Annotated in this window: 53 protein-coding genes, 3 tRNA genes and 1 pseudogene (2 of these 57 cut by a window edge); 25 read left to right on the top strand and 32 right to left on the bottom strand. The window is 67.4% G+C overall.

Annotated elements, in window-relative coordinates; genetic code table 11:
• The 4 genes in view from narH to K4G53_RS14710 are tightly spaced (at most 55 nt apart) and all read left to right on the top strand, a layout consistent with a single transcriptional unit that may run on beyond the window.
• Window positions 1–1,213 carry the 3' portion of a nitrate reductase subunit beta gene (gene narH, locus K4G53_RS14725; protein WP_221386417.1) on the top strand. Its footprint begins 482 nt before the window's first position, so the window shows 1,213 of its 1,695 coding nt (coding positions 483–1,695); its start codon lies beyond the left edge, outside the window; its stop codon occupies window positions 1,211–1,213.
• Window positions 1,210–1,830: a nitrate reductase molybdenum cofactor assembly chaperone gene (narJ, locus tag K4G53_RS14720; protein ID WP_221386416.1), complete on the top strand. Its 621-nt coding sequence runs from the start codon at window positions 1,210–1,212 to the stop codon at window positions 1,828–1,830. The genes narH and narJ overlap by 4 nt, the downstream gene beginning before the upstream one ends.
• A gap of 2 nt (window positions 1,831–1,832) precedes the next feature.
• Window positions 1,833–2,702 (top strand): respiratory nitrate reductase subunit gamma, encoded by an 870-nt coding sequence (gene narI, locus K4G53_RS14715; protein ID WP_221386415.1) that lies wholly within the window; start codon window positions 1,833–1,835, stop codon window positions 2,700–2,702.
• Between the two features lie 55 nt (window positions 2,703–2,757).
• Complete coding sequence (locus K4G53_RS14710; RefSeq protein ID WP_221386414.1) at window positions 2,758–3,978, top strand: nitrate/nitrite transporter; 1,221 nt, start codon at window positions 2,758–2,760, stop codon at window positions 3,976–3,978.
• On the opposite strand, the gene K4G53_RS14705 is transcribed toward K4G53_RS14710, so the two are convergent.
• The 6 genes from K4G53_RS14705 to K4G53_RS14680 all read right to left on the bottom strand — a co-directional run bounded on the left by K4G53_RS14705 (window position 3,963) and on the right by K4G53_RS14680 (window position 9,127).
• Window positions 3,963–4,520 (bottom strand): dihydrofolate reductase family protein, encoded by a 558-nt coding sequence (locus K4G53_RS14705; RefSeq protein ID WP_221386413.1) that lies wholly within the window; start codon window positions 4,518–4,520, stop codon window positions 3,963–3,965. The two genes, K4G53_RS14710 and K4G53_RS14705, sit on opposite strands and share 16 nt — an antisense overlap.
• Before the next feature lie 142 nt (window positions 4,521–4,662).
• Window positions 4,663–5,451: a membrane protein insertase YidC gene (yidC, locus tag K4G53_RS14700; RefSeq protein WP_221386412.1), complete on the bottom strand. Its 789-nt coding sequence runs from the start codon at window positions 5,449–5,451 to the stop codon at window positions 4,663–4,665.
• A gap of 93 nt (window positions 5,452–5,544) precedes the next feature.
• Window positions 5,545–5,618 (bottom strand) — tRNA-Met (locus K4G53_RS14695).
• 61 nt (window positions 5,619–5,679) lie between these two features.
• Window positions 5,680–5,751: transfer RNA gene (locus K4G53_RS14690), tRNA-Thr, on the bottom strand.
• A gap of 301 nt (window positions 5,752–6,052) precedes the next feature.
• A complete protein-coding gene (locus tag K4G53_RS14685; RefSeq protein WP_260323615.1) occupies window positions 6,053–8,065 on the bottom strand; it encodes a DEAD/DEAH box helicase in 2,013 nt (670 codons plus the stop codon).
• A gap of 405 nt (window positions 8,066–8,470) precedes the next feature.
• The gene (locus tag K4G53_RS14680) at window positions 8,471–9,127 is read right to left on the bottom strand and encodes an MOSC domain-containing protein (protein ID WP_221386411.1); all 657 of its coding nucleotides are present in this window, start codon (window positions 9,125–9,127) and stop codon (window positions 8,471–8,473) included.
• A gap of 178 nt (window positions 9,128–9,305) precedes the next feature.
• Here K4G53_RS14680 and K4G53_RS14675 point away from each other — a divergent pair, with 178 nt between their 5' ends.
• Genes K4G53_RS14675 through K4G53_RS14660 form a run of 4 tightly spaced genes read left to right on the top strand, consistent with a single transcriptional unit; the run spans window position 9,306 to window position 13,843 of the window.
• Complete coding sequence (locus tag K4G53_RS14675) at window positions 9,306–9,899, top strand: Tat pathway signal protein (RefSeq protein ID WP_308287914.1); 594 nt, start codon at window positions 9,306–9,308, stop codon at window positions 9,897–9,899.
• 3 nt (window positions 9,900–9,902) lie between these two features.
• Complete coding sequence (locus tag K4G53_RS14670) at window positions 9,903–11,114, top strand: glutathionylspermidine synthase family protein (protein WP_221386410.1); 1,212 nt, start codon at window positions 9,903–9,905, stop codon at window positions 11,112–11,114.
• Window positions 11,111–12,604: an APC family permease gene (locus tag K4G53_RS14665; RefSeq protein ID WP_221386409.1), complete on the top strand. Its 1,494-nt coding sequence runs from the start codon at window positions 11,111–11,113 to the stop codon at window positions 12,602–12,604. Before K4G53_RS14670 ends, K4G53_RS14665 begins: the two co-directional genes overlap by 4 nt.
• A 36-nt stretch (window positions 12,605–12,640) precedes the next feature.
• The gene (locus K4G53_RS14660; RefSeq protein WP_221386936.1) at window positions 12,641–13,843 is read left to right on the top strand and encodes an acyl-CoA dehydrogenase family protein; all 1,203 of its coding nucleotides are present in this window, start codon (window positions 12,641–12,643) and stop codon (window positions 13,841–13,843) included.
• Between the two features lie 78 nt (window positions 13,844–13,921).
• On the opposite strand, the gene K4G53_RS14655 is transcribed toward K4G53_RS14660, so the two are convergent.
• The 5 genes from K4G53_RS14655 to K4G53_RS14635 are packed head-to-tail and all read right to left on the bottom strand — an operon-like array spanning window position 13,922 to window position 19,225.
• Window positions 13,922–14,692 (bottom strand): SDR family oxidoreductase, encoded by a 771-nt coding sequence (locus K4G53_RS14655; RefSeq protein ID WP_221386408.1) that lies wholly within the window; start codon window positions 14,690–14,692, stop codon window positions 13,922–13,924.
• Between the two features lie 37 nt (window positions 14,693–14,729).
• Entirely contained in the window at window positions 14,730–16,097 is a 1,368-nt protein-coding gene (locus K4G53_RS14650; protein WP_221386407.1) for an MFS transporter, read from the bottom strand.
• Window positions 16,094–16,600 (bottom strand): helix-turn-helix domain-containing protein, encoded by a 507-nt coding sequence (locus K4G53_RS14645; protein ID WP_221386406.1) that lies wholly within the window; start codon window positions 16,598–16,600, stop codon window positions 16,094–16,096. The genes K4G53_RS14650 and K4G53_RS14645 overlap by 4 nt, the downstream gene beginning before the upstream one ends.
• 49 nt (window positions 16,601–16,649) lie before the next feature.
• Window positions 16,650–17,813: a cystathionine gamma-synthase gene (locus K4G53_RS14640; protein ID WP_221386405.1), complete on the bottom strand. Its 1,164-nt coding sequence runs from the start codon at window positions 17,811–17,813 to the stop codon at window positions 16,650–16,652.
• A gap of 26 nt (window positions 17,814–17,839) precedes the next feature.
• Window positions 17,840–19,225, bottom strand: a complete 1,386-nt coding sequence (locus tag K4G53_RS14635; protein WP_221386404.1) for a cystathionine beta-synthase — start codon at window positions 19,223–19,225, stop codon at window positions 17,840–17,842.
• A gap of 59 nt (window positions 19,226–19,284) precedes the next feature.
• On the opposite strand from K4G53_RS14635, the gene K4G53_RS14630 reads away from it, so the two are divergent.
• Entirely contained in the window at window positions 19,285–20,472 is a 1,188-nt protein-coding gene (locus tag K4G53_RS14630) for an SLC13 family permease (RefSeq protein ID WP_221386403.1), read from the top strand.
• Window positions 20,473–20,485: 13 nt separating this feature from the next.
• Here the strand turns inward: K4G53_RS14630 and K4G53_RS14625 are convergent, their stop codons facing one another.
• Both K4G53_RS14625 and K4G53_RS14620 read right to left on the bottom strand, forming a co-directional pair.
• The gene (locus K4G53_RS14625) at window positions 20,486–20,863 is read right to left on the bottom strand and encodes a DUF1304 family protein (RefSeq protein WP_221386402.1); all 378 of its coding nucleotides are present in this window, start codon (window positions 20,861–20,863) and stop codon (window positions 20,486–20,488) included.
• A 33-nt stretch (window positions 20,864–20,896) separates the two neighbouring features.
• Entirely contained in the window at window positions 20,897–21,292 is a 396-nt protein-coding gene (locus K4G53_RS14620) for a VOC family protein (protein ID WP_221386401.1), read from the bottom strand.
• Between the two features lie 132 nt (window positions 21,293–21,424).
• Between K4G53_RS14620 and K4G53_RS14615 the strand changes: the two genes are divergently transcribed.
• Complete coding sequence (locus K4G53_RS14615; protein WP_221386400.1) at window positions 21,425–22,411, top strand: DNA-3-methyladenine glycosylase; 987 nt, start codon at window positions 21,425–21,427, stop codon at window positions 22,409–22,411.
• A 9-nt stretch (window positions 22,412–22,420) separates the two neighbouring features.
• Here K4G53_RS14615 and K4G53_RS14610 read toward each other — a convergent pair whose 3' ends face one another.
• Window positions 22,421–23,131 carry a response regulator transcription factor gene (locus tag K4G53_RS14610; protein WP_260323613.1) on the bottom strand — a complete coding sequence of 237 codons (711 nt, stop codon included), beginning with the start codon at window positions 23,129–23,131 and terminating at the stop codon, window positions 22,421–22,423.
• Window positions 23,124–25,175 (bottom strand): sensor histidine kinase, encoded by a 2,052-nt coding sequence (locus K4G53_RS14605; protein WP_221386398.1) that lies wholly within the window; start codon window positions 25,173–25,175, stop codon window positions 23,124–23,126. Before K4G53_RS14605 ends, K4G53_RS14610 begins: the two co-directional genes overlap by 8 nt.
• A gap of 174 nt (window positions 25,176–25,349) precedes the next feature.
• Here K4G53_RS14605 and K4G53_RS14600 point away from each other — a divergent pair, with 174 nt between their 5' ends.
• From K4G53_RS14600 to K4G53_RS14580, 5 genes are all read left to right on the top strand, one after another.
• The gene (locus tag K4G53_RS14600) at window positions 25,350–25,835 is read left to right on the top strand and encodes a hypothetical protein (RefSeq protein ID WP_221386397.1); all 486 of its coding nucleotides are present in this window, start codon (window positions 25,350–25,352) and stop codon (window positions 25,833–25,835) included.
• Window positions 25,819–27,306 (top strand): multicopper oxidase family protein, encoded by a 1,488-nt coding sequence (locus K4G53_RS14595; protein ID WP_221386396.1) that lies wholly within the window; start codon window positions 25,819–25,821, stop codon window positions 27,304–27,306. Before K4G53_RS14600 ends, K4G53_RS14595 begins: the two co-directional genes overlap by 17 nt.
• A gap of 137 nt (window positions 27,307–27,443) precedes the next feature.
• Window positions 27,444–28,031 (top strand): hypothetical protein, encoded by a 588-nt coding sequence (locus K4G53_RS14590; protein WP_221386395.1) that lies wholly within the window; start codon window positions 27,444–27,446, stop codon window positions 28,029–28,031.
• 75 nt (window positions 28,032–28,106) lie between these two features.
• Entirely contained in the window at window positions 28,107–29,600 is a 1,494-nt protein-coding gene (locus K4G53_RS14585; protein WP_221386394.1) for a C2 family cysteine protease, read from the top strand.
• Window positions 29,601–29,719: 119 nt separating this feature from the next.
• Window positions 29,720–30,028, top strand: coding sequence for a hypothetical protein (locus K4G53_RS14580; RefSeq protein WP_221386393.1), 309 nt, complete (start codon window positions 29,720–29,722; stop codon window positions 30,026–30,028).
• Here the strand turns inward: K4G53_RS14580 and K4G53_RS14575 are convergent, their stop codons facing one another.
• Window positions 30,029–31,705, bottom strand: a complete 1,677-nt coding sequence (locus K4G53_RS14575) for an AMP-binding protein (RefSeq protein ID WP_221386392.1) — start codon at window positions 31,703–31,705, stop codon at window positions 30,029–30,031. It abuts the gene before it with no gap.
• Between the two features lie 92 nt (window positions 31,706–31,797).
• Between K4G53_RS14575 and K4G53_RS14570 the strand changes: the two genes are divergently transcribed.
• Window positions 31,798–32,076, top strand: a complete 279-nt coding sequence (locus K4G53_RS14570; protein ID WP_221386391.1) for a putative quinol monooxygenase — start codon at window positions 31,798–31,800, stop codon at window positions 32,074–32,076.
• 62 nt (window positions 32,077–32,138) lie between these two features.
• Here K4G53_RS14570 and K4G53_RS14565 read toward each other — a convergent pair whose 3' ends face one another.
• Window positions 32,139–32,576, bottom strand: a complete 438-nt coding sequence (locus K4G53_RS14565) for a co-chaperone YbbN (protein WP_221386390.1) — start codon at window positions 32,574–32,576, stop codon at window positions 32,139–32,141.
• Window positions 32,577–32,659: 83 nt separating this feature from the next.
• Window positions 32,660–33,214 carry a thioesterase family protein gene (locus K4G53_RS14560; RefSeq protein ID WP_221386389.1) on the bottom strand — a complete coding sequence of 185 codons (555 nt, stop codon included), beginning with the start codon at window positions 33,212–33,214 and terminating at the stop codon, window positions 32,660–32,662.
• Between the two features lie 70 nt (window positions 33,215–33,284).
• Between K4G53_RS14560 and K4G53_RS14555 the strand changes: the two genes are divergently transcribed.
• On the top strand, window positions 33,285–34,019 hold the full coding sequence (locus K4G53_RS14555; protein ID WP_221386388.1) for a potassium channel family protein: 735 nt from the start codon (window positions 33,285–33,287) through the stop codon (window positions 34,017–34,019).
• 375 nt (window positions 34,020–34,394) lie between these two features.
• Window positions 34,395–35,378: a LysM domain-containing protein gene (locus K4G53_RS14550; protein ID WP_221386387.1), complete on the top strand. Its 984-nt coding sequence runs from the start codon at window positions 34,395–34,397 to the stop codon at window positions 35,376–35,378.
• An 84-nt stretch (window positions 35,379–35,462) separates the two neighbouring features.
• Here K4G53_RS14550 and K4G53_RS14545 read toward each other — a convergent pair whose 3' ends face one another.
• From K4G53_RS14545 to K4G53_RS14535, 3 genes are all read right to left on the bottom strand, one after another.
• Window positions 35,463–35,888, bottom strand: a complete 426-nt coding sequence (locus tag K4G53_RS14545) for a CBS domain-containing protein (protein ID WP_221386386.1) — start codon at window positions 35,886–35,888, stop codon at window positions 35,463–35,465.
• A 321-nt stretch (window positions 35,889–36,209) separates the two neighbouring features.
• Window positions 36,210–36,291: transfer RNA gene (locus K4G53_RS14540), tRNA-Tyr, on the bottom strand.
• Between the two features lie 163 nt (window positions 36,292–36,454).
• On the bottom strand, window positions 36,455–36,688 hold the full coding sequence (locus K4G53_RS14535; protein ID WP_221386935.1) for a hypothetical protein: 234 nt from the start codon (window positions 36,686–36,688) through the stop codon (window positions 36,455–36,457).
• A gap of 186 nt (window positions 36,689–36,874) precedes the next feature.
• Here K4G53_RS14535 and K4G53_RS14530 point away from each other — a divergent pair, with 186 nt between their 5' ends.
• From K4G53_RS14530 to efeB, 4 genes are all read left to right on the top strand, one after another.
• On the top strand, window positions 36,875–37,366 hold the full coding sequence (locus K4G53_RS14530) for a YajQ family cyclic di-GMP-binding protein (protein WP_018769043.1): 492 nt from the start codon (window positions 36,875–36,877) through the stop codon (window positions 37,364–37,366).
• A gap of 267 nt (window positions 37,367–37,633) precedes the next feature.
• Entirely contained in the window at window positions 37,634–38,494 is an 861-nt protein-coding gene (gene efeU / locus K4G53_RS14525) for an iron uptake transporter permease EfeU (protein WP_221386385.1), read from the top strand.
• Window positions 38,495–38,523: 29 nt separating this feature from the next.
• A complete protein-coding gene (efeO, locus tag K4G53_RS14520; protein ID WP_221386384.1) occupies window positions 38,524–39,720 on the top strand; it encodes an iron uptake system protein EfeO in 1,197 nt (398 codons plus the stop codon).
• Window positions 39,717–41,090: an iron uptake transporter deferrochelatase/peroxidase subunit gene (efeB, locus tag K4G53_RS14515; protein ID WP_221386383.1), complete on the top strand. Its 1,374-nt coding sequence runs from the start codon at window positions 39,717–39,719 to the stop codon at window positions 41,088–41,090. Before efeO ends, efeB begins: the two co-directional genes overlap by 4 nt.
• Before the next feature lie 43 nt (window positions 41,091–41,133).
• Here the strand turns inward: efeB and htpX are convergent, their stop codons facing one another.
• Window positions 41,134–42,000, bottom strand: a complete 867-nt coding sequence (htpX, locus tag K4G53_RS14510) for a zinc metalloprotease HtpX (RefSeq protein ID WP_221386382.1) — start codon at window positions 41,998–42,000, stop codon at window positions 41,134–41,136.
• Window positions 42,001–42,028: 28 nt separating this feature from the next.
• Window positions 42,029–43,300: an MFS transporter gene (locus tag K4G53_RS14505; RefSeq protein ID WP_221386381.1), complete on the bottom strand. Its 1,272-nt coding sequence runs from the start codon at window positions 43,298–43,300 to the stop codon at window positions 42,029–42,031.
• A gap of 80 nt (window positions 43,301–43,380) precedes the next feature.
• On the opposite strand from K4G53_RS14505, the gene K4G53_RS14500 reads away from it, so the two are divergent.
• From K4G53_RS14500 to K4G53_RS14490, 3 genes are all read left to right on the top strand, one after another.
• Window positions 43,381–43,878 carry a Fur family transcriptional regulator gene (locus tag K4G53_RS14500; RefSeq protein WP_221386380.1) on the top strand — a complete coding sequence of 166 codons (498 nt, stop codon included), beginning with the start codon at window positions 43,381–43,383 and terminating at the stop codon, window positions 43,876–43,878.
• Window positions 43,875–45,356, top strand: coding sequence for a catalase (locus tag K4G53_RS14495; RefSeq protein WP_221386379.1), 1,482 nt, complete (start codon window positions 43,875–43,877; stop codon window positions 45,354–45,356). The genes K4G53_RS14500 and K4G53_RS14495 overlap by 4 nt, the downstream gene beginning before the upstream one ends.
• A 176-nt stretch (window positions 45,357–45,532) precedes the next feature.
• On the top strand, window positions 45,533–46,168 hold the full coding sequence (locus tag K4G53_RS14490; protein WP_221386378.1) for a DUF2461 domain-containing protein: 636 nt from the start codon (window positions 45,533–45,535) through the stop codon (window positions 46,166–46,168).
• A gap of 20 nt (window positions 46,169–46,188) precedes the next feature.
• Here the strand turns inward: K4G53_RS14490 and K4G53_RS14485 are convergent, their stop codons facing one another.
• The 9 genes and pseudogenes from K4G53_RS14485 to K4G53_RS14445 form a co-directional block, all read right to left on the bottom strand.
• Complete coding sequence (locus tag K4G53_RS14485) at window positions 46,189–46,794, bottom strand: TetR/AcrR family transcriptional regulator (protein WP_221386377.1); 606 nt, start codon at window positions 46,792–46,794, stop codon at window positions 46,189–46,191.
• Window positions 46,795–46,908: 114 nt separating this feature from the next.
• The gene (locus K4G53_RS14480) at window positions 46,909–48,471 is read right to left on the bottom strand and encodes an amino acid permease (protein ID WP_221386376.1); all 1,563 of its coding nucleotides are present in this window, start codon (window positions 48,469–48,471) and stop codon (window positions 46,909–46,911) included.
• 176 nt (window positions 48,472–48,647) lie between these two features.
• Window positions 48,648–49,053 (bottom strand): annotated as a pseudogene (locus tag K4G53_RS14475) (DUF779 domain-containing protein).
• The gene (gene adhP, locus K4G53_RS14470) at window positions 49,053–50,075 is read right to left on the bottom strand and encodes an alcohol dehydrogenase AdhP (RefSeq protein WP_221386375.1); all 1,023 of its coding nucleotides are present in this window, start codon (window positions 50,073–50,075) and stop codon (window positions 49,053–49,055) included. The pseudogene K4G53_RS14475 and the gene adhP overlap by 1 nt, the downstream one beginning before the upstream one ends.
• A gap of 45 nt (window positions 50,076–50,120) precedes the next feature.
• A complete protein-coding gene (locus tag K4G53_RS14465; protein ID WP_221386374.1) occupies window positions 50,121–51,644 on the bottom strand; it encodes an aldehyde dehydrogenase family protein in 1,524 nt (507 codons plus the stop codon).
• Window positions 51,645–51,784: 140 nt separating this feature from the next.
• Window positions 51,785–53,125, bottom strand: coding sequence for a GAF domain-containing protein (locus K4G53_RS14460; protein WP_221386373.1), 1,341 nt, complete (start codon window positions 53,123–53,125; stop codon window positions 51,785–51,787).
• Between the two features lie 134 nt (window positions 53,126–53,259).
• Window positions 53,260–54,534 carry a glycosyltransferase gene (locus K4G53_RS14455; RefSeq protein ID WP_221386372.1) on the bottom strand — a complete coding sequence of 425 codons (1,275 nt, stop codon included), beginning with the start codon at window positions 54,532–54,534 and terminating at the stop codon, window positions 53,260–53,262.
• Window positions 54,534–55,145, bottom strand: a complete 612-nt coding sequence (locus K4G53_RS14450) for a TetR/AcrR family transcriptional regulator (protein WP_221386371.1) — start codon at window positions 55,143–55,145, stop codon at window positions 54,534–54,536. Before K4G53_RS14450 ends, K4G53_RS14455 begins: the two co-directional genes overlap by 1 nt.
• 62 nt (window positions 55,146–55,207) lie before the next feature.
• Window positions 55,208–55,891, bottom strand: partial view of an FAD-dependent oxidoreductase gene (locus tag K4G53_RS14445; RefSeq protein ID WP_221386370.1) — the 3' portion only. The gene runs 747 nt beyond the window's last position; the window shows 684 of its 1,431 coding nt (coding positions 748–1,431); its start codon lies beyond the right edge, outside the window — the gene reads right to left on this strand; it ends in the stop codon at window positions 55,208–55,210.

Genomic DNA, 55,891 nt, shown 5'->3' with positions numbered 1-55,891 from the left:
GGTCCGGCGCGAGTCCGAGGACAAGATCAGGTTCGCCTACGAGCAGACCTTCATGTTCTACCTGCCCCGGATCTGCGAGCACTGCCTGAACCCGTCCTGCATGGCCTCCTGCCCCTCCGGGGCGATCTACAAGCGGGTGGAGGACGGGATTGTCCTGGTGGACCAGGACCGGTGCCGCGGCTGGCGCCAGTGCGTCACCGGCTGCCCCTACAAGAAGATCTACTTCAACCACAAGACCGGCAAGGCAGAGAAGTGCACGTTCTGCTACCCCCGCGTGGAGGTGGGCCTGCCCACCGTCTGTTCCGAGACCTGCGTGGGCCGGCTGCGCTACCTCGGGTTGTTTTTGTACGACGCCGATGCCGTCACCGCGGCTGCGTCCGTCACCGACCCGCAGGACCTCTACGACGCCCAGATGAACGTCCTCCTGGATCCCCACGACCCCGCCGTCCAGGCCGAGGCGCGGGCGCAGGGCATCCCCGAGGACTGGATCGACGCAGCCCGCCGCTCCCCCGTCTATGCGCTGGCCAAGGTCTACAAAGTGGCCCTGCCGCTGCACCCGGAGTACCGGACGATGCCGATGGTCTGGTACGTGCCGCCACTGTCGCCCGTGGTCGACCTGCTGCGCGACCAGGGCCACGACGGCGAGGACGCCGGCAACCTGTTCGGCGCCATTGACGCGCTCCGGATTCCGGTGGAGTACCTCGCCGAGCTCTTCACGGCCGGGGACACGGAACGGGTCACCGCCGTGCTCCGGAGGCTGGCGGCGATGCGTTCCTTCATGCGCGGCATCAGCCTGGGCGAAGACCCGGACGAGTCGATCGCCGGGTCGGTGGGCATGGACGGGCAGTCCATGTATGAGATGTACCGGCTGATGGCCATCGCCAAGTACAGCGAGCGCTACGTCATCCCCAAGGCCCATGTGGAGCAGGCCCACGACCTGGAGGAGCTGGGCTGTTCCCTGGATTTCGACGGCGGACCGGGCATGCAGGATTCCTCACCGCTCGGCGAGGCAAGCGGCAGGCCCGTCCCGGTAGCCGTGGACACGTTCCATGCGCTGCGGGAGCGGCAAACCACCGACGAGATCGCGTCGGGACCGGGCCTGCGCGGCAGGGTGAACCTGCTGAACTGGGACGGCCGGGGAGCGCCGCCAGGCCTGTTCCCGGACACTCCCACGGCGCCCGGCGCCGGGTCCGGTCCAGGAGAGCGCCCGTGAGCCGCCGGGACCGGGTGGTTTACCTGGCCGCCGCCTGGTGCCTGTCCTACCCCGACCCGGAGCTGGTGGCCCGGGTGCCGCTGATGCGGGCAGCCCTGAACGAGTTCGACGGCGCCCTGCCGGACTTCGCACCGGTGCTGGACCTGCTGGAGCGCACGCCCGCCATGGACCTGCAGGCGCAGTACGTCAGCGAGTTCGACCTCGGCCGGCGCCACGCGCTGCACCTGAGCTATTGGACGGACGGGGACACCCGCCGTCGCGGCGAGGTGCTGGCCGCGTTCAAGGAGGCGTACCGGCGCAGCGACGTCCTCGTGGACCTGGACGGCGAACTGCCGGACTACCTGCCCATGGTGCTCGAATATGCGGCCAGGGTGGATTTCGCCGCGGGCCACGAACTGCTGGCGAGTTACCGCCCCAGCCTGGAGATGCTCCGCCTAGGGCTGCTCCGGGACGGGCTGCCGCAGGCCCGGATCCTCGCCGCAGTCTGCGCCACGCTCCCCGGGAAATCGCCCCAGGACGAGCAGGCCGTGATGCGCATGGCCGGACTCGGGCCCCCAACCGAAGCCGTGGGGCTGGACCCCTATGATCCCCGGCTGCTGCCCGTAAGGAGGACCTGACCATGCCCGCACTCGAAGTGGCGTCGGAGGCGGGGCCCGGAACCGCCGTCGTCACCACCACGTGGGACACCGTGCTGTGGGGCGTCCTGCCGTACGTCATGGTGGTGGTGCTGGTGGGCGGGCTGGTGTGGCGCTACCGGTACGACCAGTTCGGGTGGACCACCAGGTCCTCCCAGCTGTACGAATCGCGGCTGCTCCGGATCGCCTCGCCCCTCTTCCACTTCGGCCTGCTGGCGGTGATCGCCGGGCACTTCTTCGGCCTGGTGATCCCCATGGCGTGGACCCAGGCGGTTGGGATGAGCCAGGAGTTCTACCATTTCAACGCGCTGCTGGTGGGCGGCATCGCCGGCGTGGCCACCCTCGGCGGGATTGCCCTGCTGATTTACCGCCGCCGGACCAGCGGACCTGTGTTCATGGCCACCACCAGGAACGACAAGACCATGTACGTGGTGCTCACGGCGGCCATTGTGTTCGGTCTCTGGACCACCCTGGCGAGCGTTTTCGAAGGCGAGCACGGGCACAACTACCGCGAGACGGTGGCGCCGTGGTTCCGTTCGCTGTTCATCTTCCAGCCGGATGTGGCAGCGATGGCAGCCGCTCCCTTCTCGTTCCACCTGCACACCCTGGTGGGGATGGCGCTGTTCGTCATCTGGCCGTTCACGCGGCTGGTGCACGCCTTCACGGCTCCCCTGCATTACCTGTTCCGCCCGTACATCGTCTACCGCTCCCGGGACACGGCAAATGGCCGGCGTACTACGGGGCCCGGCGGACGCAGCCGGGACCGCACAGCAGCAGGCACCCGGTCGCAGGTTGCGCCCCGGCGCGGCTGGTCGCCGGTGGGAACACCGGACCGGGACACCCATAACCGCTAGCCCCGACCGGGCGGGCCGGTCCCGGCCCAGCCAAAGGTCCCCAAAGGAGTCAACAGTGTCCGGAACAACAACCCCCGCGGCCACGGGGCGCGGCCTGAACCTGGCACTTGCCACGGCAGCGTCGGTGGCATGCTTTTGGGCCTGGAACTCGGTGGCAACCTTGGGCGCCTTCTACACCCAGAACCTGGAACTGACGCCCGCCACGACCGGGATCCTGGTGGCCATGCCGGTGTTCGTGGGCGCGCTGGGGCGGATCGTGGTGGGGACCCTGACTGACAAGTATGGGGGCAGGGCGATGTTCACCTTCGTCCTGCTCGCCGCCATCCTCCCGATCCTCCTGGTGGCCGTCGGTGGCCTCATCAGTTCCTTCGCGCTGGTGCTCGGGGCAGGGCTGTTGCTCGGCGTGGCCGGGACGGTCTTCGCGGTCGGGATCCCCTTCGTCAGCGCCTGGTACGAACCTGCCCGCCGGGGCTTCGCCACCGGTGTGTTCGGGGCAGGGATGGGCGGGACGGCGCTGGCGGCGTTCCTGAACCCGCGGCTCGTGGCCGGGATCGGCTATTTCCCGACCCACCTGCTGATCGCCGGCGTCCTGGCCGTGATGGCGGCGCTGGTGTGGTTCTTCATGAAGGAATCCCCCGGCTGGACGCCCAACCACGCCCCCGTGATGCCAAAGCTCCTCGATGCGGCCCGGACCGCGGTCACGTGGAAGATGTGTTTCCTCTACGCCGTAGTCTTCGGCGGCTTCGTGTCCTTCGCCACGTACCTGCCCACCTACCTGCGGGATGTCTACAGCTTCGATCCCGCCGGGGCCGGAGCCCGTACCGCCGGATTTGCCCTGGCGGCGGTCCTGGCCCGCCCCGTGGGCGGCGTCCTGGCGGACAAGCTGGGCCCCAAGCCGGTGGTGCTCGTCTCGCTGGCCGCCGTCGCCGTCCTGGGCTGGGTGGTGAACCTGCGGCCCGACGGCGAGGTCCCGGCTGGTGCCACGTTCGTCGCCATGGCCGCGGCGCTGGGCCTGGGAACGGGCGGCGTCTTCGCCTGGGTGGGAGTCCTGTCGCCGGCCGGCAAGATGGGCAGCATCAGCGGCATCGTCAGCGCGGCCGGCGGCCTGGGCGGCTACTTCCCGCCGCTGGTCATGGGCGCAACGTACGACGCCGTGACGCGCAGCTATTCGATCGGCTTGCTCCTCCTGGTGGGAACAGCCCTGGCGGCCCTGCTGTTCACCCTCTTCGCGGTGCAGGCCCGGTCCGGCGCGCCCGCGGTTCAGCGGGCGCCGTAGCGCAGGTACACCACGCCGCTTTCCGGGAACCGCCGCTCATCCAGGAGTTCGAACCGGGCGTCGAAGCCGTCCGGAAACAACCGCAGGCCCCCGCCCACCACGGCAGGAGTCACGAAAACCTGGCACTCATCCACCAGCCCCGCCCTCAGGGCATGGGCGGCCAGGGTGGGGCCGCCGATGCTGATGCTTCCTTCCGTGGCCGCCACCAGGTCCCGCACGGCGTCCGGCAGGAACTGCCTCTCCAGGCGGGTCCGGTCAGTGGAGACGCTGCCCAGGGAGCTTGAGTAGACCACCTTGTCCGCGCTGCGCCAGATCCGTGCATAGTCCTGGATCACGGGCGGGTCCTCGGCCGTGCCCATGGTCTCCCAGACCTTCATCACCTCATACATGCGCCTGCCATACAGGGAGGTGCCCACATCGCGCTCCAGGTCGTTGATGAAGGCGTGGACTTCCTCGTCCGGGGCAGCCCAGTCAAAGTTCCCGGCCTTGTCCGCGGTGTAGCCGTCAATGGAGGCGAGTCCGGAGTAGATCAGTTTGCCCATGGGGACCATTCTGCCGCCGGGACCCCCGGGCCGAACAGGGCTGAGAGGGGCTGGGCCGGCCGGGGCGCCGGTTCGTCCTGGGCTTGTCCGCGGATCCGGCCCCTTCAGGCCGTGGTTTTGCGAACAAGCCCAGGACCGGCCCTCAAGGCTTCCGGGACACCACGAACTGTTGCCCCAGGGTCCAGAGGTTGGAGACCGTCCAGTAGACCAGGACCCCGATCGGGAAGAAGACCCCGCCGGCGGCGAAGACAACCGGCAGGACGTACAGGAGGACCTTCTGCTGGCGCACCAGGGGGCTGTCAGCGTCCTGCCCGTCCAGGGTCCGGGCGGTCACGAGTTTCTGCGTGAAGAACTGGCAGGCGGTCATCACCAGGATCATGGCGACGGCGAGCACGGCAAGGGCTGTGGGATTGCCGCTGCCGTGAAGCAGCGAAGCGGACAGCGGCACGCCGGCGATACTCGCCGAGTCGAACTGAGCCACCTGGTCCGGGCCCATCGCTCCGATGCCTTCACCCCGCGCCGCGGCATTAGAAATCCCGGACAGCACCTGGAAGAGCCCCAGGAAGAACGGCCCCTGGATCAGCAGGGGCAGGCAGGCCGAGAACGGGTTGGTGCCGTGCTTCCTGTACAAGGCCATCTGTTCCTGGGCCATGGCCTGCCGGGACAGCTGGTCCGTCTTACCGCGATACTTTTCCTGCAGCGCCAGCAAATCAGGCTGCAGCAGCCGCATCCGGCGCTGGGCCTTGACCTGCGCCAGGAACACGGGAACCAGTGCGGCGCGGATCACCAGCACCAGCCCGATGATGGACAGCGTCCACGTCCAGCCGTCGGACGGCGGCATGCCCAGGCCCGTCAAGCCGTCGTGGAAAGCGACCATGATGACCGAAACCAGCCACCGGAACGGTTCCATGACCGCTGCGAAAAAATCCACCGAATCCCCTGTCCGCCAGTTGCTGCCAAGCTACTGCGGATCGGGGAAACAGGAAAGCCCCCGGAATCTCGGATATTCCGGGGGCTTGGCCTGTAGCGGTGGGGAGGCTCGATCTCCCGACCTCACGATTATGAGTCGTGCGCTCTAACCAACTGAGCTACACCGCCACGAATGAGAAAAACCTGCGCCAAGCCGGTCAAAACCGCCTTGACGCAGGCCCTCATTCAGAGCCCCCCACCGGAATCGATCCGGTGACCTCGTTCTTACCAAGAACGCGCTCTACCACTGAGCTAGGGGGGCAACGAGTAAATACTCTACCGGAAGATTTCCGCACCAACAAATCGGCGTCCGGGGTGGCTCCGGGGCACCGCAACAGTTGCATTCCGGCCGGGCCGAAGCTCCATTTTCCCCGGAATTCCGGGGCTTTGGGGGTGCAGGCAAGCAGGGCGGACGACGGCGGAAAGCACCTTTCGGAGGCCCTCCGCCTCCATTCCGCTACGGGAATGTGTCCAGCCCCACATGTGACCGGGCGTTAAACGCCGATGGGCCGGCTCGAAAGCCGGCCCATCGCCGTCGTCAATTACTCAAACCCGCGGAAGGTCTACCACTTGCCCTTGCGGTTGAAGCTGTCGCCGCCGTGGCGGGGCTTGCGGGACCCCTCACCGTGGCCAAAGGAACGCTCGGAACGCTCGCTGTACGAACGTCCACCGCGGTCGGCCGAGGACCGCTCGCCGTCGTTCTTCCGGAATTCCTTCTTGAAGCCGCCGCTGCCCTTGAAGTTGCCGCCGCGGTCGCCGCCACGGTTGCCCTGGTAGGCGCCGCGGTCGCCGGAAGGCCTGCGGCCGTTGTCCAGCTCCAGGTGGATCAGCTCTCCGCCGATCCGGGTGCGGGACAATGCGCGCAGCTGGTCCTGGCTCAGGTCCGCGGGAAGCTCCACCAGGGAGTGGTCCGAGCGGATGTCGATGCCACCGATCTGGGCGGAAGAGATGCCGCCCTCGTTGGCGATGGCGCCCACGATCGAGCCGGGCATGACGCGCTGGCGGCGGCCCACCGCGATGCGGTAGGTGGCGTTGCCTTCGGTCAGCTGGCGGGTGGGCCCGCGGGAGCCGAAGCCGTCCTTGGAGCGTTCGCGCTTCTGGAACTCGGGAGCAGCGGGCAGTTCCTTGACCAGCAGCGGCTGCCCGCCCTGTGCCATGACGGCCAGTGCCGCGGCGATTTCTGCCGCCGGCACCTTGTGCTCTTCTTCGTAGGAGGCGATGAGGTCGCGGAACATCGAGACGTCCTCGGAGGCCAGGGTTTCCGTGATGCGCTCGGCGAACTTGCCCAGGCGCAGGGTGTTCACGGTCTCCGCGGTGGGCAGGTGCATCTGCTCCACCGGCTGGCGGGTGGCCTTTTCGATGGCGCGCAGCAGGTACTTTTCCCGCGGCGTCATGAACAGGATCGCGTCACCGTTGCGGCCCGCGCGGCCGGTGCGGCCGATGCGGTGCACGTAGGACTCGGTGTCGTGCGGGATGTCGTAGTTGATGACGTGGCTGATGCGCTCCACGTCCAGGCCGCGGGCTGCGACGTCGGTGGCCACGAGGATGTCGATCCGGCCTTCCTTCAGCGCGTCAACGGTGCGTTCACGCTGCTGCTGGGGGATGTCGCCGTTGATGGCGGCAGCCTGGAAGCCGCGGGACTTCAGCTTGTCAGCCAGGTCCTCGGTGGCCATCTTGGTGCGCACGAAGGCGATCACGCCGTCGAACTCTTCCACCTCGAGGATGCGGGTCATCGCGTCCAGCTTCTGCGGACCCATGATCTGCAGGTAGCGCTGGCGGATGTTGGTGCCCGTGGACGTCTTGGTCTTGACCGAGATCTCCGCGGGGTCGTTCAGGTACTGCTTGGACATGCGGCGGATCTGGCTCGGCATGGTGGCCGAGAACAGCGCCACCTGGCGGTCCTCGGGGGTCTGCTGGAAGATCTGCTCCACGTCTTCGGCGAAGCCCATGCGCAGCATCTCGTCGGCCTCGTCCAGCACCAGGTACTGGAGTTCGGACAGGTCCAGGGAGCCCTTGGAGATGTGGTCAATCACGCGGCCGGGGGTACCCACAACCACCTGGGCGCCGCGGCGCAGGCCGGCAAGCTGGGGACCGTAGGCGGAGCCGCCGTAGACGGGCAGCACGGTGAAGTCGTCGATGTGCTTGGCGTAGGAGGTGAACGCCTCCGCCACCTGCAGCGCGAGCTCGCGGGTGGGGGCCAGGACCAGGGCCTGGGTTTTGCGGGACGGGCCGTTCAGGTCGTGGAGTTCGGCCAGGCGGGACAGTGCCGGCACTGCGAATGCTGCAGTCTTGCCGGTACCGGTCTGCGCCAGGCCGACAACGTCGCGGCCTTCGAGCAGCAGCGGGATGGTGGCTGCCTGGATGGGGGACGGCTTTTCGTACCCAACATCCTGCAGGGCGGCCAGGACACGGCCGTCGATGCCGAGGTCGGCGAACTTCACGGTGTTTTCGTCTTCGTCCGCGGCGGGCGCAGTCGTGGCAGGAGCCTCAGTTGCGGGAGCGGTTACGGGAGCCTCGGCAGCAGCCACAGGGGCGTCCTCGATAACAGCGGTGGTTTCGTTCTGATTTTCGGGCATAGGGAGTTATTCCTCATCCATAGGGGGCCAGGCGGCACTACCCGAGGTGAGCGGAGCCGCAGTACACGTGCCGATGGTGCCGGGCAAACGTTGACCGGCCGGTCACAGAAGTCCGGCGCTTTCGCAATCCCGTGGCAGGACTTCGCGCTGCATCTCTTGGCTGCTATCCCAGCAGTCTGTACAGCGTTTTCTTTAGCCGGCTCTCCCTATGAAAATGCCCGCATCGCTTGCGCGGGCCCCAACACTTGCCAGTCCTGCCTCAAAAATTGGGCAGGAATAAGGGATTTCCGGAGTGGGGGATGTATCCAGTGTAGGGCACGCAGGCGCCGCGGCGGTAATCGAAGGGACGACGGCGGCGGTGAGCTTGCGCACAGCCGCACCTCCCGCCGTCGTACTTCACTTCCGTCAGAGACCCAGCTGCCGTTGCAGGGCCGCGAATTTCTTGCTGAATTCCGGCTGTTGCAGGCGGATCTGGCCCTCGGCGTCCGCGTCCTTGAGCGCCTCCATGGACTCGACGTCAGGCTCGCTGAACCATTTACCCACCGTGATCCCGTGCTGCGGGACGAAGATCCGGTGGATGTGGTCGCCGGCCTGGATGCTGCCTGTCTTCAGGACGCGCAGGTACGCTCCCACCCGGCCTTCCTCGGTGAAGCGCCTGACCCACTGCCGCTCCCCCAGCCGCCGCTGGAACGTGGCACACGGGGTCCGTGGCGACGTGACCTCAAGCTCGACGTCGAGCCCGATCCGCCAGCGCTCGCCGATCACCGCCGATGTTGCATCGATGCCGGCCACCCGGAGGTTCTCTCCGAATGCTCCCGGCGGGACGTCCCGCTGCAGCAGGCCGGCCCAATATTCGGCGTCCGTCTGGGAGTAGGCGTAGATGGCCTGGTCCGGGCCGCCGTGGTGGACCCGGTTGGCTTGGATATCGCCCTGCAGTCCCAGCCTGTGCACCTTGACCGGCCCTTCGGCAGGGCGCTTGTCGATGGCAGTCACCCCCACGCTGGAAGCGTCCGGCAAGAGCTGGTGGACGCGGCAGACGGCGAGGACTGAAGCTGTTTCCATGGCATCAGTCTAGGGTTCGGCGGTGCTGCGCCCGCGCGGCCGGGAGATGGGCAGTTCTCCCCTGCCGTGGGGGTGCCGTCCTGCTCGCAGGCCGCACCGCCAGGTACTACGCTGAAGCGAGGATTGCATTTGGGGGTGCAGCGCTGTGCCTATTCACCTGAACGACGAAGGGGACGCCGTGGACTCGAACCGACAAGACCCGGACGGGACTGCGCCGTCCGGCGGATCCGGCGGGGAGAACACGCCCAAGCCTCCTCCCTGGCAGGTCCCCAAACCCGAGCTGCGCCCGGAGCTCCTGAATGAGCCCGTCACGCCGGTTGACCCGTTCGCACGGGAACGGGAAAAGCAGCTCAACGACGCCGCGGCCCGGAAGAAGCGATCCCAGCGGCGGACTGTGGTGGTGGGCCTGGGCGTCACGGCGCTGCTGGCCGGAACCATCACGGCCGTTGTTGCCAGCAACGAGGACGACCCCGAGTACGCGCAGGTGTGCTTCAACGACGAAACCGGCGAGCGCGTGGCGGACACCAACTGCGACAGTTCCGCCGGCCGCAGCGGCGGAATCTACGCCTGGTACTTCTACTCCCGCGGCGCGAGCGTGCCCTCAATCGGCCAGAACCGGTCCACCGCGCCCAACTACACCCGAACCATCCCCAGCGGGGCCAAGGCCTCCTCGGGATACAGCAGCAAGGGCGGCACCGTGAGCCGCGGCGGCTTCGGCACCAGCGCCAAGAGCGGGTCAAGCGGCGGCGGCAGCAAGGTCTCGGGTGGCTGACCGGTGAAAAGATTGCTGTCGGAACCCCGGCCGGGCTGGAAGCAGAAGATCGAAGAGCAGGGCCTGGTCTTCTCCACCACCACCATGGATGACGGGCGGAAGATCGAGTACTGGAACGAGTCCGCCTACTACGAATTCACCATGGACGAGGTGGAGACCCTGGAGGTGGCCGCCGAGGACATGCACCGGATGTGCCTGGAAGCTGCGAAGTTCCTCGCCACCGGGGCCATGGGCAGCATCGGCATCGGACCCCAGGCCCTGGAACTGGCGGCGGAATCGCTGCAGGCCGGCGACGTGGACGTCTACGGGCGGTTCGATTTCATCTACGACGGGCGGGGCGGGCCGGCCAAGATGCTCGAATACAACGCCGACACCCCCACCGGGCTGATTGAAGCCGCCGTCGCGCAGTGGTTCTGGCTGCAGGACGTGTTCCCGGAGAAAGACCAGTGGAACGGCATCCATGAGGCGCTGATCCGGCAGTGGAAGAAGTTCCAGTACCGGACGGGCATGAGCACCCTGCACGTGGCGCACTCGGAGGTCGAGGAATCCGGCGAGGACTGGATGACGGCCGCGTACATGCGCGACGTTGCCAGCCAGGCGGGGTGGACCACCATCGGGATCAACATGTCCGATATCGGCTGGGACCCCAACCTGAACCGCTTCGTGGACCTGGACAACTTCCTGATCAGCACCATCTTCAAGCTCTATCCCTGGGAGCTGATGATGAAGGAGCCCTTCGGCCACCGGCTGCTGGAACGCGCCCACAACCCGCGCTGGGTGGAACCCGCCTGGAAGATGCTGCTCTCCAACAAGGCCCTCCTCGCCGCGCTGTGGCACCTCTACCCCAACCACCCCAACCTGTTGCCCGCCTACCTCACGGATCCCGGGCCGCTCAAGGAATGGGTGGGCAAGCCGCTGCACGGCCGCGAGGGGGACAACATCCGGATCCACGCGGACGGCATCAACCTGGAACAGCCCGGCGGCTACGGCCGGGAGGGGTGGTGCTACCAGCAGTACCATCCCTTGCCCGACTTCGACGGCAACCATCCGGTCCTGGGCCTCTGGGTGGTGGACGGCGAGTCCGTGGGCTGCGGCATCCGCGAATCGGACGGGCCGGTCACGGACTACTTCTGCCGCTTCGTACCCAACACCATCGACGCGCCGGCGCCGCTTTCGGCCGTGGCCAACCCCACCAAGGCAGGTGTCTCCCTATGAGTGCAGAGATGACGACGACGGGAAGCCCCGGAGGCGGGGGCGGCGCCCCGGTCCCGGCCAAGGGATTGCGGGCCGGCATCCTGGACCTTGGCGACTCGGTCATGCTGGGGCTGGCGTCCACCGCCCCGGTGTATTCGCTGGCCGCCACCCTGGGACTCATCGTTGCGGTGAACGGTAACTACACTCCGCTGATCCTCCTCCTGGGCTTCGTCCCGGTCCTGTTCATCGCCTACGCCTTCCGCGAGCTCAACAGTGCCATTCCGGACTGCGGCACCACGTTCACCTGGTCCCGCCAGGCCTTCGGCCCCTGGGCAGGCTGGCTGGGCGGCTGGGGCGTGGCGCTCGCCGGGATCGTGGTCCTGGCCAATCTCGCGCAGGTGGCCGGCCAGTACCTGTGGCTCCTGGTGGGTGACGGATCGCTGGCGCAGAACAAGGTGCTGGTCACGGGGACGGGACTGCTGTTCATCGTGCTGATGACGCTGGTGAACTACCGGGGCATCCGGCTGGGTGAGCATGTCCAGCGGGTGCTGACCTACATCCAGTACATAGCGCTGGGCATCTTCGCGCTGGCCCTCGTGGTGCGCATCGTCGGGGGTGCACCCGAGGGCCAGGCGTTCGACTTCGAATGGTTCAACCCCTTGGGCGCCTTCGGCGATCCCGGTGCAGTGGTGCACGGTGCCCTGCTGGCCCTGTTCATCTACTGGGGCTGGGACACCTGCCTGGCGGTGAACGAGGAAACCGAGAATCCGTCCACCACGCCGGGCCGCGGCGCGGTGATCTCGGCCTTCGTTCTGGTGGCAATCTACGTTTCCGTGGCGCTGCTGGTGATGATGTACGCCACCGTCGGTTCGGAAGGAATCGGTCTGGGCAACGAGGCCAACCAGGACGACGTTTTCCTCGCCATGAAGGACGTGGTGCTGGGTCCATGGGGCTGGCTGATCGTCGTCGCGGTTTTGGCCTCGGTCCTGTCCTCCACCCAGACCACCATCCTGCCCACCGCCCGGGGCACCCTGTCCATGGGCGTCCACGGCGCCCTGCCGGCGAAGTTCGGTGAAGTGCATCCGAAGAACCAGACCCCGGGCTTCTCCACGCAGGTGATGGGTGGCGCGGCCGCAGCCTACTACGTGGCCATGAGTTTCCTGAGCGAGAACCTCCTGTCGGACTCCATCAGCGCCATCAGCCTGTTCATCGCGTTCTACTACGCCCTGACCGGGTTCGCCTGCTTCTGGTACTTCCGGGGGACCTTGCGCGGGTCCGCCCGCAACCTGTGGTTCCGCGGCATCCTGCCGCTGCTGGGTGCGGTGCTGCTGACCGCCGCCTTCTTCATCTCCGCCATCCAGATGTGGGACCCGGCGTACGGCGACACCCAGATCTTCGGCGTCGGCGGGGCCTTTGTGAGCGGTGTCCTGCTGCTGTCCCTGGGCGTGGTGCTCGCCGCCGTTTGCCGGTTCCTGCCCTCCACCCGGGGCTACTTCCTGGTGAGGAAATGACCGGTGAAGACGGGCGAAGAAATGACTCGTGAGGAAATGCCGGGCGAAGAAGTGACGGGCGAAGCCATGGCCGGCCCATCCGACGTCCTGGACCTCGACTCCCTGCTGTCCGCGGATGAGCTGGAGCTCCGCCAGAAGGTCCGCGACTTCACGGAGCAACGGATCAAACCGGACATTGCCGGGTGGTACGAGGACGCTGTCTTTCCCCTGGAGCTCGCCCCCGAGTTGGGCGAGCTTGGGGTGCTGGGCATGCACCTGGAGGGTTACGGCTGCCCGGGCCGGTCCGCCGTCGAGTACGGCCTCGCGGCGATGGAGCTGGAAGCCGGGGACTCCGGGATCCGCACTTTCGTCTCGGTCCAGGGCTCCCTGGCCATGACGGCCATCCATACGTGGGGCTCGGAGGAGCAGAAGGAGGAGTGGCTGCCGCGGATGGCGGCCGGCGAGGTCATCGGCTGCTTCGCCCTGACCGAGCCGACCGCAGGGTCGGATCCAGCCGCCATGGCCACCGTTGCCCAGCGGGACGGCAGTGGGGACGACGCCGGCTGGGTGCTCAACGGCGCCAAGCGCTGGATCGGGCTCGCCTCGGCGGCCGGCGTGATGGTGGTCTGGGCCATGACGGACGACGGCGTGCGCGGCTTCCTGGTGCCAGCCGGCACGCCCGGCGTGACGGCCACGCCCATCAAACAGAAGCTGTCCATGCGCGCTTCGATCCAGTGCGACGTGGCGTTCGACGGCGTCCGGCTTGGTCCTGAGGCGCTGCTCCCCGGCGGCTTCGGCCTCCGCGGTCCCTTCACCTGCCTGAACGAGGCGCGGTACGGCATCGCCTGGGGCGCGATGGGCGCTGCCCGGGATTCCTACGAGGCCGCGCTGGCGTACTCGCAGGACCGGCTGCAGTTCGGCAAGCCGCTGGCCGGCTACCAGCTCACGCAGGAGAAGCTGGTGAACATGCTGGTGGAGATCCAGAAGGGCACGCTGCTGGCACTTCACCTCGGGCGGCTCAAGGACGCAGGGACCATCCGGCCGGAGCAGATTTCACTGGCCAAGCTCAACAACGTCCGCGAGGCCATCGCGGTGGCCCGTGAGGCCCGGACCATCCTGGGCGGCAACGGCATCACCGGTGACTACTCACCGCTGCGGCACGCCGCGAACCTGGAGTCGGTGCGGACCTATGAGGGTACCGACGAGGTGCACACCCTGATCCTGGGCCGGCACATCACCGGCCTGGGCGCCTTCCACTGACCCTCCCCCGGCTGGGTGTCAGTTAATGTCGGTTTGGGGGCTCAGGACGACATTTCGCGCTGCCTGGTTGGGAGGGGTTTATGCCGAGAAGCCGCCGTCGGCCTTGATCAACTGCCCGGAAACCCACCGGCCCGCCGGTGAGAGCAGGAAGGCCACCGTCCCTGCGACGTCGGCCGGCGTGCCCAGCCTGCCGGTGGGTTGCCGTTCGAGGACCGCGGCACGGACCTCATCGTCCATCCAGCCCGTGTCAACCGGGCCGGGGTTCAGGACATTGGCGCTGATCCCCTGCGGGCCCAGCTCCCGCGCGGCGGCAATCACGATCCGGTCCAGCGCCCCCTTCGACGCACCGTAGGGAAGGTTGAACGCTGTGTGGTCACTGGTCAGCGCAACGATCGCACCGCCGTCGTCCGCTGCTTGCCGTGCGAAGGCGGCAATCAGCTGCCAGCTGGCGCGGGTGTTCACCGCGAAGTGGCGCTCAAAGGATTCCACCGTGGTGTCCAGCACGCCCGAATCGACCGATTCGGCGTGGCTGAGCACCAGCCCCTGTAGACGACCCGCAAGCTGCACCGCTTCGGCAACCAGCCGGTCCGGCACGCCGGGATCCTGCAGGTCGGCCGGGAGGGAGTGGACCCTTGCGCCGATGGCCTCCAGCTCCGCGGTGAGGCGGACCACGTCCTCGGGCTCGCTCCCCCATGGCATGCGGGCATCGTAACCAGCCCAGTAGGACAGCACGAGGTCCCAGCCGTCGGCGGCCAGCTGCCGGGCTATGCCGGACCCGATGCCGGCCAGCCGTCCGGCCCCCGTGACCAGGGCAACGGGGCGGACGGGGACAGGCGGCACGGATTCCATGGAACCCAGCCTAACCGTGCGCGGCTGCTCCCCCGGTTCAGGCCGCTGCCGCCTCCGTGTCAGCGGCGCTGGTGTCCTGCGGGGCGCGGTGCCGCCGGATAGTGGCACTGATGACGGCGGCGATGGTGCACATGGCTGCCGCGCCGAACCACGCGTACGTGTAGTGGCCGGTGGCGTCGCGGAGGGCGCCGGCGGCAAGCGCGGCACCCGCGGCCCCCAGCTGGTGGGCGGCGAAGACCCAGCCGAACACCACGCTGCCGTCCGCGCCGAACGTCTCCCGGCAGATGGCTGCCGTGGGCGGAACGGTGGCCACCCAGTCCAGGCCGTAGATCACCACGAAGACGATCATGCTGGGCTGCACCTCGGCGTTCAGCAGCAGCGGGAGCACCAGCAGGCCGACGCCGCGGAATTGGTAGTAGACGGCGAGCAGGACACGGGGGTTGAAACGGTCGGTGAGCCAGCCGGAGGCAATGGTACCCACGATGTCGAAGATTCCGACGACGGCGAGCAGGCCTGCCGCGGTGGTTTCGGGCATGCCGTGGTCATGGGCGGAGGGGATGAAGTGGGTGCCGATCAGGCCGTTGGTGGTGGCGCCGCAGATCGCGAAACCTGCCGCCAGTGCCCAGAAGGTGCGGACCTTGCTGGCACGCCGGAGCACCTGGAGGGCACGGACTGCGGCGTTCGTGCGGGGCGCGTCCGCGGTTGCAGGCGCCCGGGCAGGTGCCGGACTTGCTGCCGGTTCCGCGCCGTAGGGCAACACGCCGACGTCGGCCGGCGAGTTCTTGAGGAACTTCAGCACCAGCGGGACCACGGCGAGTGCGCCCGCCGCGATCAGCAGGGAGGCCTGCCGCCAGCCGGGATCCTGGGCCAGCATGGCGATAAAGGGCAGGAAGACCAACTGGCCGGCCGCGCTGCCCGCGGTGAGGATGCCGATCACCAGTCCCCGGCTCTTCGTGAACCAGGTGTTGGCGATGGTCGCCGCGAACACCAGTGCCATGGAACCTGTCCCCAGCCCGATCAGCAGGCCCCACGTCAGCAGGATCTGCCAGGACTGGTTGACCAGCACCGTCAGCGCGCTGCCCGTCCCGATCAGGGCCAGGGCGGTTGCCGTGACTGCCCGGATGCCGAAGCGTTCCATCAAGGCGGCGGCGAACGGGGCGGTGAGGCCGAACAGGACCAGGTTGATGCTGACTGCCGCGGACAGGACTGTGGTGGACCACCCGAACTCCTGCTGGAGCGGGACCATCAGCACGCCGGGCGCTGCCCGGAATCCGGCGGCGCCCACCAGCGCCAGGAACGCCACGGCCGCGACGGTCCACGCCGGGTGGAGGCGGCGCGGACCGGGTGAGGGCTGCAGTGCCGCCGCGTCTTCCGGTGCTGTTGCCTTGTGGGGAAGAGTGCTCATGCGGCGGACCCCTTCGGGGATGCGGTGGACAGCGGAACGGGATGCTCGGTCCTGGCCTGGCTGTGCCAGCTGGTATTGGCGGCGGTGAGCCGTTCCCCGCATTCGGTGCAGGTGTCGGCGGAGGTGGTGCGCTGCCCGCAGCCGGCATGGATGACGTACATGTGCGCCCTGTCCGAGGGGGCCGGCAGGTGCTTTTCCGCCCAGATGGTGACCGCATTCAGGACCGGCAGGGCGTCTTCGCCCATCACAGTGAGGACGTACTCCTGGCGGGTGCGGCCGCCGTCGTCGTACGCCTTCTTTGCCAGCAGCCCGGACTCAACCAGGCCTGCAAGGCGCTTGGTAAGCACCGAGTCGGCAACGTCCAGGCGGGCCTTCATGGCGTCGAAGCGCCCGTTGCCGAAGAAGACCTCCCGCAGGACCAGGATGGACCAGGGGTCGCCCAGGATGTCCAGGCCGCGGGCCATGCTGCAGGTGCGTTGGGACCAGTCGGATCGAAGGGGCATACGGGAACCCTAGCTGACTTCTTTCAAGAAAGCCAGGGTTGCCGTCGTGCTACGGAATCGAGGTGAACGCCTGGTCCAGGTCCGCTATCAGGTCCTCCACGTCCTCGATGCCGCAGGAGAGCCGCAGCAGGTTCACCGGCACGGCCAGTTCGGTGCCCTTCACCGACGCGTGCGTCATCTCCGAGGGGTAGTTCATGAGCGATTCGATGCCGCCCAGGGACTCGGCCAGGGTGAACACGGACGTGGATTCGGCCACCTTCCGGGCTGCGGCTTCACCACCCTTGAACTGGACGGACACCATGCCGCCGAACTTCCGCATCTGCTTCTTGGCCAGCTCGTGGCCCGGGTGGGAGGGCAGACCCGGGTACAGGACAGCCTCCACTTCGGGCCGTTCCAGCAGCCACTCGGCCACGGCCTGGCCGTTCTCGCTGTGCCGGTCCATCCGGACGCCCAGGGTCTTCAGGCCGCGGGTGGTCAGGAACGCGTCCATGGGCCCGGACACGGCGCCGACGGCGAACTGGACGAAGCCGATCTTCTCCGCCAGGTCCGCGTCCTTGACCACGACGGCGCCGCCCACCACGTCGGAGTGGCCGCCGATGTACTTGGTGGTGGAGTGGACCACGACGTCGGCACCCAGGGCGAGCGGGTTCTGCAGGTAGGGCGACGCGAAGGTGTTGTCGACGACGAGGAGGGCACCGGCGTCGTGCGCTATGTCGGCGAGCGCCGCGATGTCGGTGATCTTCATCAGGGGGTTGGACGGCGTCTCCACCCAGACGAAGCGGGTCCTGTTGGCGGCGACGGCCTGCCGGACGGTGTCCAGGTTGGCCATGTCCACGGGGGTGTTGCCGATGCCCCAGTCACCGAGGACGCGGCTGATCAGCCGGTAGGTCCCGCCGTAGGCGTCGTTGCCGAGCACGATGTGGTCCCCGGGCCGGGTCAGCGCGCGGATGAGGGCGTCCTCCGCCGCAAGCCCCGAGCTGAAGCTGTAGGCGTGGGTGCCGAGTTCCAGCGCGGCCAGCTGTTCCTGCAGGGCGTCCCGGGTAGGGTTGCCGCCGCGGCCGTACTCGTATCCGCTGCGCAGCCCGCCAATGCCGTCCTGGGCATAGGTGGAGCTGAAGTGCAGCGGGGGGACCACCGCGCCGGTGCGGGGTTCGAAGGCCTGGCCGGCGTGGACGGCGCGGGTGTTGAAGCCTTGGTGCTCAGAGGCGGTCATGGTGCTCCTTTACGGGGTAACGCAAATCAGTTGCTGAGGTACGCCAGCAGGTCGTGCCGGGTAAGGATGCCGATGGGGGCACCCACGAACGTGACCATCACCGTGTCCGCGTCCGAGAGCAGCTCCCTGGCGGCGGAGATGGTTTCCAGCGACCCGATCACGGGCAGCTTGGGACCCATGTGCTCGGAGATCTTGTCCGTCAGCTTTGCCTCGCCGCGGAACAGCTTGGCGGTCAGGGTGCGCTCGTCCACGGCGCCGAGGACCTCGCCCATCACCACGGGCGGTTCCTGCGACAGGACGGGGATGTGGCTGACGCCGTACTCGTTCATGATGTTGATGACGTCGCGCACGGATTCGTTGGGGTGGATGTGCACCAGGTCCGGCAGTTCGCCGTTCTTGGACTTGATGACCTCACCCACGGACGTTTCCTCGCCGCCGGAAAGGAAGCCGTAGGAGCGCATCCACTGGTCATTGAAGATCTTGGCCAGGTACCCGCGCCCGGAGTCGGGCAGGATGACCACGACGACGGCGCTTTCCGGCAGGTCCTTCGCCGCCTTCAGCGCGGCCACCACGGCCATGCCGGACGAACCGCCCACCAGCAGGCCCTCTTCCCGTGCCAGCCGGCGGGTCATCGCGAAGGAGTCCGCGTCGCTGACGGCGATCACTTCGTCCGGGACAGTCTTGTCGTAGTTCGCCGGCCACATGTCCTCGCCGACGCCCTCCACGAAGTAGGGGCGCCCGGTGCCGCCTGAGTAGACCGAACCTTCCGGGTCCGCGCCGATGATCCGGACCACTCCGCCGTCGGACTCCGGCCGGTCCGCCGATACCTCCTTGAGGTATCGCCCGGTGCCGGTGATGGTGCCGCCGGTGCCGGCACCGATGACGCAGTGCGTGACTTTGCCGTCAGTGTCCCGCCAGATCTCGGGCCCGGTTGTCTTGTAGTGGCTGCCGGGTGCAGCCGGGTTGGAGAACTGGTCCGGCTTGTAGGCGCCGGGCGTCTCCCGGGTGATCCGGTCCGAGACTCCGTAGTAGCTTTGCGGGCTGTCCGGCGGGACGGACGTGGGCGTGACCACAACTTCCGCGCCGTAGGCCTGCAGCACGGCGCGCTTGTCCTCGCCCACCTTGTCCGGGACCACGAAGATGCACTTGTAGCCCTTCTGCTGCGCCACCAGGGCCAGGCCGACGCCAGTGTTGCCGGACGTGGGTTCCACGATGGTGCCGCCGGGCTTCAGCTTGCCTTCGCGTTCGGCGTCCTCGATCATCTGCGCCGCGATGCGGTCCTTGATGGATCCGCCCGGATTCAGGTACTCCAGCTTGACCAGGACAGTGGCTTTGATGCCTTCGGTCACGTGGTTGAGTTTGATGAGGGGGGTGTTGCCGATGAGGTCCAGGATGGACTGGGCGTACTTCATAGGTACAAAGCTACCGCTTCCTGCGGGCCGTTCCGGGGCAGGGGTGCGAGGATAGCCCGGTGAAGCAGTTCGCATGGTCAAAAACGGCCCGGAGCTACCTGCTGCCCGGCGCAACGCTGGCAGCAGGAGTTGCAACCCTGGCATCCAGTGCACTCCCCTTTCCCGCCTTTGGTGAGCTGGCATCCCGGACCATTCCCATCCTGGCCTTTGTGCTGGCGATGTCGCTCGTCACCGAGCTGGTGGATGAGGCCGGCCTGTTCCGGGTGGTGACGGACCGGTTGGCCGCCCTGGGCAGGGGCCGGGTATTCCTGCTGTGGCTCCTGGTGGTTGCGGTGGCTACGGTGTCCACGGTGTTCCTGTCCCTGGATACGACGGCGGTGCTGGTGACGCCCGTGGTTGTCCTCCTGGCCGTACACGCCCGGATCCCGCCGCTGCCGTTTGCCCTCACCAGCATCTGGCTGGCCAACACGGCATCACTGCTGCTGCCCGTCTCCAACCTGACCAACCTGCTGGCGCAGGACCGGCTGGGCCTGAGCCCCCTGCAGTTTGCGGGCCTGGTGTGGGCGCCTTCCCTGGCAGGTCTGCTGGTCCCGCTGGGCCTGCTGTGGCTGGCGTTCCGGCGGGACCTGCGCGGAACATACGGCCCCAGGGCAGCCCACCCGGCCAAGGACCCCGCCCTGCTGAAGTTCGCCGCCGGGACGCTGCTGGTGCTGCTGCCCGCGCTGGTGTCCGGCGTGCCGGTCCAGTACCCCGCCCTGGCGGCTGCCGCCGTCCTCCTGGCGGTCTTCCTGCGCCGCCGGCGGTCAGCACTGCGCTGGTCCATGGTCCCCTGGCGGCCACTCACGCTGACCGTGGGCCTTTTCATGCTCATGGAGGCGCTGCATGCCCAGGGCCTGACCTCCCTGCTGGCCGCCGTGGCCGGTTCCGGGGAGGGCCTGCCGGCCTTAATGCAGTTGGCCGCGCTGGGTGCAGGTGCGGCCAACACCGTCAACAACCTCCCCGCCTACCTGGCCCTGGAGCCGGTTGCCGGTTCGCCTGCCCGGCTTGCCGCCCTGCTGGTCGGGGTCAACCTCGGGCCGCTGGTGAGCCCGTGGGCTTCCCTGGCCACGCTGCTCTGGCATGAGCGGCTCCGCGTGCTGAATGTTCCCATCCGGTGGGGCGGGTTCGCGGTGGCAGGGCTGGTGGCGGTCGCGCTGACGGTGCCGGTTGCCGTCCTGGCCCTTTGGGCGGTCACCGGGATGCGGTAAGCCAGGCCTGCGCTTACCCGGCGAACATCAGCCAGAGGATGACGGCGGGGAGGAAAGCCTGGCCAATGCCGCTGATCCACAGCCTGGGTTCACTGATGATCAGCACCATGCCGAGGATGGCGTGTGCGATGGCCATCATTGCCACGATGGTGCGGCCCACCGTGGCTTGGCCGGCGTTGGCGAGGACCACCCCTGAGATCCCGAACAAACCCCAGACGATGTTGTAGAAGCCCACGTTGATCGTCCATAGCCGCACCGCCGCGGTATCTTCCGGCTTGATCAGGAAGATCGGGTGGAGGCGCTGGTCCTTGTAGCGGAAGGCTTCCAGGAGGCCGACGCTGATGAGGGTTGCCGCAGTGATGACGGCGAGCACCTGGACTAACGTACTCATGGCGATGCGCCGGCGCTGCCGCGACGTTCGCCGCTACGCGCCGGCGTCCCCGGCCGGGAGGTTCTCCCACAGGCCCATCACGTTGCCTTCGGAGTCCTTGAAGTAGGCCGTGTACCCCATGCCGGGGACTTCGTTCTTGGGGATGACGACGGAACCGCCGCATTCCGCCACGCTCTTCAGGGTAGCGTCGATGTCCGGCACGTCGACGGTGATGACGGGGCTGGTGATCTGCCCTTCGCGGGCCATCATGCCCCCGTTGATGGCGCCGGGGGTTGTTGACTGGCCAGCGTCATCCATGCCCGTGGTGATGACCATGTTGTAGTCCATCCCCGGCACCGGCTCGATCCGCCAGCCAAGGGCGTCCCGGTAGAACTTCCGGGCCCGTTCCTGGTCGTCGGCGGGGATTTCGAAATGCACTACTCCAGCCATGGCGGTCCTCCTGTTTGTCAGGTTGCGGCGCGGCGGTCCGGCGCCGCACGCGGTGATCCTAGCCGGGGCCTGCACAGTGGAGAAGGGCCGATGGTCCCGCCGTTGTCAGCGGGCCGTGGGACGATGGAAGACATGACCATCGCAGAGGCACCTCCCCGGCTGGCGGCCGCCGCGGACGCGTCACTGCGGTGGTATCCGGAGGGCCCCTACAGCCTGGTCCGCACCCTGGGACCGCTGCTGCGCGGCAACAGCGATCCGTCGTTCAGCGTCCAGGGCGATGTCATCTGGAACGCGTTTACGACGCCGGGCGGTCCCGCTACCTTGCGCCTCACCCCCGCGGGCGGCGGCGAGGCAGGTCCGGCGCTGGTGGACGCGCAGGCTTGGGGGCCGGGTGCCGCAGACGCGATCAGGGCAGTGCCGCGGCTCCTGGGGGGCGACGACGACTGGCAGCATTTCGATGAACCTGCCTTCCATGCCACGCTCCCACGCATGGTCCGGGAGGCACGCAGGCGGAGCCTCGCCCTCCGGCTCCCCTCCAGCGGCCGGATGGTGGACCAGCTGGTGCCCATCATCCTGGAGCAGAAGGTGACCGTCATCGAGGCGCGGCGCGCGTACCGGTACCTGGTGCACCGCTATGGAACACCGGCGCCAGCGGCAGGGACCTCCACGCCGCCCGGCCTCTTGGTCGGCCCGACGGCCACGCAATGGCTGCAGGTCCCCAGCTGGGAGTGGCATAAGGCCGGGGTGGGTCCCCAGCGCTCGGCGACCGTCATGCGGGCGCTGCGCTCCGCCGTCGCCCTTGAACGGCTTGCGGCGTTGCCGGCCGCCCAGGCTGCGGAGAAGATGCAGGTCATCCCGGGCATCGGCATCTGGACGGCGGCGGAGGTGGTGCAGCGCACGCACGGTTGCCCGGACTCGATTTCGGTGGGCGACTACCACCTGGCCGCCTATGTGGGGGCGGCACTGACCGGACACAGGACGGACGACGCCGGCATGCTCCGGCTGCTGGAACCCTGGCGCGGGCACCGGCAGCGTGTGGTCCGGATGATCCAGAGCACGGGTTTCCGGAAGCCCACGTTCGGCCCACGGATGACCATCCAGGACCACCGCGGGCACTGATGCCGGCCGCTACTGCCCTGCTGTGGAGGGGTCACCGCCCGCCGGGGCGCTGCTGCTCTGCAGGAACGCCAATACGGCGGCAACGCGGCGGTGCACCCCGGTTGAGGGAAGCCGGAGTTTGCTGAAGATCGAATTCACGTGCTTTTCCACGGTGGACGCAGACAGGAACAGGGACTGTTCGATGCCGGCGTTGGTCTTGCCCTGCGCCATCTCGCGCAGCACGTCCAGCTCCCGGGGCGAGAGTTCGGAGAGCGGACTCATTGCAACCGCACTTCGGCGGCGCACCAAGGTGTCCACAATCTGGGGGTCGATGACGGACCCCCCCGACCTCACCTCGCGAAGGGCATGCACCAGGTCCTCGAGGTCGCCAATGCGGTCTTTCAGCAAATAGCCAAGTCCGGCCGACCCGTCGGCGAAGAGCGCGAGCGCATAGCTTTGGTCGGCGTGCTGGGAGAGCACCACCACCCCCGTACCAGGATGCGCTGCACGGATGGTGCGCGCCGCCTCAATCCCTTCCATATGGTGGCCGGGCGGCATCCGGATATCGGTCAGGACTGCGTCCGGCGCGAACCTGCGGACGGCGTCAAACAGCTCAAGGGCACTCCCCACGGAGGCGACGACGTCAATTTCACCGGAGTCCTCCAGCAAGCGGCGAAGCCCCTCGCGCACCAGGTAATTGTCCTCTGCGATCACCACGCGAAGGACGCCGGACTCATCCAACGGATTCCCCCGTGCGGTCGACGGGCAGGTCCACCACGACGGTTGTGCCCGAAGGATCATGGCCGAGGACGTCCATGCTGCCCCGCAGTGCCGCCACCCGGTCCCGGATGTTCGCAAGACCGCCGCGGGCCGCAGGAACCGGCTCGTGAATTCCGCGTCCGTCATCGGTGATCGCGATATGCAGATGCCCGTTCTTTCGGGCGAGCCCCACAGTAGCGAGGGTCGCGCGCGAGTGCTTGGCGGTGTTCGCCAGGGCCTCCCGCACGACGTAGTACGCAGTCGTTTCCACGTCTTCCGGGAACCGTTCAGCACGCACCCTTTCGTCCGCTTCCACGGTCAGCGGGATGGGGAACCGGGCCGCACTTGACTCAATAGCTGCCACCAGGCCGTTGTCGCTGAGCACCGGCGGGTGGATCCCGTGGGCGAGCTCGCGCAGGTCCGTCAGGGTTTCCCGGGCCTGGTCCTGCAGGCCGGCCAACTCCTCCACCCTCAGTTCACCGCGCTGCAACCGGTTGCGGGCCAAGCGGAGCCCGGCGATCTGGGCCACCACGTTCTGTTGGATTCCGTCATGCAGGTCCCGCTCCAGCCTCTTCCGCTCGTCGTCCTGGGCCGCGACGAGCCGCACGCGCGATGCGGTCAGGTCATTGAGCTGCTCCGCGAGTTGGGCGCTGAGCCGGACGTTGGCGACCGATGCCGCGGCCTGGCCGGCAACAGTTCCAAGCAGGGCACGTTCGGCCTCGCTGTAATCACTTCGGCGTCGCGGGCCCACCTCTATATGTCCAAGGTTTTCGTCCGCACGAGACAGGCCGCATTGGAGCCGGGCCTCGCCCTTGACATCGCCTGCCACGCCGGCGGGCTGCTCCGCGAGCCTGCCCTCAGCTCCCGCCAGGCTGATCCGCACCCAGGACGCGTCAAGCCCATCGCGCACGGCGGCCGCAAGACGGCTGAGCAATTCGGCGGGCTCAACCGCTTGCTCCAGGCGCGACCCGAGCTCGCTGAGGAGTGCCAACTGGCGGTCCCGGTCGCCAAAGACGGCGCGCTGAATCCACGCCTGCAGCCAGCCCCGTACCGGCAGCAGGCAGACAGCCAGCAGCGAGGTCAACAGGACTGCCCCCAGCACGGTGAGCCTGTCGGCCAGCAACACCGCCGGAGTAGCCGCACCGATCCCGTAGAGAACCGTGATCAGCAGGTTGGAGGACCGGGCCACATGCCGTCCCCGGTCCACGGCTGCGATGTCGAATGCCCCATACCGGAAGATGCCATGGATGGCCGCGAGCGGGATGGCCAGCAGACTGGCGTAGACGGCGACGGCCACAATGGTGTCCCAAGGGGTCCGGCCGAACGTCCAAAAGATGAAGGCACCCAGGGATACCGTGACCACCCAAGTCATCAAGCGCATCCGGGCGCGGATCTCCGGATCACCGAAAAGTGCACGCGAATAGAGCACCGCCAACCCCAGCCCCACGCTGGGCCACGGCTGGTAGAGGAGGTAATGCACGCCGGGCGCGGCCCACTCCAGCCAAGGCACCGCCAACGGATTCGGAATGGATTGCCCGCTGATGCCACTGTAGGCCTGCATCACCACATGGGGGGTGGTCAGCAGGGTCAGGGGTGCCACCAGCACAGGAGCCCAGAGGAACCTCAGGGCGGTCCGCTGCCATCGGCGTTCCGGCGTTCCGGTGGGATAGGTAGCGAACATTATGAGGAAACTGGCTGTCGCCGTAGCGTCGGCGGTCAGGCCAATCGCATTGATGAACGGAAATCCGGGCTCCTGGAGCAGCCCGGCATTCCGCTGGACCAGGGTTTCGAAGGCCGAACCGGCAGCCATCGCCGTAGCCGCCAGGGCGACGAAGACAGCGGATCGGGACAAGGATACGGTCAGCAGCCAGATGCCAAAGACAAACGTGGGGAGCACTCCTAAGAGCGGCCAGGCGAGGGCATGATCGGCAGGGGAATCCCCGAGTCCGCGGACAATGACGACGTAGGCGAGCGATGCCGCCCCCAGCGGAGCCAGCAGCGCCAATGATCCCCATCTGCGGAGCACAGTCCTATGATCCGCCTTCCCCGCTATTCCCGGGAGGGGGTAGGTGCACCGGACCACCCCCGAGGCTTTCCTCCATGCACCCCGTGGCCTGCCGCGTTCCCGCACCGCCCGGGCGCGCCTACCGTGGGTCGAAAGACGCCGCACGGCCGGCGACCGGACCGATGGGAGTGCACTATGCGCAGGATCTATGCAGTTCTCGCTTGGATTGTGGCCGGGGGCGTGGTGGTTCAGGCCGCGTCGATCGCCTTCGCGCTCGGTGGGATTGCGCACTTCGTCCAGGAGGGTGGCGTGATCGATAAAGCCCTTGTTGAGAGCAGGCAGGCTGTATTCACCGGGGAACTTGGGTTCCCCATCCATGGAATCGTCGGTGGAATGGTCATCCCCGCAGCCGCCCTCCTGCTCCTCATCCTGTCATTTTTCGTGAAGTACCAACGAACGCACCTGCGCGGCGCACGGTTGTGGGCCGGCGTCGTTTTTGCCCTTGTCGCTCTACAGGCCACCCTCGGCTACTCGATCGCGGACATGCCGTACCTGGGCCTAATCCATGGTGCAAACGCGCTGGCCGTGTTGGTGGCGGCCATCCATGCGGCACTCCGGACCAGGCCGACGGCCGCGGCCAGGGTAGCCAGGCTGGCTTCACCCAATGCCGTCACGACCTGATCTGGTGCGCCGGGTCTCCGCCGCCTGCGCGTTGACGGCGGCCGCCGGGCTGGCCGCGCTCGCATGGAGTTCGACGCTGCTGGGTGAATACTCGGTCATGACGATGGGGCCGGCCGGAGCCCTCGGCCGGGGACACGCCGGGCACGATGCGGAGGCGGGCAGCGGAGCAGCCGCCGGTTCGACCAGCGTTACGGAGCTGGTGGCAGACCCGCTCCGAAAGCCCGACGTTCGGATCCGACTTGTTGCAGGTTCGCAGACCATTGACGTACCTGGGGGCCACCCGTTCCAGGGGTACACGGTCAACGGCACTTCTCCGGGGCCCACCATCCGTGCCCGCCAGGGCGACCTCGTGGAGGCTGTGTTCGTCAATGAATCCGTTGGTGCCGGCGCCACCCTGCACTGGCATGGGATGGACGTGCCAAACGCGGCTGACGGCGTCGCCGGCATCACCCAGGACGCAGTGCCCGTAGGCGGCCAGCATACCTACAGGTTCGTTGCCGAAGATCCCGGCACCTATTGGTACCACTCCCACCAGCTCTCCCATGAGCAGGTGGAGCGGGGGCTCCTCGGCGCCGTGGTGGTCGAGCCCGCCGTTCCATCCCCCAATGGCGGCAGCACAGAGGCCCTGGCATTACTGCACGTTTATGGCGGCCAGCACACCCTGAACGGACGGGCCCTGGACGAACACGTCCCGGCAGAGCCGGGGTCAACCGTGAGGATCCGCGTTATCAACACGGACCAGGGAACCGCGTCGGTCTGGTCCGCCGCTCCTTTTCGGGTTGCTGCCATTGACGGACGGGAGGTCAAGGCCCCTGCGGTCATCCAGGACCGCTCAGTGCTGGTTCCCGCGGGCGGCCGAGTGGACATCACGATGCAGGCCCCCGCGCACGGGGCGGCCCGGCTCAACGTCGGAGGAGCCCGCAGTATCTTCATCGGCTCCATGACAGGCGATGAGCCGGGGGCAAGGCAGCCGTCAGCGACGCTCGACTTCCTGGCCTACGGAAGCCCCGCCCCGCTTGGCTTCGAGGCGGCGTCGCCCGACCGCACTTTCGATTACACGATCGGACGTCGCCCCGGCGTCATCGACGGCCGGCCCGGCAACTTCTGGACCATCAACGGCCGGCTCTACCCGGACGCACCTATGTTCAACGTGCGTCAGGGCGATGTGGTCCTGATGCATCTGCGGAATGAATCGGGTGAGGTTCATCCGATGCACCTCCATGGCCACCATGTCCTTGTGCTCTCACGTGATGGAATACCCGCGAAAGGAAGCCCATGGTGGATTGATTCGCTCGACATCCATCCGGGCGAGTCCTACGACGTGGCGTTCGTTGCCGACAATCCCGGAATCTGGACCGACCACTGCCATACGCTCGAGCACGCGGTGGACGGCCTCGTTGCACATGTGATGTACGAAGGGATCACCACGCCCTTCACCATCAATGGGAGGGCGGGCAACCATCCCGAATAGTCAGAATTCCGAGGCACCACGGCTTCCCCGCCCATCTTCACTCCGACCACAACCGCTTGAGTCGCGGGGCAATGGGTACGGCCAACGGTGAAGCCTCCCGTGAGGCGGATTGCGGCACCATGACGGAAAGGACACCCATGAGCTCCACTGCAGGCAGCACCGATCCGGCCTCCGCGGTCCCGGCGCACCTCTCTTCCGACGGGCTGGACCCCAGCGCCAAGGACCATGCCTTCGATGAGAAGCTGCGGCTCCAGCTGGCCATCTTCGAGGTCACGCGGGACGCCGGCGGCAAGGGCCTCAGCGAGATCCGTGAGATGCTGCTCGCTGCCTTTGCCAGGCACGGCGTGGAACCGCCGCCGGGCACCTGGGTGGAGTCGGTGGCTTCCTCGGCGTTCTATGGCGAGCCGTACATCGTGGACTTTCCCGCGGCGGTGGCGGCGGACGAGATGGTGCCCGCCCCGAACGATGAGGTCAGGGAACGCCTCGCATCCCAGCGGCAGCTCCAGCAGGAGAAACTGCCGGCCGGGATCTTCCCCTCCAGGGCTGACTGGAACATACCGGGCAACGAGGTCAGCCGCGGCAGTACCCGCACGTTATCCCTGACGCGGCAGGAAGGTGGCACTGTCCTGGTCGTGGCAGCGCTGGTGGCGGCCGCCGTCGTGGCCGTTGTTGCCGTCCGGGCGGGAACAGGCCGCCGCCCCACCGGATCAGGCCCCCGCAGCTAGCGGGCAGTTCTCCCCATGCCGCCCGCGGCTGCCGTCGCTTAGGCTGTTGGAGGCTCGGACTTATTTGGGGGAACAATGGCAGGCATCTATGGGGCGGACGTCGCCCAACTTCGCGCCCTGGGAAAATCCCTGACGGCCTCCTCCGCGCGTCTGGCGTCCACCAGGACGGCGCTGTCGAGGGACGTGCGCGACCCGGGCCGGTGGAAAGGGGCCGACGCCGAGGCGTTCCGGAACGACTGGGCCGGTACCCACAGCCTCCTGCTCGGCAAAGTCATTGAGGCGCTTGCGGAGGCCGGGAAGGCCGCTCGACGGCACGCGGATGAACAGGAACTCGCCAGCGGCGCCGGTGGCACGGCAGGCCGGACCAGCGCTGCTGGAGGCCCCTCCGGCAAAGGCGGCTGGGATTCGGCGGCCGAGTACCTGACCGGCGGGGAACATTCAGTGGCGCGCCACCCCGACCGCGGCGAAGCGGACCTGGCCGCGCCGGAACTGGACAGGCTCCGGGGCCTGGTCAGGGACGCTGCGTCGGGGAGCAACTTCTTCGTGGGCAACGATACGGACGTCAACGAACTCCGTGATGCCCTGGCCGGGCTCAAACCCGCCCAGCTGACCCAGTTGCTGGAGTCGTTGACCGACGATGAGATCCGCAGCCTGGGCAGCGGCGCCGCAACCGACGGCAAGGGCCTGTTCAACGGCGAGGGAACCACCCCCTTCGAACGGCAACAACTACTGGACCAGCTCTTGTCCAAGGCGTCAGCTGAGCAGGTGGGCCGGCTGAAAGACCTCATCCCGTGGGCCCAGCCGGATGGAACAGCGATGGGAGACGCTGCCAGGTCCGGCGGTCCGGACCCCAGCCGGCCCGACCAGTGGGCGGAGCCCAAGTGGCCAGTCATCGGGCAACGCCCGAGCACTGACGATATCAAGCAGGGCCAGTACGGGGACTGCGTGGTTCTGGCAGCCGCCGGGGCCATGATCAATGCCGATCCCGGCTGGGCCAGCGAGCACGTGACGGACAACGGCAACGGAACTGTTTCTGTCCTGCTGTTTGACAAGAACGGACAGGAGCAGTGGGTCACCGTCACCTCCGACCTGCCGGCGAACAACAAGGGCACACAGATGGGCGCCAAGGCGGGTTTCGGCGGCAACTGGCCGGCCTACGTTGAGAAAGCATTGGCGCAGGTGTACACCGAAGACGACAACAACGACGGGACCAAGGAAGGGACGCCCCCGGACCGGGCGTACCCGCCGGGTCACTACCGCGCCATCGAAGGCAACTGGGGTCCGGACGCGTTCCAGTATTTGGCGGGACCGGACATAGCGCGCACCACTGCTCCCGACGATGTCTGGGAGGCTGCCAGGCAGGGACGCGCCGCTTTGGTGACCACCCTCGCCGATCTGCCCCAAGGTGCCCCGGACGGCTATCACACCAGCCACGCCTACTTCGTTACCGGTTTGGATGCGGAAGGAAATATTCTCCTGCAGAACCCCTGGGGTTCGCAGTACCCGGTCCTGACCGTCACACCACAGGACTTCAAAGACAAGTACCAGGACGCATCGGTGGCGCGGTGATGGGACGCCTGCATCGGTTCCACCGTCTCGGAGCTGCCGCCCTCCTGACCCTGGGCACAGGAGCGTGCTCGCCCAGTCCATCCACAGATCCCACGCCCGTTTCCACTGAGGAGCCCACAATGACTGACAGCTGCACCGGATCAGGCGCCTACCGTATCGTCCCTTCAATTCCCGGATCATGGCCGCTGCTTCCCGATTCCAGCAAGGGCGAGAAGTTCACGCCGACTGTGGGACTGGCCGGTACGAGGGCCTCAGCCACTCCCGTAACGGCGGACGTCTCGCTGGCTGCCGATGCCCCGGATCCCACCCCGGTCTACTTCCACGATCTCAAGGTGGGCTCTGAAGCGGCGATGAACGGCTACACCATCAGGATCACCTCGATCTGCGACGGCGAAGTCCTCTTCGACCTGGTGCAGCAGCCCGGATAGTCAGAGCCCCAGCCGGGCCACTGCCTGCTCGCGCATCTCCACTTTCCTGATCTTTCCGGAGACGGTCATCGGGAAGCTCTCGCGCACCTCCACGTAGCGGGGGATCTTGTAGTGCGCCAATTTTCCGCGGCAGAACTCCGCCAGCGCGGCCGCGTCCAGCGGTTCGGCCCCCGGCTTGAGGATGATGCAGGCCATCAGTTCCTCGCCGTACCTGCTGTCCGGGACGCCGATCACCTGGACATCCTGGATGGCGGGGTGGGTGTAGAGGAACTCCTCAATCTCGCGCGGGTAGATGTTTTCGCCGCCGCGGACCACCATGTCCTTGATCCGGCCCTCCACCACCACATACCCGTCGTCGTCCATGCGTGCCAGGTCGCCGGTGTGCATCCACCCGTCGGCGTCGATCGCTTCGGCCGTCTTGTCCGGCTGGTTCCAGTACCCGGCCATGACTGCATAGCCGCGGGTGCAGAGCTCGCCGATCTGGCCGCGTTCCAGTTCCTCCCCCGTGGCCGGATCCACGATCCGGCTTTCCAGCTGCGGCATGGTCCGGCCCACGGTCTGGGTGCGCTGCCGCAGGGTGTCCCCCTTGCGCGTCATGGTGGACACCGGCGAGGTCTCCGTCATGCCGTAGCAGATGGCCACGTCCACCATGTGCATGTCAGAGATCACCCGGTTCATCACCTCAACGGGGCACAGCGAGCCGGCCATCACGCCCGTGCGCAGCGTCGACAAGTCGTACGAGGAAAAGTCGGGCAGGGCCAGTTCCGCAATGAACATGGTGGGCACGCCATACAGGGACGTCCCGCCGAAGTCCTGCACCGCCTCCAGCGCCGCCGCAGGCGAGAATCCACGGCCGGGGATGATGGTGGCGGCGCCGTGGCTGAGCGCGTTCAGGTTGCCGATCACCATCCCGAAGCAGTGGTAGAACGGCACCGGAATGACCACCCGGTCGTGCTCGGTGTAGCCCAGCAGCTCACCGATCGCGAAGCCGTTGTTGAGGATATTGTGGTGGGTCAGCGTCGCACCCTTGGGGAACCCCGTGGTGCCGGAGGTGTACTGCAGGTTGATCGGGTCGTGCGGGCTGAGCTCGGCCATGCGGGCCCTCAGGACAGAATGTGCGACGCCGTCCGCCCGGTTGAGGAGTTCGGCGTACGTGAGTTCCGCGTCCCGTTGCGGCGCGCCGGCTTCCAGCCCGTCCAGGCCATGGTCCGGGAGGAAGACGAGTTCGCGCAGGTCCGGGCACACGGCCAGCGCCTGGCGTGCCATGCCCACGTAGTCGCTGTTCTTGTCCGAGGGCGCCGTGACCAGCATCCGCATGCCGTTCTGCTTGACCACGAATTCAAGTTCGTGGCTGCGGTAGGCCGGATTGACGTTGACCAGGATGGCGCCCGCCTTGGCGGTCGCATACTGCAGGAGCGTCCACTCCGCGCAGTTGGGGCTCCAGATGCCCACCCTCTCCCCCTTGGCCACGCCCAGGGCGAGCAGCGCACGCGCGAGCCGGTCGACGTCGTCGTTCAGCTTGGTGTAGCTCCAGCGGCGGGCGTCAGCGCCCGGCACGGGCGCGGCTTCAATCAGCGCGTCATGCAGGGGGAACTGCGCGGCAACGCGCTCAAAGTTCGCGCCAATGGTCTCTTCCAGGAGCGGGACGTCAGTGTCCCCGGCTGTGTAAGCACGCATGCTGGCACGCTACCAACAGGAAGCACCGAGGAGAAGCATGCCGCGGCGCAACACTGCCTGCCCGGCCGCGGGCGCCCGGTATTGTGAAATCCATGAGTGCACCGATTGACCTGATTGCAACGTTCATCCCCAACGAAGGCGAGTTCTTCCGCGTGAAGCTGGCCCTGGAAATCGCCATCGACGAGGTGGTGAACGAGCCCGGCTGCATCCGGTACGAGCTCACCGAAGTCACCGAGGAGAAGCTGGTGCTGACGGAACAGTGGGCGTCGGAGGAAGACCTCGACAAGCACTCCAAGGGCGTTGCCGTCCAGGACCTCAACGAATCCCTCAGTGCACTGCTGGCCGAGCCGGTCAAGGTGGAGCGGGTCTAAGCCGGCCCTTAAACGATTGCGGGACCTCCGGTGGGAGGTCCCGCAATCGTTTAATTGAAGTCTTAGAAGTCGGGGATCTGCGTGCCGTCCTGGGGGCTGTTCTGCCGGCTGGAAGGATTGCTGGCCGCGGCCGCGGCTTCCTCCCGCTGGCGGGCCACATGGGCGTGGACCTCTTCCATGTCCAGGGCCTTCACCGCGTCCACCACCTGTTCAAGCTGCTGGGCATTCAAGGCGCCCGGCTGCGAGAACACCAGCACCTTTTCGCGGAAAGCCATCAGCGTGGGGATGGAGGTGATGCCTGCCTCTGCCGCGAGCTGCTGCTCGGCTTCGGTGTCCACTTTGGTGAAGAGGACGTCAGGGTGCTTCTCGGAGACTGCCGAGTAGGTAGGGCCGAACTGCTTGCAGGGGCCGCACCATTCTGCCCAGAAATCGACCAGGACAATGTCGTTGCCTTCAATGGTGGATGCGAACTGTTCACCTGTGATGTCAAGGGTAGCCATGTGTCAACGGTACGCGTCCCGGTGCGGCCTGTCGCGGCTGTTCGCTCCCCGCGTCATTGGGAATAACGACGGCGGCACCCGTCTCAGGCGTTGACGTCCCAGAGGTGCGGGGCCGCTGTGCGGCTGCCGGGCAGGGCGTTGGAGGCCCGCCACTCGTGGATCCACTCCGGAAGCTCCAGGTCCGCCGGCGGTGCGCCGAACTCTTCCAGGATGTCCTCCTGGCTGACCGGACGGCCCTTGGCGACCAGCCGGGTGGCGATGTAGGCACGCGCGTAAATCTCGCCGTCGGCCACCATGCGCTGCTCGAAGAAGATCGCCTTGGTGTCCAGCCCGATGATGCGGGTTTCGATCGCGTACTCCTGCCACAGCTGCAGGGATTTGCGGAAGGAGATGGTCTCCGCGGACACCACGGGGCTCCAGCCGCGGCGGCGCATCCGCTTCCAGACGCCGCTGCGCACCATCAGGTCGAACCGGCCCAGGTCCATCAGGGACAGGTACATGCCGTTGTTGACGTGCATGGCGATATCGATGTCTGTCGGCAGGACGCGCAGCGGCAGGGACGAGGGATCCCAGACTGCCAGGGACGGCCGCCTGGAGGAACGGAACAGCAGAAGCAGGGTTCTCAGGAGCAGGTGCATGACCCAATGCTACCCGCCGGTAACATCCGTGGGGCTTCCGGCCACTCCCATCGGCCGTAGGATTTCCTGCATGACGCAGCAACGCTACCGGGACCTGGCCGAATGGCCGCTGATGGCCACGGCGCTGGTGTTCCTGGCCGCCTATGCCTGGCAGGTCCTGGGCCGGCTCGAGGGCAGCGGAGCGGCCTGGCTTGAGGCCGTCATGTGGGTGACGTGGTGCGTTTTCGTCCTGGACTATGCGGCCAATCTTTGGCTGGCCGAAAACCGGCGGCAGTGGTTTGCCCGCAACCTGCACGAACTGGCCATTGTGGCCCTGCCGTTCTTCCGGCCCCTGCGCCTGCTGCGGCTGGTGACGCTGCTGTCCGTGCTGCACCGGACCGTGGGCGAAACGCTGCGGGGACGCGTGGCCACCTACGTGGCGGGATCAGCGGCCTTGCTGGTCTTCGTCGGGGCCCTGGCGGTCCTGGATGTGGAGCAATGGGCGCCCGACGCCAAGATCACCACGTTCGGCGATGCCCTGTGGTGGGCCACCGCCACCATCACCACCGTGGGCTACGGGGACATGTATCCCGTGACGCCCATCGGCCGGCTCGTGGCGACAGCGCTGATGATGAGCGGAATCGCGGTGCTTGGCGTGGTGACCGCGTCGATCGCGTCCTGGCTGGTCCAGCGGGTGGAGGACACAGCCGAGACAGTGGCGGAAGCCGTAGAGGAGCCCGTGCGGGTGGAAGTGGCCGAGCTCGTAGCCGAAATCGCACTGCTCCGCCGGGAAATCGCCGAGCTGCGGGCAGACCGGGCCCTGTAAGGCGTGGGCCTGTGGTTCTGCGAGCGGCCCGGGAACAAGTAGTGGACCCCGCCGGGCTTGAGTAGCCAGGCCGGAGCGGCCGGGTACTGAGGGTAAAAACTCGGGTAATTCCTACTGGTGCCCGGCCTGGTTCCGCTTTTTAGACTCGGGATTCCTAGGACCAAACATGCACTGGGCAGGTCCCCCGGGTGGCTTCCGGGATTCCGGCCTTCACGCGGAGCTCCGTATTTTCTGGGTATGCGGATGCCTCCATCCTGCGCCGCGCGCGGGCCCCCGGCAGCTGCCGGGGCCTGCGGCGCCACAACATCTCGATCCGTCCGGCGACCTGGCGTGCCCCCGCACTGCCTGGCCGGACCGTCCCCGGATGGGCTACCCATGAACCAGAAAATCTCCACCTCCCCCGACGGCGTGAGCCGAAGCTTCGCCACCGACGAACCCCGCACCGACCTCACCACTGGACGCGCCGCCATCAGCAACAAGCTTTGGGCGGGCATGGCCACCGCGGCAGTGGTGGCAGCAGTGGGCGTGGGGGCCCTGGCAGCACCGCCCGCCTCGCATAATGGAAGCGCGACGACGGCGGTCCAGGTTGCCGAGGCCGCGCTGCCAACGGCGCCGAACACTGCAGCGGCACCTGCCGCCCCTGCTGATTCCGCCGCCGCGGCCCCTGCGGCCGACACAGCACCTGCCCCGCCGGCCGGGCCCGCTCCTGCGGCTCCGCCCGCACCGGAATCGGCACCCGCGCCGGCGCCCGAACCGGCTCCTGCTCCTGCTCCGGCGGGCGATCCCAACCTTTACACGGTGGCGCCGGGTGACACTGTTGGGGCCATTGCTGCCGCCCATGGCGTGGACACGAATGCCATGCTCGCAGCCAACGGCCTCGGGCCGTACAGCACCATCTATCCCGGCCAGACCCTCCTGCTCACCGGACCCGCCGTCGAGGTGGCCGCACCCGCACCTGCTCCGGCCGCGGGGCCCGCCCCGGTTCCCGCTGCAGCCCCGGCCCCCGCCCCGGCACCTGTTGCCGCTCCTGCGGTCCGCACCATCTACGTCGCCGGCTCCGGTGGCCAGGCCATGGTGGACGCCTGCATCGGGCCCATCCACTACACCCCGAACGACGGCTACTCGCTGTTCATCACCGAGCATGATTTCTGCGGCGGCTGGGCACGTTTCTCCGGAATCGGAGTGGGCGAGACGGTGAGCATCCCCGGCTACGGGACGTTCACCGTGACGGCGCGCGGCCAGGTCCCGAATCCAGGAACCACGAACGACGTCATTGCGGTCTTCGGCGGCTTCCCCCGGGCGATCCTGCAGACCTGCATCCCCGGCACCAGCCAGATGCTGCTGATCGCGCTGAACTGAGCCGCCTGAAAACTCCTAAGCTTGTCCGCGGGTCCGAACCTTCCAGGCCGGGATCCGCGGACAAGGCCATGTTGTGCTGGGGCGCTACATCCCGTGGCGTTCCGAAATGTGCTCCACCAGTTCGCCTACGCGCTGCTCGGAGTAGTTCCGCGCGATGTCGCCCTGGCTGATGATGCCCACCAGCTTGTGATCGGCTATCACCGGGAGCCTGCGCACCTGGTGCTTCTCCATCATGTCGATCGCTGCATCGACATTGGCGTCGGCATCAATCCAGTACGGCTTGCCGGAGGCGAGGTCGCGGGCCATCACCTGGCCCGGATCGCGCCCTGTGGCGACGCACTTGATCACGATGTCGCGGTCGGTGATCATGCCCATCAACTTGCCGTCGTCACCGCAGATCGGCAGCGAGCCGCAGTCAAGGTCCAGCATCATCCGGGCCGCGTCCGTGAGGGACTCGGATTCCCTGATACACCGCGCATCAGTGGTCATGAATTCGCGTACAGCACTCATTGAGTCCTCCTTCATCGATAGGAATATCGACGCAGGGCATCGGGGCACATGCGCCGATGCTGCCAGACTACGCCCGCACCAACACGGTGTCGACGGCGGCCGGAAACGTCCACCAGACAACGCACCATCACCTCCCGCCTCCCCCACAGCACGCCATCACCTCCCGGGGAAGTACGACGGCGGTGCTGCCGCGGCAAGGTCCGGAGGTCCCGGCAACCCCTTGGTGGCGGCGCGTCCGTCGACACAGGGCAGCACGTGAGGGGGGTATCGGGGCACGAAAAAGCCTCCGGAACCTGGTGGTTCCGGAGGCTTTTCCTTGGGTGGCAGATGAGGGATTCGAACCCCCGTAGGCGTTGCCAGCTGATTTACAGTCAGCCCCCTTTGGCCGCTCGGGTAATCTGCCGAACTTCAAAAGAAGTACCCGCTGATGCAGTCTTCGGAGCGTCCGTTTCCGGGCCGTTCCGCTTCAGTAACCGCGGGCAAGACAACTTTACAGAACTTCCGCCGAAGAATCGAATCGGGACCCGACCGACCCGAAAATCCTTGAAACGGCAGGGAAAAGCAGCTCAGGCGTCGCCCAGGATGCGGCCGGCCAGCTTCGCCTCAAAACTGAGTGCCTGCTCTTCGGTGATCTGGTTCAGCTGCACTGCCCGCTGGAGGTCTGCCCGCACGCCCTCCAGCCGGGAAGAGGCGTCCGCCACGGGGCTGAAAACCACTGAGGCCGCCACAGCGGCCGCCGCCACCGAGGTGGCTGCTGCTGCGGTGGTCCGGGTGACGTAGCGGGCGGCTTTGCGGTGCATGGAGTTCCCTTCGTACTGGTCCAACTGCTCCAACTTTTCCCGGGCCTCCTTCTTTCCCCCGGTACGTCCGCTGGGAGGGAACTGTGAATACGGCAACCCCCAACAGCCGGACCATCCGTATTAGGCTGGAACGCAGAGATCCATGCCCTGTCTCCGCACAGGGCTCCCACCAGCAAAAGGAGAGTCATGGCAGGCGAGTCAACGTTCGACGTCGTAAGCAAAGTGGACAAGCAGGAAGTGGCGAACGCGCTGAACCAGGCCCAGAAGGAGCTTGCCCAGCGCTACGACTTCAAGGGCGTCGGCGCCGAAGTGGATTTCAGCGGCGAGAAGATCCTCATGAAGGCCAACTCCGAGGAACGCGTCCTGGCGGTCCTGGACGTACTGCAGTCCAAACTGATCCGCCGCGGCATCTCGCTGAAGTCCCTGGACACCGGCGAGCCGTACGCCTCCGGCAAGGAATTCCGACTGGAGGCTTCCATCAAGGAAGGCATCGCCCAGGACCTGGCCAAGAAGATCAACAAGCTGATCCGCGACGAGGCTCCCAAGTCGGTCAAGTCCCAGATCCAGGGCGACGAGCTCCGGGTCTCCTCCAAGTCCCGCGACGACCTGCAGGCCACCATGGCGCTGCTGAAGGACTTCGAGGAAGCGGACCTGCAGTTCGTGAACTTCCGCAGCTAACCCCTGCCCAGCGTCGCTTTCGACGCGCAAAGCGTATGCAGCTACCCGAAAAGGCTGGCGCACCCCGGATATGGGGCGTGCCGGCCTTTTTGCGTAGCGGGGATGACCACGCGCTGAGCGGGAGACTTCACCTGATGCGGACGGGGCGGCCGACGCCGGAGGTAACCAACCCGAATTAACGCACATTTAGTTTGCGTAATAGCGGCCGCCGGGTAATCTCTCTCTAAGGCCTTCCTAAGTAAGGCTTACCTGAGCGAAAGAATTTCCATGACAGCCAACTTCCTGATCGGCCTGCGCGAAGGACTCGAAGCCACCCTGGTGGTGGTCCTGCTGATGGCCTACCTGGCCAAGACCGGCCGGGGCCACCTCATTGCCCGCCTCTGGGTGGGCGTGGCCGCGGCAGTTGCCGTCTCCGTGGGCTTCGGCGCCCTGCTGACCTTCGGACCCCAGGGCCTCACGTTCGAGGCGCAGGAAGCCATCGGGGGCACCCTGTCCATCGTGGCCGTTGGCCTGGTGACGTGGATGGTCTTCTGGATGGCGCGTACGGCCCGGACCCTGGGCAGCGACCTCAAGTCGCGCGTCGACAGGTCCGCAGGCGGAGCAGGCTGGGGCCTGGCCGTCGTCGCCGCCATCGCCGTTGGCCGCGAAGGACTGGAAACGGCCCTGTTCCTCTGGGCAGCCGCCAAGGCCACCGGCGAGTCCACACAGCCGCTGATCGGCGCCCTGCTGGGACTCGTGGCCGCGGCGGGATGCGGCTATCTGCTGCACCGCGGCGTCCTCAAGGTCAACCTCTCCCGGTTCTTTACCTGGACCGGAGCGGCGCTGATCGTGATCGCGGGCGGAGTCCTCGCGTACGGTGTCCACGACCTCCAGGAGGCCCGCTTCCTGCCTGGCCCGCACGTCCTGGCCTTCGATGTCAGCGGCGCCGTCCCGCCGTCGTCCTGGTACGGCACGCTGCTCAAGGGCACCCTGAACTTCTCCCCCGCCACCACCTGGCTTGAGGCCGCCGCTTGGCTGGCCTACGTGCTGCCGGTGCTGTTCCTCTACCTGCGCACCAACCGCACGTCACCACCCAGTCCAGCCGCTACCGGCAACAACGCTGCCGCCAACGCCGTAGTGGCCGCCTAACCCCCTCCACCCGCACCAAAGGAAACCCCATGCCCTGCTTCACCCTGCCCAAAAACACCCGTGCCACTCCCGGTACCAAGAACACTTCACTGGTTGCCGCCGTCATGGCCGTTCCCCTGCTGGTCGCCGGCTGCACTGACAACACCAGGGCCGCCGACACCTCCCCCGGCGCCATCCAGGTGGTCAGCTCGGCCACCGAATGCAAGGTGTCAGCCGGCAGCGTGCCCAGCGGCAACCTCACCTTCAGCGTCAAGAACGAAGGCACGGAGGTGACAGAGTTCTACCTGCTGGCAGCGGACGGACTGCGCATCGTGGGCGAGGTGGAGAACATCGGCCCTGGCCTCACCCGCAACCTTGTGGTCACCGCCCCGGCCGGCACCTATACCACCGCCTGCAAGCCGGGCATGGAAGGCGACGGCATCCGGGGCGCCCTGGAAGTGACCGAGTCCGGCAACCAGCCCTCGGCGGACGCGGACTTCCAGCACCTGCTCGATACCGCCACGGGCCAGTACGCGTCCTACGTCAAGGACCAGAGCGAACAGCTGCTCACCGGCACGCAGCAGTTCGCCGCCGCCTTCGCCGCCGGGGAGGCAGAGAAGGCACGGTCCCTGTACGCCGCCACGCGCCAGCACTGGGAGCGGATCGAGCCGGTGGCGGAGTCCTTCGGGGACCTCGATCCGCAGCTCGATGCCCGCGAAGCCGACCTCGAGCCCGGCCAGGAGTGGACCGGGTGGCACCGCGCGGAGAAGGACCTCTTCCCGCCGGCGGACTACACCGCCCTCACCGCTGCCGAACGCGCGTCCATCGCCGACCGGCTGGTGGCCGACACCAAAAACCTCGTGGAGCGTACCCGCACACTCGAATTCACCGCTGACAACCTGGGCAACGGAGCCAAGGAACTCCTCGACGAAGTGGCCACCGGAAAGGTGACCGGCGAGGAGGAGATCTGGTCGCACACGGACCTCTGGGACTTCCAGGCGAACGTCGACGGAGCCCGGATCGCCTTTGAGAACCTGCTGCCCGCGCTGCAGCAGAAGGATCCTGCCCTGGCCGCCTCGCTGAACGAGAAGTTCGCGGCCCTGCAGGCCGAGCTTGCCACCCACGCCCAGGGCGGCGGCTTCACCTCCTACGACAAACTGGCACCGGAACAGGTCCAGCGGCTGGCCTCCCTGGTTGACGCGCTCGGGGAACCGCTGTCCAAGCTGACCGCGGCGGTGGTCCTGTGACCGGCTGCCCGTTCGGCGGCCAGCCGCCGCAGGCTTCCGAAGCGGGAACTGCGGAGGCCGGCGGTTCGGCCTGCGCTGCGGCACCGGAACAGCCGACGGCGGGGCCGCGCGTCAGCAGACGCGGCCTGCTTGGCCTCGCCGGGCTGGGCGGTGCAGCAGCCGGGCTTGCCGCAGGCTTCCTGGGGCACGACGCCGTGGCGGCCACTGCGGCTCCGGCACCTTCCGCCGACAGTCCGGTGGTCCCTTTCCACGGCGACCACCAGGCGGGCATCACCACTGCCGCGCAGGACCGCCTCCATATGGCGGCGTTCGACGTCACCACCACCAAGCGGGAAGAGCTGGTCCAGCTCCTCAAGGACTGGACCGAGGCCGCGGAGGCGCTGACCGAGGGCCGGCCTGCCGGGGCAACGGGCGCTGTGGACGGGCCCTACGGCGCGCCGCCGGAGGACACCGGGGAGGCGCTTGACCTGAACGCGGGAAAGCTGACCCTGACCTTCGGTTTCGGAGCCAGCCTGTTCGAAAAGGACGGCGCGGCCCGCTTTGGCCTGGAAGGGCGGAAGCCCGAGGCCCTGATCGACCTGCCGCATTTCCCCGGCGACGACCTCGACCCTGCCCGCAGCGGAGGGGACCTGGTGGTGCAGGCCTGCGCCGACGATCCCCAGGTGGCCGTCCACGCCATCCGGAACCTGGCCAGGATCGGATTCGGGAAGGTGCGGGTCCGGTGGTCCCAGCTGGGCTTCGGCCGCACGTCCTCCACCTCCCGCGCCCAGCAGACCCCGCGGAACCTGTTCGGCTTCAAGGACGGCACCAACAACCTCAAGGTCGAGGACCGGCAGCTGCTGGACCAGCACGTCTGGGCCAAGGCTTCACGGCCGGAGGACGCGTGGCTGGCCGGAGGCAGCTACCTGGTGGCCCGCCGCATCCGGATGCACATCGAGACGTGGGACCGGACCTCCCTGGGCGAACAGGAAGGCCTGATCGGCCGGACCAAGGGAACAGGCGCGCCCCTCTCCGGCGGCGAGGAGTTCACCGAACCCGACTTCGCCCGGCAGGGCAAGGGCGGCAAACCCCTGATTCCACTCGATTCACACATGCGGATGGCCCACCCCGGCCAGAACAACGGGGTCCGGATGCTGCGCCGCGGCTACAACTACACCGACGGTTCCGACGGCGTGGGCCACCTCGACGCCGGACTGTTCTTCATCGCCTTCGTCACCGACCCGCGGACCCACTACGTGCCCATGCAGATGGCCATGGCCAAGGGCGACACGCTGGCCGTGGAATACCTCAAACACACCGGATCGGGCCTGTTCGCCGTCCCCGGCGGAGTGAAGCCGGGCGGCTTCATCGGCGAAGGGCTCTTCACCTAGGAGTTCCTGGCCGCCCAAGGACACGTCCGACGGCGGGTCCCGGCTACTGCGGCCGGCCCGCCATCCGCTCCAGTCTGGAGATCCGGTCGCGCATCGGGGGGTGGGTGGCGAAGAGCTTGTTGATGGCGCCACCCCGGAACGGGTTGGCAATCATGAGGTGCGAGGCGTTGACCAGCCGCTGGTCCTGCGGCAACGGGGCAAGGCTGACGCCGCGCTCAATCTTGGCCAGGGCTGAGGCGAGCGCCAGCGGATCTCCGGTCAGCTGGGAGCCGTCCTCGTCGGCGTCGTACTCCCTGGTGCGTGAGATGGCCATCTGGATCAGCGACGCCGCGAAGGGCGCCAGCAGCGCCATGGCGATCATCGCCAGCGGATTGGCATTGCGCCGGTCGCCGCCGCCGAAGAACAGCAGCATCTGGCCCACCGAGGTGATGACGCCGGCGACGGCGGCAGCCACCGATGAGGTGAGGATGTCGCGGTTGTAGACGTGCATGAGTTCGTGGCCGAGGACCCCGCGCAGCTCGCGGGCGTCGAGGAGCCGCAGGATGCCTTCAGTGCAGCAGACCGCGGCGTTTTGGGGGTTGCGGCCGGTGGCGAAGGCGTTGGGGTTCATGGTGGGCGAGACGTAGATGCGCGGCATGGGCTGGTTGGCGCGCATGGAAAGCTCACGCACGATCTGGTAGAGCTGCGGGGCCTGGGCTTCGGACACCGGGATGGCCTGCATGGCGCGGATGGCGATCTTGTCGCTGTTCCAGTAGCCGTAGAACGTGGTGCCGACGCCGATCAGGGCCATGATCCAGATGGGCGTGGAGCTGCGGGTACCGACGCCGATAAGTCCACCAAGACCCAGCAGCACCGCCCACAGCACCCCGAACAGCGCGGCCGTCTTCAGGCCGTTGTGATGGTTGTGCACGTTTCCTCCTTGCTCAAGGAACGGTCCACTACGGCACCGGGTTCCGGGCGTCATACCTGCCGAAGCCCGGCTGCAGTTTCGCCGCCAGCCACGCCCCCGCGATGCACAGCGCACCGCCGAGCAGCAGGACCCAGCCCTCACTCAAAATCTTAGTCCCGCCGCCGGCCAGCAGGTCCCCGATGCGCGGACCGCCGGCCACCACCACGATGAAGACGCCCTGGAGCCTGCCACGCAGGTGGTCCGGGGCCGCGGCCTGAAGGATCGTGTTGCGGAAGACGCTGCTGATCGAATCGGCGATGCCGGCCAGCGCGCAGCAGATGGCGGCGGGAACCAGCCACGGTGTCACGCCGCCGTCCGGCGCGTGCCCGGCCAGCAGCACCACCAGCCCGAACGCTCCGATGGAGGCGCCCCACCCCATGACGGAGATGACGACGGAGGTCCCCTGGCGGCGGACCATCCCCAGTGGGCCGGAGAACAGGCCCGCGAGGAAAGCCCCGACGGCGGTGCACGCGAGCAGGATGCCGACCGTCGCCTCCCCGCCGCCGATGGACAGGGCGGCCACGGCCGGCAACAACGCGCGCGGCTGGGCCAGGACCATGGCGATGAGGTCGATGATGAAGGTCATGCGGAGGTTGGGCCGGGTCCCCAGGAACCGGAACCCCTCGATCACCGATCGGAGCCCTACCTTGCTGCGGGTTCCGGCCGGTGGCATCGGCGGAAGGCGGTAGACCGCCCAGAGCACGAAGGCGAAGCTCACAAAGTCGATCGTGTAGGTCCAGCCGAACCCGAACAAGGCAACAAGCACGCCGGCCAGCAGCGGCCCGGCGGTCATGGCGAGGCCCATGGACAGCATGCTGAGCGCGTTGGCAGCCGGCAGTAGTTCCTTGCGGATGAGCATGGGGATGATGGCGCTGCGGGCCGGCTGGTTGATGGCCTGCGCCCCGCTTTGCAGTGCTACAAGGAGATAGAGGACCCAGACGCTGCCCAGCTGCAGCCAGGATTGGAGCGCGATCAGGCCGGTGGTCAGCCACAGCACCGCGGAGGCCAGCAGGGCGATGCGCCGGCGGTCGTGCGCGTCCGCGATGGACCCGCCCATCAGGCCGCCCACCACCAGGGGCACCAGCGCGAAAACGCCCAGCAGGCCCACGTAAAAGCTGTCGTGCGTCAGCCGGTAGACCTCAAGGCTCACAGCCACCAGGGTGAGCTGGCTCCCCACGGCGGACACCGCGGATCCCAGCCAGAGCCGGCGGAATGCCGGGCTTTCCTTGAGCGGCCGGATGTCGGCCAGAATCTTCCCCACCCGGCAACCCTAGCGGGCGACACGGACAGGTTAGCCACGCCTTATTGTGACTTACTAATAATAAGTGCTTCAATGGAGCCATGACGGAGCACTTCGACGGCCAGGAAGCATGGGCAGCGGCCCTGCGTGCCCACGGCCGCAGGGTGACCAAGCAGCGGCTTGCCGTACTGGCCGCCGTCGATCGCCACCCCCACTCCCCGGCGGAAAGCATCCTGGCTGCGGCCCGCACCGAACTGCCCGAGCTGACTGCCCAGTCCGTGTACGTCGTCCTCGGCGACCTGACGGACCTGCACATGCTGCGCCGGTTCGAACCTCCCCACTCCCCGGCACTGTATGAAACGCGTGTGGGCGACAACCACCACCACGCGATCTGCATCAGCTGCGGCCGTGTGGAGGACGTGGACTGCGCCGTCGGCCATGCTCCCTGCCTCACGCCCCACTGGAACCCCGACGCCAAGCCGATGACCATCCAGATCGCGGATGTCATGTACCAGGGCATTTGCCAGGACTGCCAGCGGGCCCAACAACTTCCTCCCCAGTCGTCCCTTACAAGAAACAAAGAAATAGGAGAACAATGACTGCCGTTTCAACAACCCAGTCAGGTGCGCCGGTTACGTCCGACGCGCACTCGAAGTCAGTTGGTGCCGATGGTGCCATCATCCTGACTGACCACTACCTGGTGGAAAAGCTCGCCCAGTTCAACCGTGAGCGGGTTCCGGAGCGCGTAGTGCACGCCAAGGGCGGCGGTGCATTCGGTACGTTCAAGACCACCGAGGACGTCTCCAAGTACACCAAGGCCGCGTTCCTGCAGCCCGGCGTCGAGACCGAGATGTTGATCCGCTTCTCCTCCGTGGCCGGCGAGAACGGTTCCCCGGACACCTGGCGCGACCCGCGCGGTTTCGCCGTGAAGTTCTACACCAGCGAGGGCAACTACGACCTCGTGGGCAACAACACCCCCGTGTTCTTCATCCGCGACGGCATCAAGTTCCCGGACTTCATCCACTCCCAGAAGCGCCTGCCGGGCACCCACCTGCGCGACGCCGACATGCAGTGGGACTTCTGGACCCTGTCCCCCGAGTCCGCCCACCAGGTCACCTGGCTGATGGGTGACCGCGGCCTCCCCGCCTCCTGGCGTGAAATGCAGGGCTACGGCTCGCACACCTACCAGTGGATCAACGCCGCCGGTGAGCGCTTCTGGGTCAAGTACCACTTCAAGTCCAACCAGGGCGTGAAGAACATGACCTCCGAGCAGGCCGAGGCCCTGGCCGGTTCCGACGCCGACTTCTACATCCGCGACCTGCACGAGAACATCGAAGCCGGGAACCTGCCCTCCTGGGACCTGCACGTCCAGGTCATGCCGTACGAGGACGCCAAGACCTACCGCTTCAACCCGTTCGACCTGACCAAGGTCTGGCCGCACGCGGACTACCCGCTGATCAAGGTCGGCACCATGGAGCTGAACCGCAACCCGGAAAACTACTTCGCGCAGATCGAACAGGCCACCTTCGCGCCGTCGAACTTCGTGCCGGGCATCGCCGCTTCCCCGGACAAGATGCTGCAGGCCCGCATCTTCTCCTACGCCGACGCGCACCGCTACCGCGTGGGCACCAACCACGCCCAGATCCCGGTGAACCAGCCGAAGAACCAGGTGAACAACTACAGCCAGGACGGCCAGGGACGCTTCCTGTTCAACGCGCCTTCCGTTCCGGTCTACGCACCCAACACCTTTGGCGGCCCGGCTGCGGTTGAGCCGCAGAACGTCGCCGGCGGCTGGGAGAACGACGGCGAGCTGACCCTCGCCGCGCACTCCCTCCACGCCGAGGACGGCGACTTCGTCCAGGCCGGTGCGCTGTACCGCGAGGTCTACGACGAGGCCACCAAGGCCCGCTTCCTCGAAACCATCACCGGCGCCGTAGGCGGCGTCAAGCGTTCCGACATCAAGGAACGTGCCATCCAGTACTGGACCAACGTCGACGCCGAACTCGGTGCCAAGCTGCGCGCAAACCTTGGTGCAGCTCCGCTCTCCGAGGCAGAAGCAGCCAACAAGATCGGCTAGTACTGCCCCCACGGCGGGACCATCCGGTCCTGCCAATTTAGGGCTTCGTCAGGACACCCCTCCCGGTCTTCCGGGCGGGGTGTCCTGCCTTTTAAAGGCGGTTTTGCACATAGGGTTTTGCACATAGGGTGCCGGGAGCCTGGCCGGTTGCGGCGGCCCGGTCCTAGGCTCCATCCATGAACACATTCGCAGGCATCCCGCCGGAGGCCTTCCGGTTCTACGCGGAGCTGGAAGAGAACAACAACCGTGAATGGTGGCTCGGGCACAAGGACACCTATGACTCCGCCGTCAAGGAACCCCTCACCGAACTCCTCGCCGGCCTGGAACCCGAGTTCGGGCCGGCCAGGCTGTTCCGGCCCTACCGGGACATCCGCTTCTCGCAGGACAAGTCACCGTACAAGACCGCGCAAGGCGCCTTCTCCACCCGGCAGGAGGGGGTGGGGTTCTACCTGCAGGTGAGCGCGGACGGGCTGCTGATCGGCGGCGGCTACCACTCCCACACACCCGCACAGCTGGCCAGGTTCCGGGCCGCCACCGACGCCTCGGCAAGCGGCGCCGCGTTGCAGGAGATCGTCGATGCCGTGGCGGGCGCCGGCTTCACCATCGAGGGCGAGAAGCTCAAAACCGTCCCCCGCGGTTTCGCCAGGGACCACCCGCGCGCCGAATTGCTCAAGCACAAGTCCTTGTCGGCAGGGGTGGAAGTGGGCCAGCCGGAGTGGGTCTCCACGCCCGCAGTCCAGGACGAGGTCGCGGCAAGGTGGCGGCAGCTGCGGCCCCTCGTGGAATGGGTGGGGAGGTACGCGGCGCCATAGGTGCATGCCCGCGGCAGGCGTCAGGCGCCCTGCGCGGCGGCGGCCAGGCGGGTGTCGAGGTTGTTGAAGAAGACCGCCAGCATCAGCTCGAAGGCCTTGGTGGCAGCTTCCGGCTCATTCATCACCACGAAGTCGAACTGCAGGCCGTAGAAGGTGGAAGTAAAGAGCCGGGCGTCGGTGTCGGCATACTCCTCCGCGATCCCCTGAACCATGAGCCAGTCCCGGGTCTTGTGGTGCAGCAGGCGGAAGTTTTCCTGCGAACTCCCGCGCGGCTCGCCGGCAACGATGTCCTGTGCGGTCGCCTCGAATTCGAGCCTGGTCAGGTGGCGGTTACGCTGCGCCATGGTCCACTGCCAGGAGTCCAGCAGGAACGCCCGCCATGCGTCGCGGTCGATGTCACGGACGTCGGTGCTGCGCATCCAGTCCAGCCGGGATTCAATGGACGCGACGATGTCGTTGATGAGCTGGTCCCGGTTGCCGAAGTGGTAGACGAGTACATAGGCACTCACGCCCAGGCCTTCGGCGAGGCTGCGGAAGGTCAGCTCCGCGAGCGTCTTGTCCATCAGGTAGTCGAGGATGGCGGTGAGCAGTTCGGCCTTGCGTTCGGACCGGGAGGGACGTGCCATGCTTCCATCCTAGGAGCCCGGAACCCGCGGGCCGGAAACGCCCGGAGCCCGATACGCGTCTGCCCGCCCGGGCAAAGTCCGGGCGGGCAGAAACGGCAGGTGCAGCGGAGGAGCTCAGGCGCGGCTGAATTCGTCCTCGTCGTCACGGCCGGCAGCGGCAGCGGGGTCTGCCTGGGGTGCGCGGTTGACCGAGGCGCTTGCCTCGGCGAAGCGCTCGTTGAGCCGCGAGTGGCGCTGGCCGTAAGCGAAGTAGATGGCCAGCCCGAGGAGCAGCCAGAAGGCGAAGAAGATCCACGTCTCCACGGCGAGGTTGGTCATCAGGTACAGGCACAGCACGGCCGACACGATCGGCAGCACCTTGCCGAACGGTACACGGAACGCCGGCTTCAGGTCCGGGCGCTTCTTGCGGAGGACCAGGATGCCCAGGCTGACCACCACGAAGGCTGACAGCGTGCCGATGTTGATCATTTCCTCCAGCAGGTCCACGTTGGTCAGCCCTGCCACCAGGGCCACCGCGGCGCCGCAGATGATCTGGAGGCGGGCCGGCGTCGAACGCTTCTCGCTGGTCTTTGACAGCGACCGCGGCAGCAGGCCGTCGCGGCTCATGGCCAGGACCACGCGGGACAGGCCCATGAGGAGCACCATGATCACGGTGGTCAGGCCCACCAGGGACCCGAAGGCGATCACCTTGGCGGCCGAGGTGTCCCCTACCGCTTCGAACGCAGTGGTGAGGGTGGGGCTCTTGGCCTCGGCGAGCTGGGTGTAGGACACCATGCCGGTCAGGGCCAGGGAAACGAGGATGTACAGCAGGGTCACCAGCGCCAGGCCGCCGAAGATGCCGCGGGGCAGGGTCTTCTGCGGGTTCTTCACTTCCTCCGCTGAGGTGGCCACCACGTCGAAACCGATGAAGGCGAAGAACACCAGGGCGGCGCCGGCGAAGATGCCAAGCGTGCCGTACTGGGCGGGGGCGGCGCCGGTGAGGAAGCCGAAGAAGGACTGCTTCAGGACATCGGCGGCACCGGTTCCGGCCGTGGGCTCAGCAGCGGGAACGAACGGCGTGTAGTTCTCGAACTTCACATAGCTGAAGCCCACCACAATCACGAACAGCACGACGCCGATCTTGATGAGGGTGAAGATGTTGCCCACCCGGGCTGAGAGCTTGGTGCCGAGCACCAGCAGCACGGTGAAGATGGCAACGATCAGGAAGGCGCCCCAGTACAGGTCCACACCGCCCAGGGAGATGGCCGGCGGGATATCGGCGCCCATCAGGGCAAACACCTTGCTGAGGTAGATGCCCCAGTACTTGGCGATCACGGCGGCAGCGGTGAACAGCTCAAGGATCAGGTTCCAGCCGATGATCCAGGCGAGGAGCTCGCCCATGGTGGCGTAGGTGAAAACATAGGCGGAGCCGGCCACGGGGATGGCGGTGGCGAACTCTGCGTAGCACATGATGGCCAGCGCACAGGTGACGGCGGCGACCGCGAAGGACACGGTCACGGCGGGACCGGCAAAGTTGGCAGCTGCCTTGGCGCCAACGGAGAAGATGCCGGCACCCACTGCCACGGCGACGCCCATAATCATGAGGTCCCAGGTACTGAGGGAACGCTTGAGCTTGCGTCCGGGCTCATCGGCGTCGGCCATGGACTGCTCAATGGACTTGGTCCGGAGAAGATTCATTGGGGAATCACAATCCTGGTTTGTGATGGAAACAGACCTATCAACGATAGTGTCCATCCAGTGGACGGCCACAATCGTCCCACATGGTGAGACGGCCGGTTTTCCGAACTTTGTTCTGGAAAACGCGTTCGGAGCCCTCCGAATGGAGAGCCCCGAACGTATTTTGACCGAATTCCTCAGGCCGGCCAGTCCATCAGCGTGGACCGGATGAGGAAGCGCTTGCCTTCCGGCGCCTCCACCGAAAACCCGCTACCCCGGCCCGGAACCACGTCCACTGTGAGGTGTGTGTGGCTCCAGTATTCGAACTGCTCCCGCGACATCCAGAACTCCAGGGGCCGCGGGGCCACGCCGTCGGACAGGTCGAACAGCCCGAGCAGGACGTCGGAACCGCCGGTGATGAAATCCCCCGCCGAGTAGCACATGGGTGAGGACCCGTCGCAGCAGCCGCCGGACTGGTGGAACATCAGGGCCGTGCCGGTCCCACAGCATCTGCAGCAGCGCCACGGCGTCAGGCGTCAGCGCCACCCGGGAGAACTCCTCCCCCGGCAGCGTCGCGGCGGCCTCGATCCCCTGGGCCGGCATCAGAACCTCAGCACCACGCGGCCGTCGATCTTGGCGTGCTTCATTTCGTCGAACACCGCGTTGACCTCGGAAAGCTCCCGCACGGAAACCGTGGGATGGATCTTGCCACGGGCGTAGAAATCCAGCGCTTCCTCCAGGTCCTGCCGGGTGCCGACGATCGATCCGCGGACCGTCAGTCCCTTGAGCACAATCTCGAAGATCGGCGCCGGGAAGTCCCCCGGCGGCAGTCCGTTGAACACGATGGTGCCGCCGCGGCGGGCCATCCCGATGGCCTGCCCGAATGCCGACGGGTGCACCGCAGTAACCAGGACTCCATGGCAACCCCCTGTTTCACGCTGGATCACTTCCGCCGGGTCTTCGTGCAGGGCGTTGACGGCCAGTTCGGCGCCGTGGGCCTTGGCGAGCGCGAGCTTGTCGTCGGCGATGTCCACGGCGGCAACCCGCAGGCCCATCGCCACCGCATACTGCACGGCGATGTGTCCCAGTCCGCCGATCCCGGAAATCGTGACCCACTGGCCTGGCCGGGCCTCGGTCATCTTCAGTCCTTTGTACACGGTGACGCCGGCGCAGAGCACCGGTGCCACCTCGACGGGGTCGGATCCCGCCGGTATCCGCGCCGCGAAGCGCGAGTCCACCAGCATGTACTCCCCGAAGGAGCCGTCCACGCTGTAGCCGCCGTTCTGCTGGGCCTCGCAGAGGGTCTCCCAGCCGGTGCGGCAGTACTGGCAGTCGCCGCACGCGGACCACAGCCATGCGTTGCCCACCAGGTCGCCGATGGCGAGGTCGGTGACGCCCTCGCCCAGGGCCACCACTTCGCCCACCCCTTCGTGGCCGGGAACGAACGGCGGGGTCGGCTTGACCGGCCAGTCGCCTTCGGCGGCGTGGAGGTCGGTGTGGCAGACACCGGTGGTGAGCACCTTAACCAGCGCCTGCCCGGGCCCCGGTTGGGGGATGGCGATGTCCTGGACGGAGAGGTCGGAGCCGAATGTGGTTACTACTGCTGCTTGCATTGTCGTCGTCATTGGCGAAATCCTTGCGTCGTTGTAGCGGAGGTAGGGCAGCAGGGCCTAGAAGAAGCCCAGCTTGTTTTCGTTGTAGCTGACCAGGAGGTTCTTGGTCTGCTGGTAGTGGTCCAGCATCATGGCGTGGTTCTCGCGCCCGATGCCCGAGGACTTGTAGCCACCGAAGGCGGCCCCTGCCGGGTAGGCGTGGTAGTTGTTGACCCAGACGCGGCCGGCCTGGATTTCGCGGCCGGCGCGGTAGGCCACGTTGCCGTTGCGCGACCAGACACCGGCGCCGAGGCCATAGAGGGTGTCGTTGGCGATGCCCATGGCGTCGTTGTAGTCGCTGAATTTCGTCACCGCCACGACGGGTCCGAAGATCTCCTCCTGGAAGATCCGCATCCTGTTGTGGCCTTCGAAGACGGTGGGCTGGACGTAGTAGCCGCCGGCCAGGTCGCCCGGCAGCTCGGCGCGGGCGCCGCCGGTGAGGACCTTGGCGCCTTCCTGCTTTCCGATGTCGATGTAGGAAAGGATCTTCTCCAGCTGGTCGTTGGAGGCCTGCGCCCCCACCTGGGTGTCGGTGTCCAGCGGGTTGCCCTGGATCATCTTCTCCACCCGGGCCACGGCGTCGGCCATGAAGGAGTCGTAGATGTCCTCCTGGACCAGGGCGCGGGAAGGGCACGTGCAGACTTCGCCCTGGTTGAAGGCGAACAGCGCGAAGCCTTCCTGGGCCTTGTCATAGAACGCGTCGTTTTCCTGGGCCACATCGTTGAAGAAGATGTTGGGGCTCTTGCCGCCCAGTTCCAGTGTGACGGGGATGAGGTTCTGGCTGGCGTACTGGCTGATGAGCCGGCCGGTGGTGGTTTCGCCGGTGAACGCGATCTTGCGGATCCGGGAGCTGGAGGCAAGCGGCTTGCCGGCCTCCACGCCGAAGCCGTTGACCACGTTGACCACGCCGGCGGGCAGGAGGTCCCCGATCAGTTCCATCAGCACCAGGATGGACGACGGCGTCTGCTCGGCCGGCTTGAGGACCACGGTGTTGCCTGCGGCGAGCGCGGGGGCCAGCTTCCACACGGCCATCAGGATGGGGAAGTTCCAGGGGATGATCTGGCCCACGACGCCGAGCGGTTCATGGAAGTGGTAGGCGGTGGTGTCGTCGTCCAGCTGCGAGAGGCTGCCTTCCTGCGCCCGGACAGCCGAGGCGAAGTAGCGGAAGTGGTCGGCGGCTAGCGGGAGGTCTGCCTTGAGGGTTTCACGGACGGGTTTGCCGTTGTCCCAGGTTTCAGCCACGGCGAGCATTTCGAGGTTTTCGTCGATGCGGTCCGCGATCCTGTTCAGGATGGCGGCGCGTTCAGCGACGGAGGTCTTGCCCCAGGACGGGGCCGCCTTGTGTGCCGCGTCCAGCGCCAGCTCGATGTCCTCCGCGGTGCCGCGCGCCACCTCGCAGAAGGCCTTCCCGGTGACGGGGGTGATGTTGTCGAAGTACTGCCCCTTCACGGGGGCCACCCATTCGCCGCCGATCCAGTTCTCGTACCGGTCCTTAAAAGTGACCTTCGAACCCTCGGTGCCGGGCTGTGCGTAAACGGTCATTGCTAGCTCCTTTGCTAATCCCAGGCTTTCGCCATTGGAGCCAGCGTAGGAGGGGGCAGGTTGCAGCAAGGTTGCAACCGGGTGACGCACGTCACCTCGCATGGAGGGCACGCATGGAAGGTGCGACGGCGCCCGCAGCCTCAGGCGCGGAGTTCGGCTTCCAGCCGTTCCAGGTCCGCGACCAGGGCGGCCCGCCGGGGTGAGCGCGGCGGGAGGAGGCGGAGCGCGGCCCGGCGGACGCCGACGTCGTCCCTTGCCTCCGGCAGCTCGGCGTACTTGAGCAGCGACTCGGCGCTGCCGTCGGTGAGGACTGCCTCGCGGAGCAGGGAGGAGACCCTGCTCCGCAGTTCGACGATGCCCGGCGCCTCCGAGCGCGGAAGCACCGCCCCGCGGTAGATTTCCAGGGCGATCCGGTGGGCCCCGCGCTGCAGGCAGCTCAGTACCTGTCCGGTGTCCGGCACCACGTCCAGCGGGAGCCGGTAGGGCCGCGAGCCGGGCACGGCTTCCGGGTTGAGCTGCTGGAGGACCTTGCGGAGGCGGACCATCTCGGCCCGGAGCGTGATGGTGGACCCTTCGCCGGGATACAGCAGCGAGCCCAGTTCCTCGGCCGAGAGCCCGTCCTTGTGGGTGCTGAGCAGCGCCATGATTTCGCTGTGCCGGGCGGACAGCGCAACCGTCTTGCCGGCCAGGCTGAGCAGCGCTTGGTCACGGCCCAGCAGCTGCAGGCTGTTGCGGTAGAGGCTGCCTTCCGTGGCACCTTTACCTTGCCTGGCAGCGGCGGACGGGGACCGGCGTCGTACTGGCTTCCGCGCCAGGTCCGCGGCGAGCTGCAGCCGCTCCACGCGCAGCTGCGCCTGCGCGGCGGCGACGGTGGCCTCCACGAGGGACAAGGTGTGCGGCGCGACGGCGGTGGCCGTTCCGGTGATGTCCACGACGCCGAGCACCGCGCCGGAGTCGGGGTCATGGAAGGGGACGGCGGTGCAGCTCCAGGGATGGACCGTGCGCTGGTAGTGCTCGGCACCGGAGATCTGGATGCCGCGGCCCAGGGCGAGGGCGGTCCCGGGGGCGCTGGTGCCGACGCTGGCCTCGGACCAGTCGGCGCCGGGCACGAACATCATGCCCTCTGCCCTGCGCTGCAGCGTGGGGTCTCCGTCCACCCAGAGGAGGCGGCCCACTTCGTCGCCTACGGCCACCAGGAGCCCGCTGTCGTGGCTGGGCTGGACCAGGAGCTTGTTGATGACCGGCATGATCGCGGCCAGGGGGTGCTGCCGGCGATAGTCCTCCAGCTCGTCCCAGTCGAGGGCCAGCGGCGCGGCGGGGTTGTCCGGGTTGGCCCGGAGGCTGGCGGAGCGCTGCCAGGACTCTTTGATGAGGTTGCGCAGCCCGGGCAGCTCCGGTGTGCCCCCGGAGGCGGCGTCCAGGTGCTCGTGCCCGGCCAGCGCAGCGCGCTGGAGCGGTTCAGGCTGGAGCAGGTTCGTCATCGAACTCCCGTTGTGTGCAAGCATGTGGCGGCCATTCCAGGCCCTGCGCATTCGGTCCCGCGCCCTGGACTTTTGGTCCGGCTATGCAGGGCTCGGGGGTGCCCAAGCCAGCATAGCTGGCCAAAAACCCCGTGTCATGGGTGTACCCGGACCAGCTCTTCCAAGGCGTCCGCTCCTGCTGCTGCTCCCCCGGCGGCCGTGAAGCCGGCAGCAACCCGGCGGGCCCCTTCCTTTTTCGCCAATGCCTTCCGGACCGCCGCGCGGAGCGTGCCCGGGGAGAGGTTTTTGCGGCTGAGCCTGATGCCGGCGTCGGCCGCCACCACCCGCGCCGCGACCTCGTGCTGGTCGCGCCCGAAGGGCACCACCACCACTGGAACTCCCTTGGACAGGGCCTTCTGTGTGGCCCCCATGCCGCCGTGGGTGACGGCCACGGCCGCATGTTCCAGGACCTGGCCGTGCGGGACGAAGTGTTCCAGCCGGGCATTCGCCGGAACGCTGCCGAAGCCGGCGGTGCCCGATGCCCGTGCCGCACCGGCGGAGCCTGTTTCCGCCGCGGGCACGGTGGCGACGACGGTGAATGGCTCCGCAGCCAGGCCTTCCAGGGCGGCCCGCACGATGGCCTCGTCCGCCTGGTACTCGGACGAGGTGGTAACCAGCACGACGGGCTCCGCGGCGTCCCCAAGCCAGGCCGGCGGAGGCGACGGCGGTTCCCACCCCAGCGCCCCGATCATGCGGACGTCGCGCCCCCAGTCAGGATGCGGATACTCGAAGGGCTCCGAGGTGGTGACGAGCAGGAGCGGGGCGGTCCTGAACATCTCGTCGGCGCCCTTGACCGGGGCAAGGCCGCCCCCGGACAGGCCGGCACGCAGCGAGTTGACGCGCGGCAGCATCAGTTTCTCGACGGCGCCAACCACGAGGCGGCGCGCCAGTGCGTCCCGGCCCCGCCCCAGGGGTCCGGGCATGGGATCGAGCCCGGGACCGAACGGCGGGGTGCCGCGGGACGTCAGCGGGGGCGTGTATGGGCTGAATGTGGCCCAGGGAAGGCCCGACGCTTCCGCCACGATCCGGGCACCCCAGGAGTTGATGTCCACCACCAGCAGGTCCGGCTTGACGGCATCCATGGCGGCACGGAGATCGGGTGCGTCGAAGCGGGCGCGGGCCGTGAAGGTCTCAACACTGGACGCCAAGGCAGCCCGCGCATTCCCTGCCCGGTAGTCCACGGCCTCCACGGCGAGAAGCCTGTCATCGACCGCCTGGGCCTGGAATCCGGCCTCGCGGAGCATCGGGATCTGTTGGCGGAGTGCGCGCACGTGGACCTCGTGGCCGCGGGCCTTCAGTTCCAGGAGCAGCGGCACCATGGGAAAGAGGTGGCCGATGGCCGGCGACGTGTAGGCAAGGATGGTGGACATCAGGACCTCCGGGTGAAGGGCTCCAGCATTTCGATCAGGGAAAGCGCCACCTGGTCCTTGCCCAGCCCCGCGTCGAGGCGGAGCAGCTTCCAGGTGTAGACGTCGCACAGCGCGACGAACTGGGCGAGGCGGCGTTTCCGCTCCACCCCGGCCGGCAGATAGTCGTCCGCCAGGAACGGCGCGAAGACGCGTTCACACCATTCCCTGTGGAGGCGCCGGCCGCCTGCGGTGATCTCGGCGAGGACCGTCGACGTTTGCTCCTCCGCCAACAGCTTCAGCGCCAGGGCACCGGTGGTTTCGTAATGCTCCACGAGGTTGCCGACGGCGGCAGGGACATCCCCGGACGGGGCGGCACCGCGCTGGGCGGCAACCCCGGTGGAGGCGAACTCGGCGGTGGCGTGGATCAGGCCCATCCGGTCACCGAAGCGGCGGATGACGGTCTGGACGGTGACCCCTGCGCGGTCCGCGACGGCGTTCAGGGTTACGTCGGCGAGCGGCCCCTCCATGAAAAGCTCCAGCGTTGCCTGCAGGATCCGGCGCCCCGTCTCGGCGGCGGAAGAAGCCCGCTTCGGCGAACTGTAAGCCCTGGTTTTGGCCGCGGCCGTATTCATGTTAATCAGACTAACCCGAATATGTTTCCGCGCCTAGGGTTTTGGGCTGCGTGCTCCGGGGGTCAGCCGCGGGAGATGCGGATCATCTCTTCGCGCGGCACCACCTTGATGCGTTCGCGCACCACGTGGTCCAGGCCTTCGGGCCCGGTCCAGGCCTGGCCCAGGCCGGCCTCGTGGGCGTCGAGCTTGTTCCAGCCCTCCCACGTGGTGTATTCGATGCCGCGTTCCTCAAGCAGGTCGATGATGGCCTGGGGATCCGGGTTTTGTGCCGCCGGGAGGTGCAGCCGGTCCTCGAGCAGGAAGCCGATGGTCTCAAGGGCGTCGCCCTTGGTGTGCCCGATCAGTCCCACGGGACCGCGCTTGATCCAGCCGGTGGCGTAGATGCCGGGAACGGGGGTGCCGGAGGCGTCCAGGACGCGGCCGCCCTCGTTCGGGATGACGCCGCGCTTGGCATCGTATTCCAGTTCGTCAAGCGGGGAGCCGTGGTAGCCGATGGCCCGGTAGACGGCCTGGACCGGGTACTCGACGTACTCGCCGGTGCCCTTGGCGTTGCCGGTGCCGTCCAGCTGCATGCGTTCGAACTTGATGCCGCCCACCTTGCCCGTGCCGTCGTCGAGCACCTCGACGGGGCTGTGCAGGAAGTGCAGGTGCAGCCTTCGGGAGGAAGGGTTCTCGGACTCCGCGTGTTCCTCCACCAGCCAGTTGGTGAGGGTGTTCACCATGGTCTTGGTCTGGTTGTTGGTGCG

The sequence above is a fragment of the Arthrobacter sp. MAHUQ-56 genome (assembly GCF_019710585.1).
In the GTDB taxonomy this organism is placed as follows: Bacteria; Actinomycetota; Actinomycetes; order Actinomycetales; family Micrococcaceae; genus Arthrobacter.
The sequence above is the reverse complement of the archived record's forward strand: the minus strand, read 5'-3'. Positions and strand labels throughout refer to the sequence as shown.

Bases quoted from the DNA above. Each gene is read 5' to 3' on its own strand.
- narI (WP_221386415.1), top strand. From the start codon at position 1,833: ATGCCCGCACTCGAAGTGGCGTCGGAGGCGGGGCCCGGAACCGCCGTC.
- K4G53_RS14705 (WP_221386413.1), bottom strand. From the start codon at position 4,520: ATGGGCAAACTGATCTACTCCGGACTCGCCTCCATTGACGGCTACACC.
- K4G53_RS14685 (WP_260323615.1), bottom strand. From the start codon at position 8,065: ATGCCCGAAAATCAGAACGAAACCACCGCTGTTATCGAGGACGCCCCT.
- K4G53_RS14680 (WP_221386411.1), bottom strand. From the start codon at position 9,127: ATGGAAACAGCTTCAGTCCTCGCCGTCTGCCGCGTCCACCAGCTCTTG.
- K4G53_RS14665 (WP_221386409.1), top strand. From the start codon at position 11,111: ATGAGTGCAGAGATGACGACGACGGGAAGCCCCGGAGGCGGGGGCGGC.
- K4G53_RS14660 (WP_221386936.1), top strand. From the start codon at position 12,641: ATGCCGGGCGAAGAAGTGACGGGCGAAGCCATGGCCGGCCCATCCGAC.
- K4G53_RS14655 (WP_221386408.1), bottom strand. From the start codon at position 14,692: ATGGAATCCGTGCCGCCTGTCCCCGTCCGCCCCGTTGCCCTGGTCACG.
- K4G53_RS14650 (WP_221386407.1), bottom strand. From the start codon at position 16,097: ATGAGCACTCTTCCCCACAAGGCAACAGCACCGGAAGACGCGGCGGCA.
- K4G53_RS14645 (WP_221386406.1), bottom strand. From the start codon at position 16,600: ATGCCCCTTCGATCCGACTGGTCCCAACGCACCTGCAGCATGGCCCGC.
- K4G53_RS14640 (WP_221386405.1), bottom strand. From the start codon at position 17,813: ATGACCGCCTCTGAGCACCAAGGCTTCAACACCCGCGCCGTCCACGCC.
- K4G53_RS14635 (WP_221386404.1), bottom strand. From the start codon at position 19,225: ATGAAGTACGCCCAGTCCATCCTGGACCTCATCGGCAACACCCCCCTC.
- K4G53_RS14625 (WP_221386402.1), bottom strand. From the start codon at position 20,863: ATGAGTACGTTAGTCCAGGTGCTCGCCGTCATCACTGCGGCAACCCTC.
- K4G53_RS14620 (WP_221386401.1), bottom strand. From the start codon at position 21,292: ATGGCTGGAGTAGTGCATTTCGAAATCCCCGCCGACGACCAGGAACGG.
- K4G53_RS14615 (WP_221386400.1), top strand. From the start codon at position 21,425: ATGACCATCGCAGAGGCACCTCCCCGGCTGGCGGCCGCCGCGGACGCG.
- K4G53_RS14600 (WP_221386397.1), top strand. From the start codon at position 25,350: ATGCGCAGGATCTATGCAGTTCTCGCTTGGATTGTGGCCGGGGGCGTG.
- K4G53_RS14595 (WP_221386396.1), top strand. From the start codon at position 25,819: ATGCCGTCACGACCTGATCTGGTGCGCCGGGTCTCCGCCGCCTGCGCG.
- K4G53_RS14590 (WP_221386395.1), top strand. From the start codon at position 27,444: ATGAGCTCCACTGCAGGCAGCACCGATCCGGCCTCCGCGGTCCCGGCG.
- K4G53_RS14585 (WP_221386394.1), top strand. From the start codon at position 28,107: ATGGCAGGCATCTATGGGGCGGACGTCGCCCAACTTCGCGCCCTGGGA.
- K4G53_RS14580 (WP_221386393.1), top strand. From the start codon at position 29,720: ATGACTGACAGCTGCACCGGATCAGGCGCCTACCGTATCGTCCCTTCA.
- K4G53_RS14575 (WP_221386392.1), bottom strand. From the start codon at position 31,705: ATGCGTGCTTACACAGCCGGGGACACTGACGTCCCGCTCCTGGAAGAG.
- K4G53_RS14570 (WP_221386391.1), top strand. From the start codon at position 31,798: ATGAGTGCACCGATTGACCTGATTGCAACGTTCATCCCCAACGAAGGC.
- K4G53_RS14565 (WP_221386390.1), bottom strand. From the start codon at position 32,576: ATGGCTACCCTTGACATCACAGGTGAACAGTTCGCATCCACCATTGAA.
- K4G53_RS14560 (WP_221386389.1), bottom strand. From the start codon at position 33,214: ATGCACCTGCTCCTGAGAACCCTGCTTCTGCTGTTCCGTTCCTCCAGG.
- K4G53_RS14555 (WP_221386388.1), top strand. From the start codon at position 33,285: ATGACGCAGCAACGCTACCGGGACCTGGCCGAATGGCCGCTGATGGCC.
- K4G53_RS14550 (WP_221386387.1), top strand. From the start codon at position 34,395: ATGAACCAGAAAATCTCCACCTCCCCCGACGGCGTGAGCCGAAGCTTC.
- K4G53_RS14545 (WP_221386386.1), bottom strand. From the start codon at position 35,888: ATGAGTGCTGTACGCGAATTCATGACCACTGATGCGCGGTGTATCAGG.
- K4G53_RS14535 (WP_221386935.1), bottom strand. From the start codon at position 36,688: ATGCACCGCAAAGCCGCCCGCTACGTCACCCGGACCACCGCAGCAGCA.
- K4G53_RS14530 (WP_018769043.1), top strand. From the start codon at position 36,875: ATGGCAGGCGAGTCAACGTTCGACGTCGTAAGCAAAGTGGACAAGCAG.
- efeU (WP_221386385.1), top strand. From the start codon at position 37,634: ATGACAGCCAACTTCCTGATCGGCCTGCGCGAAGGACTCGAAGCCACC.
- efeO (WP_221386384.1), top strand. From the start codon at position 38,524: ATGCCCTGCTTCACCCTGCCCAAAAACACCCGTGCCACTCCCGGTACC.
- K4G53_RS14500 (WP_221386380.1), top strand. From the start codon at position 43,381: ATGACGGAGCACTTCGACGGCCAGGAAGCATGGGCAGCGGCCCTGCGT.
- K4G53_RS14495 (WP_221386379.1), top strand. From the start codon at position 43,875: ATGACTGCCGTTTCAACAACCCAGTCAGGTGCGCCGGTTACGTCCGAC.
- K4G53_RS14490 (WP_221386378.1), top strand. From the start codon at position 45,533: ATGAACACATTCGCAGGCATCCCGCCGGAGGCCTTCCGGTTCTACGCG.
- K4G53_RS14485 (WP_221386377.1), bottom strand. From the start codon at position 46,794: ATGGCACGTCCCTCCCGGTCCGAACGCAAGGCCGAACTGCTCACCGCC.
- K4G53_RS14480 (WP_221386376.1), bottom strand. From the start codon at position 48,471: ATGAATCTTCTCCGGACCAAGTCCATTGAGCAGTCCATGGCCGACGCC.
- adhP (WP_221386375.1), bottom strand. From the start codon at position 50,075: ATGACGACGACAATGCAAGCAGCAGTAGTAACCACATTCGGCTCCGAC.
- K4G53_RS14465 (WP_221386374.1), bottom strand. From the start codon at position 51,644: ATGACCGTTTACGCACAGCCCGGCACCGAGGGTTCGAAGGTCACTTTT.
- K4G53_RS14460 (WP_221386373.1), bottom strand. From the start codon at position 53,125: ATGACGAACCTGCTCCAGCCTGAACCGCTCCAGCGCGCTGCGCTGGCC.
- K4G53_RS14455 (WP_221386372.1), bottom strand. From the start codon at position 54,534: ATGTCCACCATCCTTGCCTACACGTCGCCGGCCATCGGCCACCTCTTT.
- K4G53_RS14450 (WP_221386371.1), bottom strand. From the start codon at position 55,145: ATGAATACGGCCGCGGCCAAAACCAGGGCTTACAGTTCGCCGAAGCGG.